General features: G+C 38.7%; 50 protein-coding genes, 1 tRNA gene and 2 pseudogenes (2 of these 53 only partly in view). 33 read left to right on the forward strand and 20 right to left on the reverse strand.

Features of this window, described 5'->3' with window-relative positions:
• A protein-coding gene (locus tag ACU5DF_RS08735) for an NADP-dependent isocitrate dehydrogenase (protein ID WP_446712583.1) crosses the window boundary here: on the forward strand, positions 1-2219 show its 3' portion. The gene continues 10 nt to the left of window position 1, outside the view; 2219 of the gene's 2229 nt are visible here — the last part of the coding sequence; the start codon falls outside the window, past its left edge; the stop codon is at positions 2217-2219.
• Between the two features lie 89 nt (positions 2220-2308).
• Here ACU5DF_RS08735 and ACU5DF_RS08740 read toward each other — a convergent pair whose 3' ends face one another.
• The 4 genes from ACU5DF_RS08740 to folD form a co-directional block, all read right to left on the reverse strand.
• Positions 2309-3826 carry a SpoVR family protein gene (locus ACU5DF_RS08740; RefSeq protein WP_446712584.1) on the reverse strand — a complete coding sequence of 506 codons (1518 nt, stop codon included), beginning with the start codon at positions 3824-3826 and terminating at the stop codon, positions 2309-2311.
• Positions 3827-3834: 8 nt separating this feature from the next.
• Positions 3835-5103 carry a YeaH/YhbH family protein gene (locus tag ACU5DF_RS08745; protein ID WP_446712585.1) on the reverse strand — a complete coding sequence of 423 codons (1269 nt, stop codon included), beginning with the start codon at positions 5101-5103 and terminating at the stop codon, positions 3835-3837.
• A gap of 77 nt (positions 5104-5180) precedes the next feature.
• Positions 5181-7115, reverse strand: coding sequence for a PrkA family serine protein kinase (locus tag ACU5DF_RS08750; RefSeq protein ID WP_446712586.1), 1935 nt, complete (start codon positions 7113-7115; stop codon positions 5181-5183).
• Between the two features lie 186 nt (positions 7116-7301).
• Positions 7302-8159, reverse strand: a complete 858-nt coding sequence (gene folD, locus ACU5DF_RS08755; protein ID WP_122033989.1) for a bifunctional methylenetetrahydrofolate dehydrogenase/methenyltetrahydrofolate cyclohydrolase FolD — start codon at positions 8157-8159, stop codon at positions 7302-7304.
• A 264-nt stretch (positions 8160-8423) separates the two neighbouring features.
• On the opposite strand from folD, the gene ACU5DF_RS08760 reads away from it, so the two are divergent.
• Together ACU5DF_RS08760 and ACU5DF_RS08765 are read left to right on the forward strand one after the other, a co-directional pair.
• Positions 8424-8500, forward strand: a tRNA-Arg gene (locus ACU5DF_RS08760).
• Between the two features lie 109 nt (positions 8501-8609).
• Positions 8610-10067, forward strand: coding sequence for a protein adenylyltransferase SelO (locus ACU5DF_RS08765; RefSeq protein WP_446712587.1), 1458 nt, complete (start codon positions 8610-8612; stop codon positions 10065-10067).
• Between the two features lie 289 nt (positions 10068-10356).
• Here the strand turns inward: ACU5DF_RS08765 and ACU5DF_RS08770 are convergent, their stop codons facing one another.
• Together ACU5DF_RS08770 and cspD are read right to left on the reverse strand one after the other, a co-directional pair.
• Positions 10357-10905, reverse strand: coding sequence for a DUF4136 domain-containing protein (locus ACU5DF_RS08770; RefSeq protein WP_446712588.1), 549 nt, complete (start codon positions 10903-10905; stop codon positions 10357-10359).
• Positions 10906-11015: 110 nt separating this feature from the next.
• Complete coding sequence (cspD, locus tag ACU5DF_RS08775; protein WP_045102553.1) at positions 11016-11237, reverse strand: cold shock domain-containing protein CspD; 222 nt, start codon at positions 11235-11237, stop codon at positions 11016-11018.
• A 394-nt stretch (positions 11238-11631) separates the two neighbouring features.
• Here cspD and clpS point away from each other — a divergent pair, with 394 nt between their 5' ends.
• Positions 11632-11952, forward strand: a complete 321-nt coding sequence (clpS, locus tag ACU5DF_RS08780) for an ATP-dependent Clp protease adapter ClpS (protein WP_045102552.1) — start codon at positions 11632-11634, stop codon at positions 11950-11952.
• Between the two features lie 43 nt (positions 11953-11995).
• On the forward strand, positions 11996-14251 hold the full coding sequence (gene clpA / locus ACU5DF_RS08785; protein ID WP_045102551.1) for an ATP-dependent Clp protease ATP-binding subunit ClpA: 2256 nt from the start codon (positions 11996-11998) through the stop codon (positions 14249-14251).
• 99 nt (positions 14252-14350) lie between these two features.
• Here clpA and infA read toward each other — a convergent pair whose 3' ends face one another.
• The 3 genes from infA to aat all read right to left on the reverse strand — a co-directional run bounded on the left by infA (position 14351) and on the right by aat (position 16067).
• Positions 14351-14569 carry a translation initiation factor IF-1 gene (gene infA / locus ACU5DF_RS08790; RefSeq protein ID WP_005420180.1) on the reverse strand — a complete coding sequence of 73 codons (219 nt, stop codon included), beginning with the start codon at positions 14567-14569 and terminating at the stop codon, positions 14351-14353.
• Positions 14570-14658: 89 nt separating this feature from the next.
• On the reverse strand, positions 14659-15351 hold the full coding sequence (locus ACU5DF_RS08795; RefSeq protein WP_045102550.1) for an arginyltransferase: 693 nt from the start codon (positions 15349-15351) through the stop codon (positions 14659-14661).
• A 2-nt stretch (positions 15352-15353) separates the two neighbouring features.
• Positions 15354-16067 carry a leucyl/phenylalanyl-tRNA--protein transferase gene (gene aat / locus ACU5DF_RS08800; protein WP_446712589.1) on the reverse strand — a complete coding sequence of 238 codons (714 nt, stop codon included), beginning with the start codon at positions 16065-16067 and terminating at the stop codon, positions 15354-15356.
• 198 nt (positions 16068-16265) lie between these two features.
• On the opposite strand from aat, the gene aroA reads away from it, so the two are divergent.
• The 7 genes from aroA (at position 16266) to pyrF (ending at position 22861) form a co-directional block, all read left to right on the forward strand.
• Entirely contained in the window at positions 16266-17546 is a 1281-nt protein-coding gene (gene aroA, locus ACU5DF_RS08805) for a 3-phosphoshikimate 1-carboxyvinyltransferase (RefSeq protein WP_446712590.1), read from the forward strand.
• A 159-nt stretch (positions 17547-17705) separates the two neighbouring features.
• On the forward strand, positions 17706-18380 hold the full coding sequence (cmk, locus tag ACU5DF_RS08810) for a (d)CMP kinase (protein WP_045102547.1): 675 nt from the start codon (positions 17706-17708) through the stop codon (positions 18378-18380).
• Between the two features lie 96 nt (positions 18381-18476).
• The gene (gene rpsA, locus ACU5DF_RS08815) at positions 18477-20150 is read left to right on the forward strand and encodes a 30S ribosomal protein S1 (protein WP_045102546.1); all 1674 of its coding nucleotides are present in this window, start codon (positions 18477-18479) and stop codon (positions 20148-20150) included.
• Positions 20151-20209: 59 nt separating this feature from the next.
• On the forward strand, positions 20210-20491 hold the full coding sequence (gene ihfB / locus ACU5DF_RS08820; protein ID WP_045102545.1) for an integration host factor subunit beta: 282 nt from the start codon (positions 20210-20212) through the stop codon (positions 20489-20491).
• Positions 20492-20625: 134 nt separating this feature from the next.
• A complete protein-coding gene (locus tag ACU5DF_RS08825; RefSeq protein ID WP_045102544.1) occupies positions 20626-20910 on the forward strand; it encodes a LapA family protein in 285 nt (94 codons plus the stop codon).
• Between the two features lie 7 nt (positions 20911-20917).
• Complete coding sequence (gene lapB / locus ACU5DF_RS08830) at positions 20918-22087, forward strand: lipopolysaccharide assembly protein LapB (RefSeq protein ID WP_446712591.1); 1170 nt, start codon at positions 20918-20920, stop codon at positions 22085-22087.
• 69 nt (positions 22088-22156) lie between these two features.
• A complete protein-coding gene (gene pyrF, locus ACU5DF_RS08835; RefSeq protein WP_446712592.1) occupies positions 22157-22861 on the forward strand; it encodes an orotidine-5'-phosphate decarboxylase in 705 nt (234 codons plus the stop codon).
• A gap of 82 nt (positions 22862-22943) precedes the next feature.
• Here the strand turns inward: pyrF and metG are convergent, their stop codons facing one another.
• Positions 22944-25004 (reverse strand): methionine--tRNA ligase, encoded by a 2061-nt coding sequence (gene metG, locus ACU5DF_RS08840; protein ID WP_446712593.1) that lies wholly within the window; start codon positions 25002-25004, stop codon positions 22944-22946.
• 133 nt (positions 25005-25137) lie between these two features.
• Between metG and apbC the strand changes: the two genes are divergently transcribed.
• From apbC to ACU5DF_RS08855, 3 genes are all read left to right on the forward strand, one after another.
• Positions 25138-26205, forward strand: a complete 1068-nt coding sequence (gene apbC / locus ACU5DF_RS08845; protein ID WP_446712594.1) for an iron-sulfur cluster carrier protein ApbC — start codon at positions 25138-25140, stop codon at positions 26203-26205.
• 105 nt (positions 26206-26310) lie between these two features.
• Positions 26311-26958 carry a uridine kinase gene (gene udk / locus ACU5DF_RS08850; protein ID WP_045102539.1) on the forward strand — a complete coding sequence of 216 codons (648 nt, stop codon included), beginning with the start codon at positions 26311-26313 and terminating at the stop codon, positions 26956-26958.
• A gap of 173 nt (positions 26959-27131) precedes the next feature.
• Positions 27132-29264 (forward strand): AsmA family protein, encoded by a 2133-nt coding sequence (locus tag ACU5DF_RS08855; protein ID WP_446712595.1) that lies wholly within the window; start codon positions 27132-27134, stop codon positions 29262-29264.
• Between the two features lie 85 nt (positions 29265-29349).
• On the opposite strand, the gene cobO is transcribed toward ACU5DF_RS08855, so the two are convergent.
• Positions 29350-29952, reverse strand: coding sequence for a cob(I)yrinic acid a,c-diamide adenosyltransferase (cobO, locus tag ACU5DF_RS08860; protein WP_446712596.1), 603 nt, complete (start codon positions 29950-29952; stop codon positions 29350-29352).
• 128 nt (positions 29953-30080) lie between these two features.
• On the opposite strand from cobO, the gene ACU5DF_RS08865 reads away from it, so the two are divergent.
• On the forward strand, positions 30081-31535 hold the full coding sequence (locus ACU5DF_RS08865; protein WP_446712597.1) for an HD-GYP domain-containing protein: 1455 nt from the start codon (positions 30081-30083) through the stop codon (positions 31533-31535).
• Positions 31536-31641: 106 nt separating this feature from the next.
• Here the strand turns inward: ACU5DF_RS08865 and ACU5DF_RS08870 are convergent, their stop codons facing one another.
• Both ACU5DF_RS08870 and rne read right to left on the reverse strand, forming a co-directional pair.
• Entirely contained in the window at positions 31642-33189 is a 1548-nt protein-coding gene (locus tag ACU5DF_RS08870) for a SulP family inorganic anion transporter (protein ID WP_446712598.1), read from the reverse strand.
• 175 nt (positions 33190-33364) lie between these two features.
• Entirely contained in the window at positions 33365-36328 is a 2964-nt protein-coding gene (gene rne / locus ACU5DF_RS08875) for a ribonuclease E (protein ID WP_446712599.1), read from the reverse strand.
• Positions 36329-36771: 443 nt separating this feature from the next.
• On the opposite strand from rne, the gene rluC reads away from it, so the two are divergent.
• Entirely contained in the window at positions 36772-37719 is a 948-nt protein-coding gene (gene rluC, locus ACU5DF_RS08880) for a 23S rRNA pseudouridine(955/2504/2580) synthase RluC (RefSeq protein WP_446712600.1), read from the forward strand.
• Between the two features lie 141 nt (positions 37720-37860).
• Here rluC and ACU5DF_RS08885 read toward each other — a convergent pair whose 3' ends face one another.
• Positions 37861-38442 carry a Maf family protein gene (locus tag ACU5DF_RS08885; RefSeq protein ID WP_446712601.1) on the reverse strand — a complete coding sequence of 194 codons (582 nt, stop codon included), beginning with the start codon at positions 38440-38442 and terminating at the stop codon, positions 37861-37863.
• A gap of 133 nt (positions 38443-38575) precedes the next feature.
• Here ACU5DF_RS08885 and yceD point away from each other — a divergent pair.
• The 14 genes and pseudogenes from yceD to ptsG all read left to right on the forward strand — a co-directional run bounded on the left by yceD (position 38576) and on the right by ptsG (position 50921).
• Positions 38576-39099 (forward strand): annotated as a pseudogene (gene yceD, locus ACU5DF_RS08890) (23S rRNA accumulation protein YceD).
• A 16-nt stretch (positions 39100-39115) separates the two neighbouring features.
• Positions 39116-39286 carry a 50S ribosomal protein L32 gene (rpmF, locus tag ACU5DF_RS08895; protein WP_045102531.1) on the forward strand — a complete coding sequence of 57 codons (171 nt, stop codon included), beginning with the start codon at positions 39116-39118 and terminating at the stop codon, positions 39284-39286.
• 10 nt (positions 39287-39296) lie between these two features.
• Positions 39297-40325 (forward strand): phosphate acyltransferase PlsX, encoded by a 1029-nt coding sequence (gene plsX, locus ACU5DF_RS08900; RefSeq protein WP_446712602.1) that lies wholly within the window; start codon positions 39297-39299, stop codon positions 40323-40325.
• 5 nt (positions 40326-40330) lie between these two features.
• A complete protein-coding gene (locus ACU5DF_RS08905; protein WP_045102529.1) occupies positions 40331-41284 on the forward strand; it encodes a beta-ketoacyl-ACP synthase III in 954 nt (317 codons plus the stop codon).
• 55 nt (positions 41285-41339) lie between these two features.
• Positions 41340-42263: an ACP S-malonyltransferase gene (gene fabD, locus ACU5DF_RS08910; protein WP_446712603.1), complete on the forward strand. Its 924-nt coding sequence runs from the start codon at positions 41340-41342 to the stop codon at positions 42261-42263.
• Positions 42264-42282: 19 nt separating this feature from the next.
• Positions 42283-43017, forward strand: coding sequence for a 3-oxoacyl-ACP reductase FabG (gene fabG / locus ACU5DF_RS08915; protein ID WP_446714213.1), 735 nt, complete (start codon positions 42283-42285; stop codon positions 43015-43017).
• Positions 43018-43187: 170 nt separating this feature from the next.
• Entirely contained in the window at positions 43188-43421 is a 234-nt protein-coding gene (acpP, locus tag ACU5DF_RS08920) for an acyl carrier protein (protein WP_017051317.1), read from the forward strand.
• 91 nt (positions 43422-43512) lie between these two features.
• A complete protein-coding gene (fabF, locus tag ACU5DF_RS08925; RefSeq protein ID WP_045102527.1) occupies positions 43513-44757 on the forward strand; it encodes a beta-ketoacyl-ACP synthase II in 1245 nt (414 codons plus the stop codon).
• 100 nt (positions 44758-44857) lie between these two features.
• Positions 44858-45667, forward strand: coding sequence for an aminodeoxychorismate lyase (gene pabC / locus ACU5DF_RS08930; RefSeq protein WP_446712604.1), 810 nt, complete (start codon positions 44858-44860; stop codon positions 45665-45667).
• Entirely contained in the window at positions 45661-46671 is a 1011-nt protein-coding gene (gene mltG / locus ACU5DF_RS08935) for an endolytic transglycosylase MltG (protein WP_446712605.1), read from the forward strand. Before pabC ends, mltG begins: the two co-directional genes overlap by 7 nt.
• A gap of 2 nt (positions 46672-46673) precedes the next feature.
• Positions 46674-47306 carry a dTMP kinase gene (gene tmk, locus ACU5DF_RS08940; protein WP_045102524.1) on the forward strand — a complete coding sequence of 211 codons (633 nt, stop codon included), beginning with the start codon at positions 46674-46676 and terminating at the stop codon, positions 47304-47306.
• A complete protein-coding gene (gene holB, locus ACU5DF_RS08945; RefSeq protein ID WP_446712606.1) occupies positions 47296-48267 on the forward strand; it encodes a DNA polymerase III subunit delta' in 972 nt (323 codons plus the stop codon). The genes tmk and holB overlap by 11 nt, the downstream gene beginning before the upstream one ends.
• 1 nt (position 48268) lies before the next feature.
• Positions 48269-49040: pseudogene (locus ACU5DF_RS08950) on the forward strand (TatD family hydrolase).
• Between the two features lie 450 nt (positions 49041-49490).
• Positions 49491-50921: a PTS glucose transporter subunit IIBC gene (gene ptsG / locus ACU5DF_RS08955; RefSeq protein WP_045102521.1), complete on the forward strand. Its 1431-nt coding sequence runs from the start codon at positions 49491-49493 to the stop codon at positions 50919-50921.
• Between the two features lie 91 nt (positions 50922-51012).
• On the opposite strand, the gene ACU5DF_RS08960 is transcribed toward ptsG, so the two are convergent.
• The 4 genes from ACU5DF_RS08960 to ACU5DF_RS08975 all read right to left on the reverse strand — a co-directional run bounded on the left by ACU5DF_RS08960 (position 51013) and on the right by ACU5DF_RS08975 (position 54284).
• Positions 51013-51639: a glutathione S-transferase gene (locus tag ACU5DF_RS08960; RefSeq protein WP_446712607.1), complete on the reverse strand. Its 627-nt coding sequence runs from the start codon at positions 51637-51639 to the stop codon at positions 51013-51015.
• 130 nt (positions 51640-51769) lie between these two features.
• Positions 51770-51865 (reverse strand): MetS family NSS transporter small subunit, encoded by a 96-nt coding sequence (locus ACU5DF_RS08965; protein WP_099047736.1) that lies wholly within the window; start codon positions 51863-51865, stop codon positions 51770-51772.
• A 1-nt stretch (position 51866) separates the two neighbouring features.
• Positions 51867-53333: a sodium-dependent transporter gene (locus ACU5DF_RS08970; RefSeq protein ID WP_446712608.1), complete on the reverse strand. Its 1467-nt coding sequence runs from the start codon at positions 53331-53333 to the stop codon at positions 51867-51869.
• Positions 53334-53702: 369 nt separating this feature from the next.
• Positions 53703-54284: a putative outer membrane beta-barrel protein gene (locus tag ACU5DF_RS08975; RefSeq protein ID WP_446712609.1), complete on the reverse strand. Its 582-nt coding sequence runs from the start codon at positions 54282-54284 to the stop codon at positions 53703-53705.
• Between the two features lie 168 nt (positions 54285-54452).
• Between ACU5DF_RS08975 and cydH the strand changes: the two genes are divergently transcribed.
• Positions 54453-54542 (forward strand): cytochrome bd-I oxidase subunit CydH, encoded by a 90-nt coding sequence (gene cydH / locus ACU5DF_RS08980; protein WP_099047735.1) that lies wholly within the window; start codon positions 54453-54455, stop codon positions 54540-54542.
• Between the two features lie 116 nt (positions 54543-54658).
• On the opposite strand, the gene ACU5DF_RS08985 is transcribed toward cydH, so the two are convergent.
• Complete coding sequence (locus ACU5DF_RS08985; RefSeq protein WP_446712610.1) at positions 54659-55429, reverse strand: nucleotidyltransferase family protein; 771 nt, start codon at positions 55427-55429, stop codon at positions 54659-54661.
• A gap of 358 nt (positions 55430-55787) precedes the next feature.
• On the opposite strand from ACU5DF_RS08985, the gene tyrS reads away from it, so the two are divergent.
• Positions 55788-57068, forward strand: coding sequence for a tyrosine--tRNA ligase (gene tyrS / locus ACU5DF_RS08990; protein WP_446712611.1), 1281 nt, complete (start codon positions 55788-55790; stop codon positions 57066-57068).
• A gap of 276 nt (positions 57069-57344) precedes the next feature.
• Here tyrS and ACU5DF_RS08995 read toward each other — a convergent pair whose 3' ends face one another.
• On the reverse strand, positions 57345-57671 hold the 3' end of the coding sequence (locus ACU5DF_RS08995; protein ID WP_446712612.1) for a YgiQ family radical SAM protein. Its footprint extends 2094 nt past the window's final position; the window shows 327 of its 2421 coding nt (coding positions 2095-2421); the start codon falls outside the window, past its right edge — the gene reads right to left on this strand; its stop codon occupies positions 57345-57347.

Genomic DNA, 57671 nt, shown 5'->3' on the forward strand with positions numbered 1-57671 from the left:
AAAAATCTACTATTATTTATACTATCACTGATGAAGCGCCAGCACTGGCGACGCATTCATTGCTTCCAATTATTCAAGCATTTGCAGCGTCATCGGATATTGACGTTGATACACGCGACATATCACTTGCTGGTCGTGTTATTGCAAGCTTTCCTGAATACTTAACGGAAGAACAACGCATTAGTGATGCATTAGCTGAGCTTGGTGAATTAGCAAAAACACCAGAAGCAAATATCATTAAACTTCCAAATATTAGTGCGTCAATTCCTCAGCTTCACGCGGTAATTAAAGAGCTTCAAGCAAAAGGCTATGCTCTACCTAACTACCCAGAAGAAGCAAAAACAGAGGAAGAAAAAGCGGTTAAGACCGTTTACGATAAAATTAAAGGCTCTGCGGTAAACCCTGTTCTTCGTGAAGGTAACTCTGATCGTCGTGCGCCTGGTGCGGTTAAGCAATATGCTCGTAATAACCCACATTCAATGGGTGCATGGGCTTCAGATTCTAAATCACACGTTGCAAGTATGAGTGAAGGTGATTTTTACTCAAGCGAAAAATCAGTAACGATTGATGGTGCAACAAATGTAACTATCGAGTTTGTTGCTGCTAATGGTGGTGTGACGGTTCTGAAAGAAGGTTTGGCACTGAAAGATAAAGAGATCATTGATGGCTCTTGCCTGAGTAAAAAAGCGTTAGTTGAATTTTTTGAAGCTGAGATCAAAAAAGCCAAAGAAGAAGACGTATTGCTTTCTTTACATATGAAAGCAACCATGATGAAAGTATCAGATCCTGTTATTTTTGGTCATGCAGTTAAAGTTTTCTATAAAGATGTATTTGCAAAACACGCAGCAACTTTTGAAAAACTGGGTGTTGATGCAAATAATGGTGTAGGTGATGTTTACACTAAAATAGCATCATTGCCAGAAGCTGAAAAAGCAGTGATTGAAGCTGATCTTGCCGCGGTATATGAATACCAACCTGAACTTGCAATGGTGGATTCAGATCGTGGTATTACGAACCTTCATGTACCAAGTGATGTGATTATCGATGCTTCTATGCCTGCTGCACTACGTACTTCTGGTCGTATGTGGGGTCCAGATGGTCAATTGAAAGACACTAAAGCGATGATCCCAGATCGTTGTTATGCTGGTGTTTATCAATCAGTTATTGAGTTCTGTAAAGCGAATGGTGCGTTTGACCCAACAACGATGGGTTCAGTACCAAACGTAGGCTTGATGGCTCAAAAAGCAGAAGAATACGGTTCTCATGATAAGACGTTCATTCTTCCTGAAGCGGGAACAGTGCGAGTGATTGATGGAGCAGGTTCTGCTCTGATTGAGCATTCTGTGGGCGAAGGCGATATCTGGCGTATGTGTCAGGCGAAAGATGCACCAATTCAAGATTGGGTTAAATTAGCAGTAAACCGTGCTCGAGCAACAGGTACACCTGCAATTTTCTGGCTTGATGCAAATCGTGCTCATGATGCAGAGTTGATTAAGAAGGTAAATACTTACCTTGCCGATCACGATACAGCTGGCCTTGATATTCAAATACTGTCTCCTGTTGCAGCCACTGAATATACGTTAGCGCGTATTATTAAAGGTGAAGATACGATTTCAGTAACAGGTAATGTACTGCGTGATTACCTAACGGATTTATTCCCAATTCTAGAGCTTGGTACATCAGCGAAAATGCTGTCTATTGTTCCTCTTATGAATGGTGGTGGCCTATTTGAAACGGGTGCGGGCGGTTCTGCTCCAAAACACGTTCAGCAGTTTGAAAAAGAAAACCATTTACGTTGGGATTCTTTAGGTGAGTTCTTAGCATTAGCTGCATCGTTTGAGCATTTAAGCGTTACGACTGGCAATGCAAAAGCACAAATCCTTGCAGATACGTTAGATGCTGCGACATCTAAGTTTCTTGAGACAAACAAATCACCATCACGTCGTGTCGGTGAGTTAGATAACCGTGGTAGTCACTTCTACTTAGCTATGTATTGGGCTCAAGAGCTAGCAGCACAAACAAAAGATGCAGAGCTTCAAGCTTACTTTGGTTCTTTAGCTGAGACATTAACGTCTAATGAAACTAAGATTGTTGATGAGCTAAATGCAGCACAAGGTGAGGCTGGTGATGTTGGCGGTTATTTCCAACCAGTTGTTGAACTAGCAGCGAAAGAAATGCGTCCAAGTACAACATTAAACGCAGCATTAGCGTCACTATAATCCATCAATTATTTATTATAGTAGTTAGATAAAATAAAGCCTTGAGATAGTGATATCTCAAGGCTTTTTCTATTTTACTGCGATTGATATTAAATACTTGTATTGTAATAGTTACGTTTTGGGCAAGAAGAGATAATTTCTGCTCGATTAAATGAAATGATCTCTTCAAGAATTACATCAAATCCCCATAAACGATGTAAATGTTTCATCACCTCAGTATGACTTTTATCCAATGGGATCCTATTGTAGGGAATATGTCTGAGTGTTAAAGAGCGGTCTCCTCGAACATCAACATTCCATACCTGAATATTAGGTTCAAGGTTACTCAAGTTATATTGGGCTGCTAACTTCTCTCTTATTTCACGATAACCAGTTTCATCGTGAATAGCATTAACCTCAATATGTTTATTTTTATCATTATCTAAAATAGAAAATAACTTAAATTCACGTATGAGTTTAGGAGATAAATATTGGCTAATAAAACTCTCATCTTTAAAGTTATGCATAGCAAAGTGGACAGCATCAAGCCAATCGCTACCTGCTAAATCAGGAAACCACTCTTTATCCTCATCGGTTGGTTCTTCACATATTCGACGAATGTCTTGGAACATAGCAAACCCAAGAGCATAAGGGTTAATACCACTGTAATAAGGGCTGTTATAGGCTGGTTGAGCAACCACATTAGTATGACTATGTAGGAATTCTAAAATAAATTTTTCAGAGACGAGTCCATCATCATATAAATGGTTCAAAATAGTATAGTGCCAGAAGGTAGCCCAGCCTTCATTCATCACTTGAGTTTGTTTTTGTGGGTAAAAATATTGGCTTATTTTCCTGATTATTCGAACCACTTCTCGTTGCCATGACTCTAATAATGGTGCGTGTTTCTCTATGAAATAAAGAATGTTTTCTTGCGGTTCGGAAGGGAAACGAATTTTTTCTTCACTGTTTTCTTCTTTTGATTTTGGTACGGTTCGCCATAGGTCATTTACTTGGGATTGAAGATAGGCTTCTCTGTCTTCTTGGCGGATTTTCTCTTCTGCGATTGAGATTTTCTCTGGACGCTTATATCTGTCTACGCCATAGTTCATTAAGGCATGGCAAGAATCGAGGATCTTTTCTACTTCATCGACCCCATATTTTTCTTCACATTGAGTTAGGTATTGTTGAGCGAACAGTAAATAATCAACAATAGAACTGGCGTCTGTCCATGTTTGGAATAGATAATTACCTTTAAAAAAAGAATTATGCCCATAGCAGGCGTGAGCCATAACTAAAGCCTGCATTGTGATGGTGTTCTCTTCCATTAAATAAGCAATACATGGGGAAGAATTGATCACTATTTCATAGGCTAATCCCATCTGCCCATGTTTATAGTTTTGTTCTGTTTGAATGAATTTTTTACCAAAAGACCAGTGGTGGTAATTAATTGGCATACCGACACTGGAGTAAGCATCCATCATTTGTTCAGCGGTAATAATCTCAATCTGATTGGGATAAGTATCTAGGCGATAAAATTCGGCGACCTTTTTTATCTCAACATGGTATTGCTCTAGCATTTGAAAGGTCCAATCTGGCCCGTCAGGTAGCATTGCTTTCCTTTTCATAGTGCCTCCTAAGCCAATTGTTTTTGAAACAACTCTCTGAAAATCGGGTAGATATCTTCAACCGATCGAATGTTTTTCATCGCAAAATTATCAAATCCCTGAGCGAGTTTTTCATATTCTGTCCATAAGGTTTGATGGTGGCGTTTGGTTATTTCAATGTAAGAGTAATACTGGCAATTTGGGAGAATCGATGCGGTAAGCAACTCTTTACATTTTGGTGAGTCATCAGCCCAGTTATCGCCATCAGAAGCCTGAGCTGCATAGATGTTCCATTCATTGACTGGGAACCGCTCAGCAATCACTTCTTTCATTAATCTTAATGCACTGGATACCATTGTTCCTCCCGTTTCTTGGGAGTAGAAAAAGTCGTGTTCATTAACTTCTTTTGCTTGAGTATGATGACGAATAAAAACAACTTCGACATTTTCATAGGTACGAGTAAGGAAAAGATAAAGCAGTACATAAAAACGTTTGGCAATGTCTTTTGTTGCTTGATCCATTGAGCCTGACACGTCCATTAAACAGAACATTACCGCCTGACTTGATGGAATAGGGGTGCGCTCGTAATTTTTATAACGTAAATCAAAAGAATCAATATAAGGCACGTGCTTAATTCTTTCTCGTAATGTTTCGATTTCTTCTTTCATCTTACGTACAGAGAGAGGTTGAGCTGGTTCGCTGTTTTTAATCTCTTCTAACTCTTTTTCTAATTCAGCAAGCAGTCGTTTTTTTCCTGCCGTCATGGCGGTTCTACGGGCAAGAGATTGTTGTAATGAACGAACAATATCGATATTAGAAGGGACGCCAGCCGTTTGGTAGCCTGCTCGATGGGTTTCCCACTCTGTAATTTTCTGAACTTGATTCTTTTCTAAATTAGGTAGTTCAAGTTCTTCAAATAAAATATCTAAATATTCATCTTTGGAAATTTGAAAACTAAACTCATCTTCGCCTTCTCCATCAGCGCTGGCATCGCCGTCTCCAGCACCACTGCCACTGCCACCTTGTGGGCGTTCAATTTTATCGCCTTTGATGAATTGTTCATTACCAGGAAGCACGCGTTCACGTATTCCACCTTGTCCTTGATGGAAAGCAGGCTCAGAGATATCTCCCTTAGGTATCGAGATACTTTCACCGCCTTCTATGTTTGTCACTGAACGCTGATTAACGGCATCAGAGACGGCACGTTTAATTTGTTCTTGATGACGGCGGATAAAGCGCTGTCTATTCACGGTACTTTTCTTTTTCCCGTTTAATCTTCTATCAATAAATTGAGCCATTAGTTACCCCTTATTTTGCTAGGGGCAGCCCATTAAGTAATGAGCTGCAACATAATCTCGAAAATAAAAGAGTTTTATTATGAAGATTTACGTACACGTAAGTACCATTCTGCCAAAAGGCGAACTTGCTTTCTGGTGTAGCCTTTTTCCATCATTCGAGCGACAAAATCGTCGTGTTTTTTCTGATCATCGGTGGATGTTTTGCCATTAAAGGAAATCACAGGCAGTAGATCTTCAGTATTTGAGAACATTTTCTTCTCAATAACGACACGCAGTTTTTCGTAACTTGTCCATATTGGATTTTGGCCATTATTATTGGCTTTAGCCCGCAGAACAAAATTTACGATTTCGTTTCGGAAATCTTTTGGGTTACTTATTCCAGCAGTTTTCTCTATTTTTTCTAGCTCATCATTAAGGGCTGAGCGGTCAAATAATTGTCCGGTATCTGGGTCACGGAACTCTTGGTCTTGTATCCAAAAATCGGCATAGACAACATAGCGGTCAAAGATGTTCTGACCATATTCTGAGTAAGATTCGAGATAAGCGGTTTGGATCTCTTTGCCAATAAACTCTATGTATTTAGGCACTAAGAAACCTTTTACAAATTCGGTGTACTTATCTGCAATGTCTTGAGCAAACTGTTCACGCTCAATTTGTTGTTCAATGACGTAGAAGAGGTGAACAGGATTTGCTGCAACTTCAGTTTGATCAAAATTAAATACGCGTGAAAGGATCTTAAAGGAGAATCGAGTTGATAAGCCTGACATCCCTTCATCGACTCCGGCGAAGTCTTTATATTCTTGGTAACTTTTGGCTTTTGGATCGGTATCTTTTAGTGTTTCACCATCATAAACACGCATTTTAGAGAACAGTGATGAATTTTCAGGATCTTTAAGGCGAGACAATATAGAGAACTGAGCCAAAATATCTAAGGTACTTGGGGCACAAGGGGCATGATAAAGCTCACTGTGTTCAAGTAGTTTTTGGTAAATTCGAACTTCTTCTGAAACACGTAAACAATAAGGGACTTTGACGATATAAACCCTATCTAAAAAGGCTTCATTGTTTTTATTGTTTCGAAAAGTTTGCCATTCTGACTCATTTGAGTGCGCTAAAATCATGCCATCAAAAGGCAGGGCTGATAATCCTTCTGTACCGTTGAAGTTACCTTCTTGTGTTGCTGTTAGTAGAGGGTGAAGTACTTTGATTGGCGCTTTAAACATCTCTACAAACTCCATTAAGCCTTGGTTGGCTTTACATAAGGAGCCTGAGTAACTATATGCATCGGGGTCATCTTGGGCAAAATGCTCTAATTGACGAATATCTACTTTACCAACAAGAGATGAGATATCTTGATTGTTTTCATCACCCGGTTCGGTTTTTGCTATCCCGATTTGGTCGATAATTGATGGGTGAACTTTGATCACTTTAAATTTGGTAATGTCACCACCGAACTCATGTAATCGCTTTGCTGCCCACGGAGACATAATTGAACGTAGGTTGCGAGGTTCAATACCGTATTCTTTTTTTAGTAACTCGCCATCTTCTGTGACATCAAATAAACAGAAAGGGTGGTCGTTGACAGGGCTTCGTTCTCCATTAGCACTCAAGACATAAATGGGTAACTTCTGCATTAAGCTTTTTAGTTTTTCAGCTAATGATGATTTACCGCCACCTACTGGACCTAATAGGTAAAGCACTTGTTTGCGCTCTTCTAGACCTTGAGCGGCATGCTTAAGATAAGAAACAATTTGTTCAATTGGCTCCTCCATACCATAGAAGTCTTTAAAGGTCTCATAGCGAGAGATGACACGATTAGAAAAAATACGACTCAGCTGAGGATCAAGTGCAGTGTCGATTACTTCTGGTTCACCAATGGCGATAAGAAGCCTTTCTGCTGCATTTGCATAAGCACTTTTGTCGTTACTACATAATGACAAGAAATCCTGCAGTGATATTTCTTCATCTTTTGCTGCTTCATAACGGGCTTGATAGTGGTCAAAAATACTCATATCCATTTCCTCTTGTCGTCCATAGTTCGAATCGTTCTTATCTAAGGTTAGTAACTAAACCCTTATTTTGTCCAAGAAAAAACCGAAAATAGAATGAAAATTAATCGAGAAATGTGGTAATGCGCAGGTATAAAAAAGGCGAACCTTAAAAAGCTCGCCTATTGATATTTCTATCACTTTATTTGTTTATTTGCTGTGGTATTGCTCACAAGCTAATAAGGTATTCTCAATCAAACTAGCCACTGTCATTGGGCCAACACCACCAGGAACAGGAGTGATATAGCTTGCTTTTGTTTTTGCGACATCATATTCAACGTCACCAATTAATTTACCTGAATCTAAGCGATTAATGCCAACATCGACCACAACCGCACCTTCTTTTATCCACTCGCCAGGGATGAAGTTTGGTTTACCTACTGCAACGACAACAAGGTCGGCTTGACGAATATGATGCTCAAGATCTTTTGTGAATCGGTGACAGGTGGTGGTGGTACAGCCTGCAAGAAGTAACTCTAACGTCATTGGACGACCAACGATGTTTGATGCACCAACAACAACCGCGTGCATTCCACGTACTTGAATATTGTAACGATCAAGCAGAGTGATAATACCTTTTGGGGTGCATGAGCGTAATTTTGGAATACGTTGAGAAAGACGGCCTACATTGTATGGGTGGAAGCCATCGACGTCTTTTTCTGGGTCAATACGCTCTAAAATTTTAGTACTGTCCATTCCTGCAGGAAGAGGAAGTTGAACTAAAATACCATCAATTTCAGCATCTTGATTTAATGTGTCAATAATAGACAGCAATTCAGCTTCTGTTGTTGTCGTTGGTAAATCATAAGATTTTGAAATAAAGCCGACTTCTTCACAAGCTCGACGTTTACTTCCAACATAAACTTGAGAGGCAGGATCTTGTCCTACTAATACTACGGCTAGCCCTGGAGCACGTAATCCGGCTTCTACGCGAGCTTTAACACGAGCCCCAACTTCTGAGCGAACAGTTTGGGAGATAAGTTTTCCATCGATAATTTGAGCGGTCATAATAATCCTATACAAGGGCTTTGACTGATTGACGTGCGTATTGTCTCAGAATTAAATAGTAATAGCTAGACGCAAACGATTGCTTTCTCCGTTTGTGAAGTTATAAAAATAATAGTACTCATAAATATGCTATTGAACATGAAGTTAAAGGCCTATATTTAATCAAACAATAGGCAATCTGCTTTATTTTTCAGCATTCAGTAAGATAATGATAAGAAAAGGATTGATCTGTTTTCGTATATTCGTATAATCCTACCCCATAGAGCGCCCTTAGCTCAGCTGGATAGAGCACCTCCCTTCTAAGGAGGTGGTCGAAGGTTCGAATCCTTCAGGGCGTACCAAATTGAAAAGGCCGCATTAACCTCATGGTTAGTGCGGCTTTTTTCATTTCTGTTATATCATTTATCAATATGCTAGCGTTACGACATTGCTCGTTAATGGAATACACAAATGTCTTTTTGGAACGCTTTTTCGATTACTACTCGTTACTCTGAATTACCTCGTTGTCTCTTTACTCAAGTAAATCCTAGTCCGTTAGATAATACGCGCTGGATTATGTGGAATAGTGAGTTAGCGGAGCAATTTGGTCTGCCTCTAATCCCAGAGAATGCACCTGAATTATTGTCTGCATTTTCGGGTGATAATCTTCCTTCTGTTTTTTCTCCTTTAGCAATGAAATATGCGGGGCATCAATTTGGTAGTTACAATCCAGATCTCGGAGATGGACGAGGACTTTTATTGGGTGAACTTGCTGATAAATCAGGAGTTAGTTTCGATCTTCACCTCAAAGGTGCTGGTCGAACGCCGTATTCACGCACTGGTGATGGCCGTGCGGTATTACGCTCTACTATCCGAGAGTATTTGTGTAGTGAGGCGATGGCAGGCTTAGGGATCCCAACAACAAGAGCATTAGGGATGATGACCAGTGATACTCCTGTCTTTAGAGAGGGTTACGAAACGGGAGCCTTACTTATTAGAGTCGCAGAGACTCATATTCGATTTGGGCATTTTGAACATCTTTTTTATTCCTATTTATTGGCAGAGCAAAAATTATTAGCGGATAAAGTAATTGAATGGCATTTCCCTGATTGTGCTCATTCTGATAAACCTTACGCAGCTATGTTTAATGAGATTGTTGATCGTACTGCTTATATGATTGCGCAATGGCAGGCGGTTGGTTTTGCTCACGGTGTAATGAATACCGATAACATGTCGATTATTGGTCAAACCTTTGATTATGGTCCTTTTGGTTTTCTTGATGATTATGAACCTGGTTATATTTGTAATCATTCTGATTATCAAGGGCGTTATGCCTTTAATCAGCAACCAAGAATTGGCTTGTGGAACTTGTCAGCTCTGGCGCATTCTCTATCCCCATTAATTGATAAGTCAGATTTAGAGTCCTCTTTAGATCAATATGAAACGCAGCTTCACGGTTACTTTAGTCAATTAATGAGAGATAAATTGGGACTCCTTTCTAAGCATGAAGGAGACAGTCGCTTATTTGAATCAATGTTTGAGTTGTTGTCACAAAATGCGGTGGATTACACTCTATTTATGCGAACACTTTCTTATTTGGATAGTAAAGATAAGCAAACAATTGTCGATCTGTTTGTTGACCGAGAAGCAGCAACGTTGTGGGTGGATTTATATTTAACCCGCTGTGAATTGGAAGAGGATAGCGTTGAACTTCGTTGTGAGAAAATGAGAGGGTTCAATCCTAAATATATTCTTAGAAATTATTTGGCGCAGCAGGCTATTGATAAAGCTCAACAGGGCGATTTTAGTGAGTTAGAAATATTATTGTTATTATTAGAAAAGCCATTTGAAGAACATACTGAGTTTAGACAATATGCTCAATTACCTCCTGAATGGGGTAAGAAAATGGAGATTAGTTGTTCTTCTTAATTGCTCTTTAATAATGGTAATTAAAGTATTTACACGAATTTGTTATAAAAAAAGCAGCTAATTACAGCTGCTTTTTTTATTTTAAATTGGCAATTTTTTGTTTCTTTTCGTTTAGAGCGATAAGAGCATTAAAAAGAGACAGTTTATTATTTTTTTCGAAGATATTTCGTTTTGACTTAATCATGAGCTTTGGACTTCTTTAATTGGGATAGAAGTAAGATACGGGACGCTCATTTGTAAATCAATTGTTAATTATTGGTTGCAGTATAGTGTATCTTAATTGTGTGATCTAAGTATTGTTTTTTAAGCTATTAAACATAAAATTCAGTAATTCGCTGATAGCTTTTTCTTTTTGGTTACTCTTCTCTATGTTGGTATAGCCTTGAGCAAGTGCTGACCATGAAGGGGAAAGCTGACTTGGTAAGAAGATAGCGATAAAAATACTGGCTTTATTATTTCCCTCGGAATCTAGAGGCTGTAAGCCTGCAAGTAGCCCTGTTTTGTTAAGGATTTGTGAGTCACTTATTTTTGTATCAACACCTAAGCCATAACCAATATAAAAATCGGCTTGTATTGCATTATCTGTGTAGGTGAAGCCTTTTTGCTCCAATTTATTTTTTAAGGATAAAATAAATTGTTGTTCTACTTCATTATTATTGAGTGTTGAATTTAAATAATTAGCATTGATTGTCGGGTGCCAAGTAAAACTTTTTTTGTCTGATAGTACTTCGGTGATATTACCTGTTGTAACTATATTGATGGTACTTTTTTCTTGGTGAGCTTCTGACACGCAACCATTAAGAAAAAATAATAAAGCAAAAGAAATTAAATATTTCAAAATAGGGACCTAACAAAGAAAGATGGAAAGAAATGAGAGTATTTCTGAGGAGATAGGTTCAAAAAAGGTGAGTAATAAATACTCACCTTTTAGAACGTTGATAGAGAAGCCTATTTAACTGCTTCACATTCAAGTGGTTTTATTTCACTAGCATGAAAACCTTTAGGGCCTTCATGAATCTCATAGGTGACGGCTTGCCCTGCTTTTAATGTTCGGTAGCCATCCATTTCTATAGTGGAATAGTGTGCAAAAATATCACCGTCTTCACCTTCAGGACAAATGAAGCCAAACCCTTTGGCGTTATTGAACCATTTAACTGTACCTGTTGCCATGCTATACATCCCTCTGCATTTTTAATTACCTAGCATAATGGTTATCAATTAAACATTTGTTTAATTGATAACCACTACTCGTACACTTTATTAAATCTAAAGAGGGAGTCAAGAACAAATTGTTCACTTTTGTAACATTTGTGTTTAATATCATATTTAAGATTAACAATATTATCAGTAATATCAATTTGATAAATAAAGTGGTTATAAAGAAAAAAACACTCTATTCTTTATTTTAGTATCGTTGTTGTTTATATTCGATTAGACAATAATTAAGTGAATAAGAACACTAAAATAGCATCTTTTGTTTGATGTAGCCCTTAGACTAGATTAGGCTAAAGTGAGATGCTTTGAAGTATCAATAATATTATTTAGCTGAAAATTAGTTGTCGAAATGAGTAAATTATATGAATGGGTTTCTCCTGATTCAGATGTTCTGGAATTGGAGAAAACAGGGTTAAAACCACCGCCAATGTATAAAGTGGTTTTGAATAATGATGATTACACTCCTATGGAGTTTGTTGTTGAAATTTTAGATAAATTTTTTTCCATGGATTTGGAGAAAGCGACACAATTAATGCTTACAGTGCATTATGAAGGGAAAGCAGTATGTGGGGTTTTTACTGCTGAAGTTGCTGAAACAAAAGTTGCGCAAGTTAATACGTATTCGCGTGATAATGAGCACCCACTACTGTGTACAATGGAGCAAGCGTAAGTTTGTTCGTTACACCATTATTTGGTGTTTTGGGAGGGTTCCTATGTTAAATAAAGAATTAGAAGCAAGTTTGAACAGTGCGTTTGCTCGTGCACGTGAAAAGCGTCATGAATTTATGACAGTAGAGCACCTACTATTTGCTCTATTAGAGAACCCATCAGCTCATGAGGCATTGTTAGCTTGTCATACTGACTTAGATGCTTTAGCTGCTGAGATCGATGAATTCATTACACAAACTACACCATTAATTCCTGTTGATGACGAAAGCCGTGAAACACAGCCAACGCTAAGTTTTCAGCGTGTTCTTCAACGTGCTGTTTTCCATGTTCAATCTTCAGGGCGTAATGAAGTTACTGGCGCAAATGTCCTTGTTGCTATATTTAGTGAACAAGAATCTCATGCCGCCTACCTCCTTAAAAAGAATGATATTAGTCGCTTAGATATTGTTAATTTTATCTCACATGGTGCACCTGAGCATCGTGATGATCATTCTGATTCAAATAATGCAGAAGCAGCAGTAGAATCTGGCTCTGAAGATAAATTAGAAAGCTTTGCAACAAACCTAAACCAAGTAGCTAAGAATGGGGGAATCGATCCTCTGATAGGCCGTGATCAAGAACTTGAGCGAACTATTCAAGTATTGTGCCGTCGTCGTAAAAATAACCCACTATTAGTTGGTGAAGCTGGTGTAGGTAAAACAGCAATAGCAGAAGGTCTTGCTTGGCGTATTGTTGAAGGACAAGTTCCTGATGTAATTCAAGATTGTATTATTTATTCTTTAGATATTGGTTCCCTATTAGCAGGTACCAAGTATCGTGGTGACTTTGAAAAACGCTTTAAAGCTATTTTAAAGCAGCTTGAAAAAGAAGAACATGCGATTTTATTTATTGACGAGATTCACACTATTATTGGTGCGGGAGCCGCTTCTGGTGGTCAAGTTGACGCTGCGAACTTAATTAAACCTCTACTAAGTAGCGGGAAATTACGCTGTATTGGCTCAACAACTTATCAAGAGCACAGCACTATTTTTGAAAAAGAACGTGCTTTGGCTCGTCGTTTTCAAAAAATTGATATTTTAGAACCATCTCTTGACGATACTACTAAGATCTTAATTGGCCTGAAGAGTAAGTATGAAGAGCATCATGAAGTTCGTTATACCAATAAAGCGCTACGAGCGGCGGTAGAACTGTCGGCTAAGTACATTAATGAGCGTCATTTACCAGATAAAGCGATTGATGTTATTGATGAGGCGGGCGCGCGCTGTCGTTTAACTCCTATCAGTCGTCGAAAGAAAACCATCAATGTTGCTGATATAGAATCAATGGTAGCTAAGATGGCTCGTATTCCAGAAAAATCAGTATCTTCTAGTGATAAAGATGTGCTGAAAAAACTGGATGCTAAGCTTAAAATGTTAGTGTTTGGACAAGACCAAGGCATTGATGTGTTATGTGAAGCAATTAAGTTAAGTAGAGCAGGGCTAGGTGCGGATAATAAACCGGTTGGTTCATTCTTGTTTGCAGGTCCAACAGGGGTTGGTAAAACAGAAGTAACGGTTCAATTAGCAAAAGCACTTGGTATTGAGCTTCTTCGTTTTGATATGTCTGAATATGGTGAGCGTCATACCGTCAGTCGTTTGATCGGCGCACCCCCAGGTTACGTTGGTTATGAACAAGGTGGCCTACTAACAGATGCAGTAATTAAACATCCTCACTCTGTGGTTTTACTTGATGAGCTAGAAAAAGCACATCCAGATGTTTTTAACTTACTACTTCAAATTATGGATAATGGTACGCTGACAGATAATAATGGTCGTAAAGCAGACTTCCGTAATGTGGTTTTTGTTATGACAACCAATGCGGGAGTTCAAGAAACGGTGAAAAAATCGATTGGTCTTATTCAACAAGATCATAGTACTGATGCGATGGCTGCGATTAAAAAAATATTTACGCCTGAATTTAGAAACCGTTTAGATAACATTATTTGGTTCGAACATTTAAGCAAAGATGTGATATCTCTTGTTGTTGAGAAGTTCATTGTAGAATTGCAAGTTCAGTTGGATTCTCGTGGTGTTTCAATGGAAGTATCACAAGAAGCGAAAGAGTGGCTTGCAGATAAAGGCTATGATAAAGCAATGGGTGCACGCCCAATGGCTCGAGTTATTCAAGAGAATCTGAAAAAACCAATGGCAAATGAATTGTTATTTGGTGAGCTAGTTAACGGTGGTACGGTTCGAGTTAAGCTTAATAAAGGCGGAGAGCTTGCCTTTGAGTTTACTAGTGAAGCAGAAGCTGTACATTAATAATATAGTGCAAATTATATTCGATAATAAAAAACCCAGTCATTGACTGGGTTTTTTTATTGTTTATTTATAGCAAACTAAGTTGCTAAAAATGACAAATTAACGAGCACGGAAGACGATACGGCCTTTAGATAAATCGTAAGGCGTCATTTCAACTGTTACTTTGTCACCAGTAAGAATACGGATGTAGTTTTTACGCATTTTACCTGAGATATGAGCAGTAACAACGTGACCGTTTTCTAATTCTACACGAAACATAGTGTTTGGTAGTGTATCTAGAACCGTGCCTTGCAGCTCAATTGCGTCTTCTTTTGCCATTGAATCCTCTTTATATAGATAGCTTTGGCTGATTTTTAAGCAGCTAATATTGCTCTTAAAAATGATGTATGTAAAGTTTGGTGGGCATTTTACCCTTGCCAGACCATATTTACTAGCTTTTGGTTAGGTTTATATCGATCTTTATATTTCATCGCTGGGCAATCATCTATTTGATAGCCCGGATATAACCAATTTTTACCAAGGTTTATACATAATTTAATCTGAACTAGGATGGATATAGTTCCAAGAGATAACGGGTGTTCAGGTTCAAAAAAAGTATACATAGCACTTATAGAATCAGAAAGTATGTCTGTAACGGCAATGGCAATAAGCGTATTATTTTCATAAATATGAAGAAAATGATTAGTTAACCAATCAGCATGAGAAAATTCAAAGAACTGTTCTTTATTCGCGGGAAACATAGTACCTGATTGATGACGAGCATTAATGTAACGTTCATACAATGAAAACCATTCAGGATCCATTTCTGTTTTTATTTCCCAAGTAAACGAAGATAATTTATTTAAAATTCGTTTCTGATTCTTACTAGGTGTGAATTCATTCGCGTTTATTCTTAAGGGTTGACAAGCATTACAAGCTTCACACATCGGTTTATATACAGTAGGCCCACTGCGTCGAAAGCCTAAGCGAATCAAAGTTTGATAACCAAGAGGAGAATGAAGATCTGTATCCATAGCTACACCAAGGCGCTCTTGTTGTCCAGGTAGATAGCTACAAGGGCCCTCAGGGGTTAAGCCCACTTGAAGAGAAAATTGACTCATGATTAGAAATTATTCCCAATAGGTTGTGGAAGATAACAGTGTGAACTGACTGTTTGGTTAGCTAATTGATCTAACTTTATCTTGAAGTCGGCTCTTTTCATTTCGATTGCACCTAAACTTTCAAGGTGAGGGTTCATCATTTGGCAATCAATCAACTGCCCGCCAGAAGCCACAAAGTGCTCACAAAACTGCCATAGTGCTATTTTAGATGCATTTGTTTGTAATGAGAACATAGACTCACCACAAAATACTTGACCAATTTGGAGGCCATACAGTCCACCAACAAGTTCATTATTACACCAGACTTCAACAGAATGACAGATACCTGATATCGCGAGGTGTTTATAAGCCTGGATCATTTCAGGCATGATCCACGTCTCTTCTGAACTTCTAGTGGATGCACAAAGTTCAATCACTTGAGCCGTTGATTTGTTTATAGTGACTTCATAGTTCGATTTTCTAAAAAACTTTTTTAAACTCTTCGATGGTGAAAATTGAGCCGGTAAAAAAATACCTCGAATACTCGGGCTCCACCATAAAATAGGATCACCAAAACTATACCAAGGGAAAATACCATGTTGGTAAGCATTGAGTAGACGAACTGAAGATAAGTCTCCCCCCATTGCAAGTAATCCATCAGGATCATTTAATGCACTTTCGATGGCTGGGAACGGACTTGTTCCATTTAAATCAACTTGGGGTAAATAGATAGTCATAAGTAAAAGAAATAAGTATTCATTATTTTTAAGTAAAGAGACGACATTGCCTCTGGTACAACGCTTTGGTTTTCGTTACTCTGAAAGTATGAAGAATAACAAAAAATAACAATGAAAGCTGAAACAGCTATGCAATCATGAGGTGAAAATACCGAGCGTAGCATTATTATTTATTTGTATAGGAATTTTTACATAAACATGGAAAGCTTAACTCTTCAACCAATTTCAAAAATTGATGGTCAAATAAATCTACCTGGCTCAAAAAGTGTTTCAAATCGAGCATTATTACTTGCCGCATTGGCTTCTGGGAAAACCACACTTACTAATCTACTTGATAGTGATGATATTCGTCACATGCTTAATGCATTAAAGTCATTAGGTGTTGAATATAATTTATCCGAAGATAAAACAGTTTGTGAAGTTATTGGCTTAGGCCAAGCTTTTGAGCCAAGTGAAGCCTTGGAGCTCTTTCTTGGTAATGCAGGAACAGCAATGAGACCATTAGCGGCTGCATTATGCCTTGGTAAAGGTGAGTTCGTTCTTACTGGCGAACCTCGCATGAAAGAGCGTCCCATTGGTCATCTAGTTTCCGCATTAAAAGCGGCTGGTGCTGATGTTGAATATTTAGAAAATGAAAACTATCCACCATTAAAAATTAAAGGGACAGGCTTAAAAGGCGGAACGGTAGAAATTGATGGCTCTATCTCAAGTCAATTTTTAACTGCTTTTTTAATGGCGGCACCATTATCAACTCAAGATACTACGATTAATATTGTTGGTGATTTAGTCTCTAAACCATACATTGATATTACATTAGATATAATGGCAACGTTTGGAGTTAAGATTGATAACCAAAACTATCAAACCTTTGTCGTTCCAGCTAATCAAACGTATGTAGCGCCGGGGGACTTTCTTGTTGAAGGTGATGCATCGTCAGCGTCTTATTTCTTAGCGGCTGCAGCCATTAAAGGTGGTTCGGTTAAAGTCACTGGTATTGGCAAAAAAAGCATTCAAGGTGATGTTCAGTTTGCTGATGCGTTAGCGGCTATGGGGGCTGATATTGAATGGGGTGATGATTATGTTATTGCACGCAAAGGAGAGTTAAAAGCCGTTGATATGGATTTTAATCATATTCCTGATGCCGCGATGACAATAGCGACAGCAGCGTTATTCGCAGAAGGTACGACTTCTATTCGCAATGTATATAACTGGCGTGTAAAAGAAACGGATCGCTTAGCGGCGATGGCGACAGAATTAAGAAAAGTGGGTGCAGAAGTCGAGGAAGGTGAGGATTACATTACGATAACGCCACCTACATCATTAAAGCATGCCGCGATTGATACTTATGATGATCACCGTATGGCGATGTGTTTTTCACTCGTGGCCTTGAGTGATACGCCAGTGACGATTAATGATCCTGGTTGTACATCAAAAACGTTCCCTGATTATTTTGATAAATTAAAAGAGTTAAGTGTGTGATTTTTGATTTATAAGTAACAGTACGATTTTATTGACATAAGCCCTGTATAAAAAGATATAGGGCTTTTTTAGTTTTTGGCTATCTAGAGTATATAAATAATCTGACTTGGGTATAATGCGCCCGTAGAAACCAATCACAATAAATAATTGGAGAACTCCATGACAACTCATTCACCAGTCGTTACTGTTGATGGTCCAAGTGGAGCAGGTAAAGGCACGTTGTGCATGTTACTTGCAGAAAAGCTAGGTTATAACTTATTAGATTCTGGTGCGATTTATCGTGTGCTAGCATTAGCAGCAATCCACCATGGCGTTGATTTAGATTCAGAAGATGCACTTGTTCCTCTTGCTGCAAATCTAGACGTACAATTTAAAGCCGAAGGTGATTTAGTAAAAGTTATCTTAGAAGGCGAAGATGTATCTTCTGAACTTCGTAAAGAAGAGACCGGAATGGCGGCTTCAAAAGTCGCGGCATTACCACAAGTACGTGAAGCTTTATTGCGTCGTCAAAGGGCTTTTGCTTCCGCTCCCGGTCTTGTTGCTGATGGCCGAGATATGGGAACTGTCGTATTTACGGGCGCAGAAGTTAAGATATTTTTAGATGCAAGTGCGGAAGAACGAGCGAATCGCCGAATGAAGCAGTTGCAACAGAAGGGGTTAGATGTTAGATTTGACCGTCTTTTAGGCGAAATTCAAGAACGTGATGATCGAGACCGCAATAGAGCTGTCGCGCCATTACGTCCTGCTGAAGACGCTTTAGTATTAGATTCAACGTCAATGAATATTGAAGAAGTTGTAGCTCAAGCTATTGCTTTTATTGAATCTAAGCTATAATTAAAAACTTAGTTAGTTGCAAGGATGATAACTAACCTTACTATCAACCCCATGCGGTAGGATACCCATGGACGTTTAATATTGAAGATCAAATTAATGACTGAATCTTTTGCTCAACTCTTTGAAGAGTTTCTATCTGAAACTGAATTCCAACAAGGCAGCATCGTTAAAGGTACTGTAGTAGCTATCGAGAACGGTTTCGTTCTTGTTGACGCTGGCCTAAAATCTGAAGCAGCAATCCCAGCTGAACAATTCAAGAACGCTGCTGGCGAACTTGAAGTTGAAGTTGGTTCTGAAGTAGACGTTGCTCTTGACGCTGTTGAAGATGGTTTCGGTGAAACTCAACTTTCTCGTGAGAAAGCGAAGCGTCACGAAGCTTGGATTCAACTTGAAAAAGCATACGAAGATGCTGAAACAGTTATGGGTGTTATCAACGGTAAAGTTAAAGGCGGCTTCACAGTTGAACTTAACGGTATCCGTGCATTCCTACCTGGTTCTCTTGTTGATGTACGTCCAGTACGCGACACTCTGCACCTTGAAGGCAAAGAGCTAGAGTTCAAAGTAATTAAGCTTGACCAAAAACGTAATAACGTTGTTGTTTCACGTCGTGCTGTTATCGAATCAGAAAACAGTGTTGAACGTGATGAGCTACTTGCTTCTCTACAAGAAGGCATGGAAGTTAAAGGTATCGTTAAGAACCTTACTGACTACGGTGCATTCGTTGATCTAGGTGGCGTTGACGGTCTACTACACATCACAGATATGGCTTGGAAGCGTGTTAAGCACCCATCTGAGATCGTAAATGTTGGTGACGAGATCAATGTTAAAGTTCTTAAGTTCGATCGTGAGCGCACTCGTGTTTCTCTAGGTCTTAAGCAACTTGGCGAAGATCCATGGGTAGCTATCGCTAAGCGTTACCCAGAAGGTCACAAACTTTCTGGTCGTGTTACTAACCTAACTGATTACGGCTGCTTCGTTGAAATCGAAGAAGGCGTTGAAGGTCTAGTACACGTTTCTGAAATGGATTGGACTAACAAGAACATCCACCCTTCTAAAGTTGTTAATGTAGGCGACGAAGTTGAGGTTATGGTTCTTGAGATTGACGAAGAACGTCGTCGTATCTCTCTAGGTCTTAAGCAATGTAAAGCTAACCCTTGGCAGACATTCGCTGAAGCGCAAGCTAAAGGCGACCACGTTACTGGTAAGATCAAATCTATCACTGACTTTGGTATCTTCATCGGTCTTGACGGCGGCATCGACGGTCTAGTTCACCTATCTGACATTTCTTGGAATGCTACAGGTGAAGACGCGGTACGTGAGTACAAGAAAGGCGACGAAATCTCTGCTGTTGTTCTAGCTGTTGATGCTGAGCGTGAGCGTATTTCTCTAGGTGTTAAACAAATGGAAGAAGACCCATTTAACAACTACCTAGCAGACAACAAGAAAGGTACTCTAGTAAACGGTACTGTTTCAGCTGTTGACGCTAAAGGCGCTACAATTACTCTTGCAGATAGCGTAGAAGGTTACATCCGTACTTCTGAGCTTTCTCGTGACCGTATTGAAGATGCATCTCTAATCCTAAGCGTTGGCGATAGCGTTGAAGCGAAGTTCACTGGTGTAGACCGTAAGAACCGCGTAGTTAACCTATCTATCAAAGCTAAAGATGAAGCTGATGAGCAAGAAGCAATGGCAACACTGAATACTCAACCAGAAGATGGTGGTTTCGGTAGCGCAATGGCTGACGCTTTCAAAGCAGCTAAAGGCGAATAAGTAAATTTAAAGGGAGCGTAATGCTCCCTTTTCTTTCGATAACGTAGGAGAGGTCATTTATGACAAAATCTGAACTGATTGAACAACTGTGTAGTAAAAAGCCTCAACTTTCTGCTAAGCAGGTTGAAGATACAGTCAAGGAAATCCTTGAGCAGATGGCAACAACGCTAGAAGGCGGTGATCGTATAGAGATTCGTGGTTTTGGTAGTTTTTCTCTACACTATCGAGAGCCTCGTTTAGGTCGTAATCCAAAAACTGGTGATAAAGTAGAATTGGATGGTAAATTCGTTCCTCACTTTAAACCAGGTAAAGAACTGCGTGAACGTGTGAATTTCAGCTGATGTGAATTAGCATATAAAAACGGCATACTTTTAAGTATGCCGTTTTTTTATGTTCATTTTAAGGGCATTTAGGTGTATCTTTAGAGCTGTAAAATAAGAGATTATTAGATATTCATTAACTTGAGGGAAGACCAGTGAAAATTATTGTTGCTGTTTTATTAGTTTCTCTATTTCTGATTTCATTAGCTGTTGGAGCTCAGAACCAAATTGTTGTTAATTTCAACTATTTATTGGCTCAGGGTGACTTTCAGCTTTCTACTTTGTTAGGCATTTTCTTTGCAACAGGCTTTGGATTAGGTTGGTTGATTTGTGGAAGTATGTATTTGAAAGTTAGTATGACTCAACGTCGTTTACGCAAGCGCCTTGATAAGAAAACGGTAGAGCTTGATAAATTACGCTTGGATTCAACAAAAGGGTAATCGCTGAATGTTAGAGCTGCTATTCCTATTATTGCCTATTGCTGCCGGATACGGTTGGTATATGGGTAATAGGAGTGCGAGACAACAACGTCAAAAAGATACTAATCACCTGTCACGTCAATATGTGGCGGGTCTTAATCTATTGCTTTCTGATCAATCAGATAAAGCGGTAGATCATTTCATTGAACTGCTTCAAGTTGATAGTGATACGATTGATACTCACCTTGCACTAGGTAACCTTTTTAGAAGCAGAGGAGAGGTTGATCGAGCAATTAAAATTCACCAAAACCTCATTGCTCGTCCAAATCTAACGTTAGATCAACGTAATATCGCTCTGCAGCAATTAGCCAAAGATTATATGGTTGCTGGTATTCTTGATCGAGCAGAAAAAATATTTGAACAATTGGTCGATGAACCTGATCATAAAGAAGCGGCTTTATTGCAACTTGTTGCTATTCATCAACAAACTCGTGAATGGGAGCAAGCCATTACCTTTGCTAATAGTTTGGTTAAAATGGGTAAGAAAAAGCTAAAACCTGATATTGCTCACTACTACTGTGAATTAGCAATGCAAGAGCTTGCTGAGAGTAATTTAAACAAAGCCAAGCAGAATCTGAAAAAAGCATTATCAATTGATAATCAATGTGTACGTGCATCGATTATTTTGGCTAAATTACTCATAGAAGAAGAAAATTATAAAGGGGCAGCAAGCCAGTTAGAGTCAGTACTTGATCAAGATATCGACTTTATAAGTGAAGCGTTGCCGCTGTTAGCTGAGTGCTATGAACATCTAGATAGAGAAGGTTCACTACTTAATTTTTTAAAAGAAGCGATTGCAAAAGGGGCTGGAGCAAGTGCAGAGCTTATGCTTTCTAATTTAATAGCTAAGCATGAAGGCACGGCGTTAGCACAAGGTTATATGACTAAGCAGCTCCTTAAAAACCCTACAATGAAAGGTTTCTATCGCCTGATGGGCTATCATGTTGATGAAGCTGAAGATGGTCGAGCAAAAGCAAGTCTAGCAAGTTTACAACACTTGGTAGGAGAGCAGTTAAAAATGAAGCCAAACTATCGCTGCAGTAAGTGTGGTTTTTCTGCACATCGACTATTTTGGCAATGTCCTTCTTGTAAAGGATGGGGCGTTATTAAGCCTATTAAAGGTTTAGATGGTGAATAATTAAGAGGCGCAATTTGTGCCTCTTTTTTTAAATAAAATATAAGTAGATTAATTTCCCAAGGAGAGAAAATGAAAGACCAAAAGGTGATTGTGGCATTGGATTATGACAATCAAGCAGACGCATTAGCATTTGTTGATAAAATTGATCCTAGCTCTTGCCGACTCAAAGTAGGCAAAGAGATGTTTACTTTATTTGGCCCTGAGTTTGTAAAAGAGCTTCATAAGCGTGGTTTTTCTGTTTTTCTAGATTTAAAGTTTCATGATATCCCTAATACGTGTTCAAAAGCGGTACGTGCTGCTGCTGAAATGGATGTATGGATGGTTAATGTTCACGCGAGTGGCGGTGAGCGTATGATGACAGCATCACGTGAGATTTTAGAAGCGTATGGTAAAGATCGACCACTACTTATTGGGGTGACAGTACTCACAAGTATGGAGCAACAAGATTTAGCGGGTATTGGCTTAGATATTGCACCACAAGAACAAGTGAAACGTCTTGCTGCATTGACTAAGAATAGTGGCTTAGACGGCGTTGTGTGTTCAGCACAAGAAGCATCAATGTTAAAATCTGACCTAGGTAAAGAATTTAAATTAGTGACTCCTGGTATTCGTCCTGCAGGCTCTGCTGTTGGTGATCAGAAGCGTATAATGACGCCAGTAGATGCGATTACTTCAGGGTCTGATTACTTAGTGATTGGACGCCCAATTACACAAGCTGAGAATCCATCGCAAGTATTAAATGAGATTAATCTTTCTTTAGCATCAGTTTTATAAGTTTGTAATCACCTATAAATAGATAAAAAAATAGAGACCATTCGGTCTCTATTTTTGTTTGTAAGCTTCTTTAAAAAAAGAATTACATTACACGCATACCAGGTTGAGCACCTTCGTGTGGTTCAAGGATCCAAAGATCTTTACCACCAGGGCCAGCTGCTAGGATCATACCTTCAGACATACCAAACTTCATCTTACGAGGTTTAAGGTTAGCAACCATAACAGTTAGCTTACCTTCTAGCTCTTCAGGCTTGTATGCTGATTTAATCCCAGAGAATACTTGACGAGTTTCACCGCCGATGTCTAGTTGGAATTTAAGCAGTTTGTTTGCCTTTGGAACTTCTTCACAAGAGATAATACGAGCAATACGCATATCAACAGCTTCGAACGCATCGAATTCAATCTCATCTGCGATTGGTTCTTTGTCTAGTTCAGTTTGGCTTGCTTTTTCTTTTTCCGCTTCTGCTTTCTCTTTTGCTGCCATTTCAATTGCTGCATCTTCTTTTGATGCTTCAACCATTGCTTCTACTTTCTTAGGATCAATACGAGCAAATAGTGCTTTGAACTTAGTGATTTCATGAGACGTTAGTGGTTGTGCAATCGCTTCCCACGTTAGTGTTTCATTTAAGAAAGCTTCAGTACGTGCAGCAAGCTCTGGCATTACTGGTTTTAGGTAAGCCATTAATACGCGGAACAGGTTAATACCAACAGAAGCGACTTCTTGTAGCTCTTGTTCTTTACCTTCTTCTTTCGCAAGAACCCAAGGTGCTTTTTCGTCAATGTACTGGTTTGCTTTATCAGCAAGTGCGGTAATTTCACGAATAGCACGACTAAATTCACGAGTTTCGTATAGCTCAGCAATGCGACTTTCAGCAGCAACGAATTCGTTGTAAAGCTCAGGAGCAACAAAGTTATCAGAAAGTTTGCCATCAAAACGTTTAGTAATGAAACCAGCGTTACGAGAAGCTAGGTTAACAATCTTGTTTACGACATCAGAGTTTACACGTTGAGTGAAATCTTCAAGGTTTAAATCAAGATCATCAATACGGCTGTTAAGTTTAGCTGCGTAGTAATAACGTAAACACTCAGGATCTAAGTGATTTAAGTAAGTACCTGCTTTAATGAATGTGCCTTTTGATTTAGACATTTTTGCGCCATTCACAGTAACGTAACCATGAACAAATACATTGTTTGGCTTACGGAAACCTGAGCCTTCTAGCATTGCAGGCCAGAATAGGCTGTGGAAGTAAACAATGTCTTTACCGATGAAGTGGTAAAGCTCTGTTGTGCTGTCTTTCTTCCAGTATTCATCAAAGTTTAGATCGTCACGCTTGTCACATAGGTTTTTAAATGAACCCATGTAGCCAATTGGGGCATCTAGCCAAACGTAGAAGAACTTGTTTGTTTCGCCTGGGATTTCAAAACCAAAATAAGGTGCATCACGAGAGATATCCCATTGTTGCAAACCAGATTCAAACCATTCTTGCATTTTGTTTGCTGTTTCAGTTTGAAGAGAGCCAGAACGAGTCCATTCTTTTAGCATGCTTTCAAATTGAGGTAAGTCAAAGAAGAAATGCTCAGAATCTTTCATTACAGGTGTAGCACCTGAAACGGCTGATTTAGGGTTGATTAAATCAGTAGGGCTGTAAGTTTCGCCACAGTTATCACAGTTATCACCGTATTGCTCTTCTGACTTACATTTTGGGCATGTGCCTTTTACAAAACGGTCAGGTAAGAACATCTCTTTTTCTGGGTCAAACAACTGAGAGATAGTACGGCTAGTAATAAAACCGTTCTTTTTTAGCTCTAAGTAGATATGAGACGCTAGTTCACGGTTTTCATCACTGTGTGTGCTGTGATAATTATCAAAGCTAATGTCGAAGCCTGCGAAATCTTTTTGATGCTCTTCGCTAACTGCTGCAATCATTTCTTCAGGAGTGATACCCATCTGTTGAGCTTTAAGCATGATTGGTGTGCCGTGAGCGTCATCTGCACAAATAAAGTTAACGTCGTTGCCGCGTAAACGTTGGTAACGAACCCAGATATCCGCTTGGATATGCTCAAGCATATGACCTAGGTGGATTGAACCGTTTGCATACGGTAGGGCACATGTAACCAGAATTTTTCTCGGATCTGTAGCCATATCTTCTCTTTCGCTTAATGTGATGGGTGAAAATTTTAAGAGATAAATAGTACCTGAAGCGAGCTAGAAAGCATAGAGGATCAAGGGTTCAATTAGTGATAGGATGAGTAAAAATAGATGAGGAGTTGCTAAGATGGCATTTACAACGATGGCAGAGATTAAAAATTGGTTAAATGAATTTACGCATTCACAACTTTGTGAAGGTTGGGCTGAGATCCCTAATATGGTTTCAATCGCGGCAACAGGCGTGATCACGATAACATTGCCCTTTGTTTCTGATTCAATTAAACAGGAATTACTCTCTTGGGTTGAATTACAAAAAGAAATCTTAGCGATACCGTCATTATCAGTAGTGGTTGTAATGAGACCTGCGACTTTAAAAACAAATAAACCGGCAGTGAAAGGCGTCAAGAATATTATAGCGGTAAGTTCAGGTAAAGGAGGGGTAGGTAAATCAACGACGGCTGTTAATTTAGCACTAGCTCTTCAACATCTAGGCGCTAGAGTTGGTATCTTAGATGCTGATATTTATGGACCATCTGTACCTCTTATGTTGGGTGTTGAAGATAAAAAACCAAACATTGTCGATAATAATCGAATGATGCCGGTTGAAGCTCATGGTCTCTATAGTAATTCAATTGGTTACCTAGTTGATAAAGCAGAAGCGGCAGTATGGCGTGGTCCAATGGCCTCTAAAGCATTGTCACAGTTAGTGAATGAAACCTTATGGCCTGACTTAGATTATTTGATCATTGATATGCCACCAGGTACCGGTGATATTCAATTAACCTTGTCGCAGCAAATCCCTACTACGGGTGCATTGATTGTCACGACCCCCCAAGATCTCGCGTTAATGGATGCAATAAAAGGGGTGAATATGTTCACTAAAGTTGATATTCCCGTTATTGGTGTTGTCGAAAATATGAGTGTGCATATTTGTTCTCAATGTGGGCATGAAGAAGCTATCTTTGGGACCGGCGGTGCAGAATCAATGGCGAAACATTATGCGATCCCATTATTAGGTAAGCTTCCTTTACACATTGATATTCGAAGTGAAACGGATTCAGGGACTCCAAGTGTGGTTTCAAATGTTACGAGTGCTCATAGTCAACTTTATATCCAATTAGCAGAGCAAGTGTCTAGCCGCTTGTATTGGCAAGGAGAGGTCATTGTTGACCAAATAATGTTCAAGTCATTATAGTGTCAAAGTTAAGTGTAATTATCGGTGGAAAGTGTAGTTCGTAATCCCTATAATTAGGCGGTTTTATTTTAATCACCGTATCTCGCACACTTTTAGGTATCTTTTATGTCAGAAAACAGTAATCAAAACTGTATTATCGTAGGTATTGCAGGGGCATCAGCTTCAGGTAAGAGTTTGATCGCTTCGACTATTTATAACGAACTACGAGCAAAAGTTGGCGATCATCAAATTGGTGTAATAACTGAAGACAGTTACTACAAGGACCAAAGCCACCTGACCATGGAAGAAAGAGTCAAAACAAATTACGATCACCCAAGCGCGCTTGATCACGAACTACTTTGTGAGCACCTTGAGCAGCTTATGCGTGGTGAAAAGGTTGATATTCCGACCTATAGCTATACTGAGCACACTCGAACTTCTGAAGTTGAAGTGATGACTCCTAAAAAAGTGATTATCTTAGAAGGTATTTTGCTTTTAACTGATCCGCGTTTACGTAACTTAATGCACGCAAGTGTGTTTATGGATACGCCATTAGATATTTGTTTATTACGCCGTGCTAAACGTGATGTAGAAGAACGCGGTCGTACAATGGAGTCGGTATTCCAGCAATATCAGAAAACAGTACGCCCAATGTTTATGCAATTTATTGATCCATCAAAACAACACGCTGATATCATTGTTCCACGCGGTGGTAAAAACCGAATTGCGATTGATGTGTTGAAAGCTCATATTTCGCGACTATTAAAAGCGTAATATAGTGATTTCTAAAAAGGCCAACGTCATTGTTGGCCTTTTTTTTATCTGTTTTCTATCACTTTATACTATTTAGATCTATAACTAATCATAACCTTATGTTTATTAGGCGTAACTAATGGCATAATTCACATTATCGTTACTATTTTAATACACTTAGATGGATTTTGGCCGTGAAAAAATTAGCCTTATTAGTTAGCATCCCCTTTATTGCAGTCATTGCTGCTTTTTTAGTATTGGTATTACTTGTTAATCCTAATGAGTTTAAACCATTAATCAAAGACAAAATTCAAGCGCAAACAGGACGTCAGTTAACCATTAATGGAGATATTGAGTGGCGATTTTTCCCATCGATTGGTTTCTCTATTGGTGAAGTTGCTCTAAGTAACCCGAATGGCTTTGCTACTCCTGATCTTGTGAAGTTTAATAATGCCGTTTTAGATCTTAATGTACGTCCACTATTCCAACATGAAATTAATATTGGGTTAGTGACTCTAGATGGTGCTTCTTTTACGTTGCACACATTAAAAAATGGGTTGAGTAACCTTGATAACATTGGGCCAGAAAAAGTAACAAATGATACAGCGGAAGCGACATCTATAGAAGCGACAGTAGAAACGGTTAGTACTGAAAATACAAAACCTAGCGCACAACTTAATGATTGGAAGGTGACTTTAGAAGGTATTGCATTAACTAATGCGGAAGTACTTATTCAAGATGATAAAGCAGGCACTAAAATGTATTTTAGTGATATGAATTTGTCATTGTCTCAGTTCAGCCCAGGTGAGTGGGCAAAGTTATCTTTTAATTTAAAGGGAGACTTAGGTCAGCAAAAAGTGACGTTAGACGGCAAGACTGATTTAAATATTGCCGCTACATTAGATGCGGCGTCATTAAAGCAGACTGAGTTTACTGCTTCTTATTCTGATGCATCAAATAAATTTAAAGATATCAGATTCAGCATTGATCAATTCTCTTTTGATGAGTGGGCTAACATTAGCTTAAAGGCGACGGGTAAGGCTAATGCGCTTGATATAAATTCAAATTCTGCATTTGCATTGTATGTGCCAAAAGCGCTAGATGTTATTAAAATCAAAGACTTTTCAAGTACAAACAATGTAAAAGGTAAGGGGATGCCAAATGAAGATGTTACCGCTGTTATTGGTTTTAACAGCTCATTTGATATAAATAAATCCAACTTAAAGGTTGAAAAATTAGCACTATCAGCAGTGGATACTGATTTTAATGGCAAGATGAGCGTGCAGTTAAACGATATTCCTAAAGTACGTTTTGAATTGCAGAGTCCAAATGTTGATGTTGATGCGTTATTAGCAACCTTACCTCAGAGTGAATCAACAGCAACTGAAAAAACAACAAATAGTAATAAAAAAGCATCAACTAGTAAGGCGAAAGAAGTGGAACCTGATTTAAGTGCACTAAAAACACTTGATGTGGCAGGCTCGATTGTTATTGATAAATTTAAGGCAAGTAATGCCAAGATGCAAAATGTAACTGCTGTATTTTCAGTGAATCGTGGGGTGTTAAAACTGACAAAATTCCACTCTAGCTTGTACAGTGGTGGCATTGATATGACCGCAACATTGGATGCTCGTAATACCACGCCAACGTATACCTTTAAGCAATCAATTAAAGGTGTACAGGTTGCTCCTTTACTAACTGATGTTATGGGTGAAAGCCTAGTTGAAGGTACTGGCAATATGGCACTTAATATTTCAGGTAAGAGCTTAAAATCAAGTGCTTTAAAACAAAACCTTAAAGGTAAAGCATCCGTTAACTTTGCAGATGGTGCAGTTAATGGCGTTAATATCCCATTATTGATTAGAACAACTTATGCAAAAATCAAAGGTGAAAAAGTTCAAGGTAGTGAAGAAGCTGAAAAAACAGACTTTAGTGCATTAACGGCAGACTTTTATTTATCAAAAGGTAACGCAACGACGAAAAATATTAAAATGATATCTCCATTACTGCGTATTCATGGGGAAGGTTCGGCGAGTTATGTTCATGAAACTGCAAATATGTTAATTAAGACCTCTATCGTAGGCTCTCTGAAAGGTCAGGGCGGCAAAGATATTGATGATCTAAAAGACGTAACCATACCAATTAGAATTACGGGTCCATGGGCTAAGCCAAAATATAAGCTTGAGTTTGATGATGTTATGAAGCAAAAAGCTAAGAAAGAAATTGATCGTGGTATAGAAAAGCTTGAAGAGAAGTATGGTGATAAAATTAAAGATGAAAAAGTAAAAGAAGCAGCAAGTAAATTGCTGAAAGGACTTTTTAATTAATTTACCGTAACAATAACAGCTAAAAAATGGCTTGTAATCGTTAAGATACAGGCCATTTTTCTTTCTTATTAAGATATAGAGAGATCTACCAGTCGATGCCTTTTAGGGCTTTAACACCTGAATCAAAAGCATGTTTCACATTTCGTACTTCTGAAACAGTATCTGCCATTTCAATTAACTCACGATGTGCTGCTCGTCCTGTAATTACCACAGATTGCATTTTTGGACGATTTACCAAGGCTGCTTTAAGTTCTTCTAATTCGATATAACCATAAGTGACCATATAAGTCATCTCATCTAATAAAACGAGATCGATTGATTCATCAGATAGGCTTTTTTTGCACTCTTGCCATACACGCTGTGCAGCTTCTGTATCAGCGGTTTTATCTTGGGTATTCCAAGTGAATCCTGTTTTCATTACATAGAAAGGGACACCATGGCCTTCTAGCAGGTTTCTTTCACCACAATCCCATGTACCTTTAATAAATTGAGCAACAACACAATTTAAGCCATGTCCAACAGCTCTGGCTACGGTACCAAAACCTGAGGTTGTTTTACCTTTTCCATTGCCAGTAATAACTATTAATAAGCCTTTTTCTGTTTGAGCTTCATCTACACGCTTATCTATATTATTTTTAATTTTTTCCTGTCGCTGCTTATAACGTTGTTCTTTTGCTATATTATTCATTAGTTTCTCCATGTTTAGAATGAAATCATAACAATGAACACATGAGAGTAAAACTTATTCAACAAATTATTATATTGAGAGTTTACTTAACAAATGTCACTATTGTGTTAATTATTAATGAGGGTTGTATGATTAATTATCAATTAAATAAAAAGAATATCAGTGGGTTATATGGTATTGGGGCTATAGTTTTCATTTTCTATGGAATTTTTGTGTGCCCTTTTATCGAGTCATTACCTAAAAAGGTAATTTTTGTAGAGGTTGGATTAACATTTTTAGCTATGCTTTTGGTTCGCTTCTTTATTTTTATACCTAATTCATTACTTAACAAAGCCTCTCCAATAGTTAAAGAAATCGTTAACTTTACGTTATTTGGTATTTTACTTTCTATATTTATGGGAGTTAATCATGAATTTCCAATCGAAAGTAATTTGAAGGTAATTTTCGGAATGGTTATTTTAGGGGTATTCACAGGGATAATCTCAGAACAACTTACCTTAATTGAACGATATCAGCATATGTCTGATAGTCCTTATTTAAACACTCAACTACATGGCGAAAGAGAGTCGATCATCCAGCAATTTATGTTTTTGATGATTTTATTGGTTATTGCTCTGACTACAACACTTGTTATGGTTGCGGTAAAGGACCTATTTTGGTTAGAGGAACAGCCTGAACGTTTTTTTAATGGTGAGGGGAAAATAAGCATCATTAAAGAATTTATTTTTATAAGTACCATATTGTTTCTCTACACTTTCAGTATTGTGTTTCTATGGGGTAAGAAGTTATCAGTGGTCCTTAGGTCTAAAGAAAATGCATTAAATGAAGTGTCTTTAGGCTCAATGAGTACGCGAATTCCAATTTATAATCATGATGAATTTGGAGTTTTAGGAAGTCTTACAAATAATATGCTATCGAATTTAGAGAAGAATAAGATAGAGCTTCAGCAAACACGAGACTCGGCTATTGTAGGCCTTTCTGCTTTAGCTGAATCAAGAGATAATGAAACAGGGGCTCATATATTACGAACTCAGAAATATATTAAATCACTCGCGTTGGATTTGCAGGCGTTACCTTCTCACAGTTCTTTACTTAGCGATGAATATATAGATCTTCTTTATAAATCAGCACCGTTGCATGATGTTGGGAAAGTCGGGATCCCTGATAATATTTTATTGAAACCGGGTAAATTAACAGACGACGAATTTGAAACCATGAAGCAGCATCCTATGATAGGAGCTCAAGCGCTTTCAATTGCTGAGTCTCAAATGGAAGGGGATAGTTCTTTCTTAATGCTAGCAAAAGAAATTGCATTAACTCACCATGAAAAGTGGGATGGAAGTGGCTATCCGCAAAAATTAGAAGGTGAGGACATACCGTTGTCAGGTCGTTTAATGGCACTAGCTGATGTCTATGATGCACTTATTTCAAAGCGAGTATATAAGCCAGGGTTTAGCCATGAGAAGGCAAGAGGTATTATTCTAGAAGGAAAAGGAACGCACTTTGATCCTCAAATAGTTGAAGCATTTATGCGAGTTGAGGATGAATTTAAAGCGATAGCAAAGCAATATCAGGATAAATGACCTTGATTAGGTATTCGTTAGAGCACTAAAAAATAACCCCGATAAGAGAAATCTTATCGGGGTTTTATTTCATGCAATGTTTCCATTGCCTAGATTACAGTAAGGCTTATTGGCTTACTACTTTATAGATTGGGTCTTCTTTTACGTTAATCTCAACTAGACTACCTGCTTTATTTAGTAGAGCATGGCAATCTTGACTTAAGTGGCGAAGATGTACTTTTTTACCAGCTTTAGAATAACGATCTGCAATAGTATCAATAGCTTCAATTGCTGAATGATCAACAATACGTGATGAAGCAAAGTCGATGATGATATCTTGAGGGTCATTTTCCACATCAAATAACTCTAAGAAATTAGCAGCAGAACCAAAGAATATAGGGCCATTGATTTCATAAACCTTAGAGTTTTCATCATTAATTGAGTTTGTTGAGTAAATATGCTTCGCGTGTTGCCATGCAAACATAAGTGCTGACGCAATAACACCAACACCAACAGCCACTGCAAGGTCAGTTAGAACTGTTACAACAGTTACTAATACAATCACAAAGAAATCTTGTTTTGGTACGCGACGAGCTAATTTAAATGTTGCCCACTCAAATGTACCAATAACAACCATAAACATAACACCAACTAATGCAGCTAGTGGGATCATCTCAATTAAGCCTGAAGCAAATAAGATAAAGCCAAGTAGAGCAAGAGCGGCAGTGATACCGGATAGACGACCACGACCACCAGAGTTAACGTTGATCATTGATTGACCAATCATTGCACAGCCACCCATTGCACCGAATACAGAACAAGTTACGTTTGCAACGCCCTGGCCTACACATTCACGGTTAGATTGGCCACGAGTACCTGTCATTTCATCAATTACTGTTAGAGTTAATAATGACTCGATCAGACCGATTGCCGCTAAAATTAATGCGTATGGGAAAATGATATATAACGTTTCTAAAGAAAGAGGAACGTTAGGCACTGAAAAAGTAGGAAGTGAACCTGCTAGTGTTGCAGCTTCATCACCACTCATTGTACGCAAGAAATCGACAACAGTACGAGTATCTAAATCTAAACCTTGAACTAAACCAGTAACGACAATAATTGCTACTAATGAAGAAGGAACAGAGGTGGTTAATTTTGGTAAGAAATGAATGATAGCCATTGTTAATGCAACAAGACCTAACATTAAGATCATTTCAGGACCTTGCAGCCAATCTAAGTTACCCAAAGCATCAGGTGCTTTAAATTGACCAAGTTGAGCAAGGAAAATAACGATAGCTAAACCATTCACAAAACCAATCATTACTGGGTGTGGAACAATTCGAATAAACTTACCTAATTTAAATAAGCCTGCTGCAATTTGTAAAATGCCGGCGAGTAAAATGGCAGCAAAAAGGTATTGAACGCCGTGCATAGCAACAAGGCTAACCATAACAACGGCCATAGCGCCTGTAGCACCAGAGATCATTCCTGGGCGTCCGCCAATGATAGAAGTAATTAGACCAACAATAAAGGCAGCATAAAGGCCAACCATTGGATCAACACCAGCCACAAAAGCAAATGCAACTGCTTCAGGAACTAAAGCTAACGCAACGGTTAGCCCTGATAAAACGTCATTCTTTACAGAATGATTAGAAAATTTTGGGAATTCAAACATGTTTTTTAGATATCTTCTTGGTTGTTTTTCAAGCACAGTATGGCGCGAATCGTACAGAAAAGCGTGATGAACTTCAATGTTTATTCATGAAAACGCTATAAAAAAAGCAAGTTACGTCGAAACGTAACTTGCTTAAATTGATAGTTTATTTGTTAGAAGGCATTAGCCTAAAAAATTATAAACCAGCAGTTTTTGCCATTGCAGCACTTGCTTGAGAAGTGGCTGTTTGGCTACCCGCTTGTTTTGGTTCAAAACGTTCAGCTTTCAATGCAGCGGCTTTTACAGTGATCTCTTTAATCTCTGTTGGGCCACTTGCTTTTGTCATCCCTGAAGATGCTTGACCTTTATATTGTGGTTTTGTAGCAACAACCTTAACAGTAGGAGTCATTACCTCTTCTTTAACTTCAACTTTTTTCTCAACTACTGGCGTTTCTACTTTCGTAGGTGCTTCGTTGATTGTTGGAGTTTCAATTACTGGTGTTTTAGTAATTACAGTTTCAGTAACGACTGCTTCTACAGCGTTTATAATAGGCGTAGCAACGTAAGGAAGTAGTACTTTACCCATTGCCATTTCAGGGAAAGCAACACCACCGACATTTGTTTTTATTAATGTCGAGTTATTTACTTTATCTTTTGCGTTTTGAGTTTCGTTATCTACAAATTTGCCTTGTTGTTGTAACTTGGCTTTTTTCTGCTCTAGAATACGAGTGAAGTCAGGGAAGACTTTACCCATAGCTAGTTCAGGTGATGCAACACCTGCAAATAAACGAGAAGGGTTGAAAGGACGACGATCACGACGACGACGACGCTGACCACTTGCACGTAAATGACGAGGTGAACGACGATTACGACGTTGGCCTTCTTTACGTTCTGTATTCTTCTCAGTGTTCGTATCAACAGAAACTGCTGCTTGTGCTTGAGAGTCAACCACAACTGCTATTTCTGTTTCAACTTTCACTTCACTTTCAACAGTTTGTCCAGTACGCACTTTCTTCTGTAATTGACGACGTTGACGACGTTGTTTTACTTGAACCGTTTTTTCTCGTTTTTCAACAGGCTTCTCAGCTACCTGAGGAGATGGCTGTTGTGCTTCTGCTGCTAACTTTATACCTTGTTCTGCAATTTCTTTACGAACTTTAGGTTGTTTAGTTGGCTTGTTATCGGTAGCTTTTACTGGTTTAGTTACAGCTACTGGCGCATCTTCAACTTTCTTTCCGCGATGATTATCATTACGATTCTCGTTATTACGGTTTTCATTGCCATTACGACGGCCATTGCGGTTGTTACGACCGTTTTCGTTACGACGACGATCATGGTTACGATTTTGATTACGACGCTGTGGTTGTGCTGGTGTTTCTTCTTCTACTTTTTTCTCCGGCTCAGCAGGTTGTGCTGTTTCTGGTGTAGAGAAGAAGTTAGCAATTGCAGAGAAGAAACGAGTAATAATACCTGGCTTCTCTTCTGTTGAAGCGACAACTTTAGTTTCTGCTACTTTTGCTTCTGGTGCTTTTGCTACAGGAGCTGCTTGAGTAGGAGCACTGAAGCCTTGAAGTACAGGCTCTTCACGCTTTCTAGGCGTAATATTTACAGTAGGAACTTCTTTTGCTTCAGCTTCACGTAATGCTTCTAGCTTCTTCGGCAGAAGATAAGATAACATTTCTTGTTCTTCACCTTCACGGATACGAACCACTTCAAAGTGTGGTGTTTCCATGTCAGAGTTAGGAACAATAATAACGCGTACGCTATGGAATTTTTCAACATGTTGAACTGAACGACGTTTCTCATTAAGTAAGTAAGAAGCGATAGCAACAGGGACAACCGCAAGAACTTGCGTTGTATTGTCTTTTAAAGACTCTTCTTCAATTAAACGTAGAACAGATAGTGCTAGAGACTCATTATCACGAACCACACCTGTACCCGTACAACGAGGACAAATGTGATGACTTGCTTCAGCTAAAGATGGACTTAAGCGTTGACGAGACATTTCTAACAAACCAAAGCGAGAAATACGACCGATTTGGACGCGAGCACGATCCATACGAACAGCTTCACGCATACGGTTTTCAACTTCACGTTGATGACGAACTGGCGTCATATCAATGAAGTCGATAACAACTAGGCCACCTAGGTCACGTAGACGTAATTGACGGGCAATCTCATCTGCAGCTTCAAGGTTAGTATTTAATGCTGTTTCTTCAATATCACCACCTTTCGTTGCACGAGCAGAGTTGATATCAATAGAGGTTAATGCTTCTGTAGGGTCAATAACGATTGAGCCACCAGAAGGTAAGCGCACTTCACGATCAAAAGCAGATTCAATCTGGCTTTCGATTTGATAGTGGCTAAATAATGGAACTTCACCTTCATATAACTTAACGCGAGACAAAAAGTCAGGACGAATAAGTTGAATGTGTTGGCGAGCACGATCAAAGATTTTTGGGCTATCAATTAAGATCTCACCAATATCACGGCGTAAGTAATCACGGATTGCACGAACAATTACGTTACTTTCTTGGTGAATTAGGAAAGGTGCTTGGTTTGATTCAGAGGCGTGTTTAACCGCTTCCCAATGGTTTAGGAGTACGTTTAAATCCCATTCAAGTTCTTCTGCAGACTTACCAACACCAGCAGTTCGAACAATTAGACCCATACCTTGAGGTAGTTCTAATGTACTTAGTGCTGCTTTCAGTTGGGTGCGTTCTTCACCTTCGATTCGACGAGAAATACCGCCAGCACGAGGATTGTTTGGCATCAGAACAAGGTAGCTACCAGCAAGAGATATGAAGGTTGTTAAAGCAGCGCCTTTGTTGCCACGCTCTTCTTTTTCAACTTGAACAATAACTTCTTGGCCTTCTCGCAATACGTCCTTGATATTTGGACGACCTTGATAAGTGTAACCTTGTGGGAAATATTCTTTAGCGATTTCCTTAAGGGGAAGGAAACCGTGGCGATCAGCACCGTAATCAACAAAAGCTGCTTCTAAGCTTGGTTCGATACGGGTGATTTTACCTTTATAAATATTAGCTTTTTTAGATTCGTGACCTGGGCTTTCGATATCTAAATCAAAAAGGCGCTGGCCATCAACTAATGCGACGCGCAACTCTTCCTTTTGGGTTGCGTTAATCAACATTCTTTTCATTAGGGAATACTCATTACAAATTGTCGAGCTTGCTTATCTTAATCCATTTCAAATGGTGCCAGATCCCAAGGCTGATTACATGTGCAGCCTCACGGCTGGAACTCAGGGATGCTCTAGGGCACAATCCACATCAACACTATCGATAAAATAGTGCTGATCCGCAATTATTCGCGGTCGTTAAAACATAAAAAATGGTTTAGGCATAACAAGCAAAAAAACTCAAAGCAGTATCGATGTCTTACGCCAATTGCCGCATCACCGCATTCGAGCAGTATATTTTTAGTTCTTTTGGTGCTTTTATGCTCACCAAGGTGAAGAAATAGCCATCTGGGCTGATTTCAGAGGCTCACTATAACAGTCAGCTCAAGCCTCAGCAATCGTCATTATTTGAAACTTAGGTAAAAAAGGTTCATCAATTAGAATTAAGACAGTAGAATAGACGGATGAATGAAGATAAACCTAAAGTGCAATTCGTTGAGATAGATGACGATTTTGCAGGGCAACGAATTGATAATTTTCTTCTTGCCCGCTTAAAAAACGTACCAAAAAGCATGATTTACCGAATTGTCCGTAAAGGCGAAGTTCGTGTAAATAAAAAACGTATTAAACCTGAGTACAAGATCCAAGAGGGTGATATTGTTCGTATCCCTCCTGTGAAGCTACCAGAATCAACGGCACCTGATTTACCTAGTGTTAAATTAACAAAGGTATCAGAGCTTGAAAGTTGTATTATTTATGAAGATGATTACCTTCTTATTTTGAATAAACCTTCGGGTACTGCCGTTCATGGCGGTAGTGGCTTAAAATTTGGTGCAATTGAAGCATTAAGAGCATTACGTCCTGATGCTCGTTTTTTAGAGCTAGTTCACAGAATTGATAGAGATACATCGGGTATTTTGCTAATCGCGAAAAAACGTTCTGCTTTACGCCGATTACAAGAACAATTCCGAAATAAAACGGTGCAAAAATATTATTTTGCATTGGTGATGGGTGAATGGAAAAGTACTTGTAAAGTAGTCAATGTACCTTTACTTAAAAATGAAGTGAACAGTATTGTTCGCGTTAATCCAAACGGTAAGCCTTCTGAAACTCGTTTTAAAATTTTAGAAAAGTTTGAGCAAGCAACGTTAATTCAAGCGAGCCCAATTACTGGCCGTACTCATCAAATTCGCGTACATGCTCAACATGCTGGTCACCCAATTGGTTGGGATGATCGCTATGGTGATAGACGATTTGATGCTTATTCAGGTCAGTTTGGCTTAGATCGACTGTTTTTACATGCGGCAAATATTAAGTTTACTCACCCAGGAACTGAAGAGTTGATGGATATTAGTGCTCCAATGGAAACTAAGTTGGAGCGAGTTCTAAAAGGGCTACGAGCGAAAAAATAATTTCAATTAGCATTTTTGTTATTGTGAGCGATAAGCGCTGTTAAGATGCTTATCGCTTTTTTGTGCTTGGTGTTTGCTAGCTAGCTTGTAGACGAGTTACCTATTATTAGATATTAGATATTAGATATTAGATATTAGATATTAGAGTACTGAGAAATTTTGACGTTCTAACATATCAATCAATGAGATTAGAGGAAGACCAATAAGTGTATTTGGATCTTTTCCTTCTAATTTGTTAAATAGAGCAATACCTAACCCTTCGCACTTAAAACTTCCCGCACAATACAGAGGCATTTCTTTATCTATATAATTTTCAATTTGTTGTGTAGTTAACTGACGAAAGTGAACATGAAACTCTTCACAGAGCGTCTCTGTAATCATCGTAGTAGTATTTAATAATGATAAACCAGTATAGAAGGTAATAACTTGCCCACTGGCTTCTTGAAGTTGCTTAATGGCCTTTTCTCGAGTGAGTGGTTTGCCTATTATTTTATTATTGATGACACAAACCTGGTCGGATCCTATGATCAAGAAATTAGGATCTTTTATATTACAAGAGCGTGCTTTTTGTTCAGCTAATCTTGTCACTAACGAGTTAGGTGATTCATTTTCCTGTGGTGTTTCATCACAGTTGGGTGAAATTGCATCAAAAGGTACTTTGATCTTCTCTAAGATCGACTGGCGAAACGGTGATGTTGAAGCTAGAATGAGTTTTGGTTGCATAATGGGTTCTTCTTCTTAAACTTTTCGTTTATTATTAGGAACTCTGCTGAAATAGCAACTGGGAAGAAAAAAAGCATAATTTTTGCCGTTTTTCTTTGACTCGAAGGCTTTAGAAAGATAAGATGCGCGCCCTATGCAAAAGGTAAAATTACCACGAACAGTTGATGCAATCCAAAACGCTCAACGAAGATTAGACTACGATGGTTTCATCCAATCTGATATTTTAAAGCGTTTGGCTGAATCTACTGTAGATGTGAAAAGTGATGCTGAAGTCACGATGTCGTTTAAAGTTGACGAACAACAATTAGCCGTTATCTCTGGTAAAGCTAACGTCGATGTATTGTTGGAATGTCAACGCTGTAATAAAAATTTTGAACATCACCTAAATGTATCATTTACGTGTACGCCTTTTTTAAGCGAAGAAAAGGCAGCTCTTGTTCCTGAGGAATATGAGTTTGTAGATTTAAATGAAGTAGGTGAAGTTGATCTCGTTGAGTTGGTAACTGATGAGTTTATTTTAGCGTTGCCGCAAGTCGCTATGCATGAGACATTAAAGATTGTCAGGTCAAATCTAACAATTTGGTATTTGGCGAAATTCCTGAAGAGGAAGAGAAACCGAATCCGTTTGATGTTTTAAAATCTTTAAAACAACAGTAATTGAGGAGTAGGGTCCATGGCCGTACAAAAGAGCAAAAAATCACGTTCAATGCGTGGCATGCGTCGTTCACATGATGCACTAACTACAGCTGCTTTATCTGTAGACGCAACTAGTGGCGAAACTCACCTTCGTCACAACGTTACAGCTGACGGTTACTACCGTGGCCGCAAGGTAATCAACAAGTAAGGTTGACGCTTTGCAGCAGCTAACCATTGCAATTGATGCGATGGGTGGGGATTTCGGTCCCCAAGTTACAGTGCCTGCCGCCGTGCAGGCATTGTCACAATTCCCAGAGCTAAAAATATCTATAGTGGGAGATCGTGACGAGATTTCTACACAGCTAACACATCTAAATTATACCCCCCCCAATTCAAGACTCTTTATTATTCATAGTGACAGCGCTATCGGTAATAATACTTTACCTTCTAAAGCACTTCGACATAGTCGTGGTAGTTCAATGCGAATTGCACTTGACCTCGTTGCTAGTAAAGACGCAGAAGCGTGTATTAGTGCAGGCAATACGGGAGCATTAGTGGGATTATCCCGTTTTACATTGAAACTTCTTCCTGGCGTTGAACGTCCTGCACTCATTAGTCCGTTACCTACAAAAAATAATCAATGTACTTGGATGCTAGATCTTGGTGCAAATGTGTCATGTGATGCAGAGACTTTATTCCAATTTGCAGTAATGGGCTCTGAATTAGCAGAGCAATCATTAGGCCGTAAAGCAAAAGTAGCCTTATTGAATATTGGTGAAGAAGAAATTAAAGGCAACGATCAAATAAAGCGTTGTGCAGAAATGTTATATCAGTGCCAAAATATCGAGTTTATTGGCTATATTGAAGGTGATAAACTTTATCAAGGTATTGCTGATGTTGTAGTGTGTGATGGCTTTGTTGGAAATGTTTGCTTAAAAACCAGCGAAGGTGTAGCGCATTTATTTTTAGAACAACTAAAATCACATCTTATAACATCAAAGTTTAAACAAATTTTGGCGAAATGGCTTTTTGGGGATGTCATTTCTAGCCTAAAAGGGTTGAACCCCGACCAGTATAACGGCGCAAGTCTGATAGGATTGCGCGGCATTGTTATTAAAAGTCATGGAAGTGCAGATATATCTGCCTTTAACAATGCAATCAAGGAAGCGGTTCATGAGGTCAAGCGTCAAATACCTAACCGTATTAGTGATCGCTTGGAGGCAGTTTTACTCGAGAGGCATTATTAGTCTTCATGTATAGCAAAATTTTAGGTACTGGTAGCTATTTGCCAGCACAAATTCGCTCGAACGCGGATTTAGAAAAAATGGTCGATACTAGTGATGAGTGGATCTTAGCTCGCACAGGTATTAGTGAACGCCGCATTGCCGGTGAAAATGAATCTGTAGCTACTATGGCTCACCTTGCTTCTGTTAATGCTATTGAGATGGCAGGAATTGATAAGAACGATATTGACCTTATTATTCTAGCTACGAGTACACCAACGTACTCATTTCCTTCTGCTGCATGTGAAGTTCAAGGGTTACTAGAAATTAAAGGCTGTCCGGCATTTGATTTATCAGCGGCTTGTTCAGGTTTTGTTTATGCATTGAGTGTTGCCGACCAACACATTAAAACAGGCATGGCAAAAAATGTATTGGTAATTGGTTCAGATGCTGTTTCTCATACTTGTGATCCTACAGATCGTTCAACAGTCATCTTATTTGGTGACGGTGCAGGTGCGGTAGTCATTGGTCAAAGTGAAGAGCCGGGTATTATTTCTACTCACCTACATGCTGATGGCAAGTTTGGTCAATTACTTTCATTGCCAGTTCCTTCTCGTAAAAACGATGAAGCAGATAAATGGTTATATATGGCTGGTAATGAAGTCTTTAAAGTAGCTGTAACTCAACTGTCTAATTTGGTGAAGGAAACTCTCAAGAAAAATCAAATGGATAAATCTGAGTTAGATTGGTTAGTGCCACATCAAGCAAATCTACGAATTATTAAAGCAACAGCGAAGAAGCTATCCATGTCGATGGATCAAGTTGTTGTTACACTCGATCGTCACGGTAATACTTCTGCTGCCACAGTGCCTACAGCGCTAGATGAAGCAGTACGTGATGGTAGAATCCAACGAGGCCAAACATTATTGCTCGAAGCATTTGGTGGTGGTTTCACTTGGGGTTCTGCACTCGTTAAGTTTTAATTGAAGAGCTAGACATCTGTTTGGTGTTCTAGCTTATTTAAAGGAAATAATATTCATGAGCAATTTTGCTATCGTTTTTCCAGGACAAGGCTCTCAAGCTGTTGGTATGCTTGCTGAATTAGGTGAACAACATAATGTTGTAACGCAAATTTTTGCAGAAGCATCAGAAGCGCTAGGTTATGACTTATGGTCACTTGTTCAAAATGGTCCAGCGGAAGATTTAAACCAAACGTTTCGTACTCAGCCTGCATTATTAGCAACCTCTGTTGCATTATGGCGTGTATGGCAAGAGCAAGGTTTAGCACAACCAACAGTTTTAGCAGGTCATAGTCTTGGTGAGTACTCAGCACTTGTATGTGCGGGTGTTATTGACTTTAAAGAAGCAATTAAACTGGTTGAACTACGTGGTCAATTGATGCAAGAAGCGGTTCCTGCTGGTGTTGGTGCTATGTTTGCTATCATTGGTTTAGATAATGACTCGATTGCTAAAGCATGTGAAGAAGCTGCACAAGGTGAGGTTGTCTCTCCTGTAAACTTTAATTCACCAGGCCAAGTGGTTATTGCTGGCAATAAAGATGCTGTTGAGCGTGCTGGTGCATTATGTAAAGAAGCGGGTGCAAAACGTGCGCTTCCTTTACCAGTATCGGTTCCATCTCATTGTGCACTAATGAAACCTGCGGCTGATAAGTTAGCGGTCGCATTAGAGAGCCTTGAGTTTTCTGCTCCAGCATTGCCAGTGATTAATAATGTTGATGTTATTTCTGAAACTGATCCTGCAAAAATTAAAGACGCACTTGTTCGTCAATTATACTGTCCAGTACGTTGGACTGAAGTTGTTGAAATGATGGCTGAACAAGGTGTTGAAACATTATATGAAGTTGGTCCAGGTAAAGTACTTACTGGTTTAACTAAACGAATCGTTAAATCACTTAGCGCAGCAGCAGTAAATAACGTTGCTTCTCTTGAAGCTGCTAAGTAATTAAAGGGAAAATTAAATGATGAATTTAGAAGGCAAAATTGCCTTAGTTACTGGCGCTAGCCGTGGTATTGGTCGTGCGATTGCTGAGCAATTAGTGTCACGCGGAGCAACGGTTATTGGTACAGCAACTTCTGAAAATGGTGCTGCTGCAATCAGTGAGTATCTAGGCGAGAACGGTAAAGGTCTTGCATTAAATGTAACGGATGCAGAATCTATTGCTACAGTACTTAAAACAATTAATGACGAGTTTGGTGCGATTGATATTTTAGTTAATAATGCTGGTATTACTCGTGATAACTTACTCATGCGTATGAAAGATGATGAATGGATGGATATCTTAGATACTAACCTAACGTCAATTTTCCGTTTATCTAAAGCAGTTCTTCGTGGCATGATGAAAAAACGTAATGGTCGTATTATCAACGTAGGTTCTGTTGTTGGTACTATGGGCAATGCTGGTCAAACAAACTACGCAGCAGCGAAAGCGGGCGTAATTGGTTTTACTAAATCAATGGCACGTGAAGTAGCTTCTCGTGGTGTAACTGTAAATACGGTTGCTCCAGGTTTTATCGAAACTGATATGACAAAAGCCTTGAATGATGAGCAGCGAGCTGCAACACTATCATCTGTACCTGCTGGTCGTTTAGGTGACCCTAAAGAAATCGCTGCTGCAGTAGTATTTTTAGCGTCTCCAGAAGCAGCTTACATCACAGGTGAAACTTTGCATGTGAATGGCGGCATGTACATGGTTTAATTTATGAAATTGATTTAAGGGTGACTTAAGTCAATTTTGGGTTAAAATTGCACTAAAAATCACGAATTTCGTGGTTTGACCAGCGATCTTAGCCTTGCAACTTTCTTATTAATGAATAAAATACAGCAAGTATCGCAAATCAGCGAAATCTGTAATTAGGAAAATTAAAAATGAGCAATCTTGAAGAACGCGTAAAGAAAATCATCATTGAGCAACTAGGTGTGGATGAAGCTGAAGTTAAAAACGAAGCATCATTTGTTGATGACCTAGGTGCAGATTCACTAGATACAGTTGAACTAGTAATGGCTTTAGAAGAAGAGTTTGACACTGAGATCCCAGATGAAGAAGCTGAGAAGATCACAACTGTTCAAGCTGCTATCGACTACGTAACTAGCGCACAGTAAGAAATACCTTCCAGGCGGTCATCTTGACCGCCTGAGTTTTTTATACGCTACAATCCCTATCTAATATCAATTAATTCCGGAGAAATATATCGTGTCCAAACGTCGTGTAGTTGTTACAGGCATGGGTATGCTAACACCGGTGGGTAACACTGTTGAAGCATCTTGGAAAGCGCTGTTAGCAGGTCAAAGTGGTATCGGTAATATCGAACACTTTGATACCACTGAGTTTACTACTCGTTTTGCAGGTCTAGTAAAAGACTTTAATGCTGAAGAGTACATGTCTAAGAAAGACGCTCGTAAAATGGATTTATTTATCCAATACGGTGTTGCTGCTGGCATTCAGGCATTAGATGACTCGGGTTTTAACGTTACTGAAGAAAATGCACACCGTATTGGTGCTGCAATTGGTTCTGGTATCGGTGGTCTTGGCTTAATTGAAGCAGGCTACAAAGCATTTACAGAAAGAGGCCCTCGTAAGATCAGCCCGTTTTTCGTGCCTTCAACAATCGTTAATATGATCGCTGGTCATATGTCGATTATGCGTGGTCTACGTGGTCCTAATATCGCAATTTCAACGGCTTGTACGACAGGTCTTCATAATATTGGTCATGCGGCACGCATGATTGCTTATGGTGATGCTGATGCAATGCTAGCGGGTGGTGCTGAAAAAGCATCTACAGAGCTAGGTATGGGCGGTTTTGGTGCAGCTAAAGCACTATCTACAAATAATGAAAACCCTCAAGGCGCATCTCGTCCTTGGGACAAAAACCGTGATGGTTTTGTTCTAGGTGATGGTGCGGGCATGATGGTTCTTGAAGAATATGAACACGCAAAAGCTCGTGGCGCGAAAATCTACTGTGAATTAGTTGGTTTTGGTATGAGCGGTGATGCTTATCACATGACCTCACCAACGCCAGACGGTTCTGGTGGTGCGCTAGCGATGGAAGCTGCCATGCGTGATGCGGGCGTAACGGGTGAACAAATCGGTTATGTTAATGCTCATGGTACTTCAACTCCTGCAGGTGATGTCGCTGAAGTTAAGGGCATTAAACGTGCGCTTGGTGAAGCGGGTACTAAGCAAGTATTAGTATCATCAACAAAATCAATGACAGGTCACTTGTTAGGTGCTGCTGGTTCTGTTGAAGCAATTATCACAGCACTGTCTTTGGTTGATCAAATTGTTCCACCAACGATCAATCTTGATGATCCAGAAGAAGGCCTAGACATTGATCTAGTTCCTCATACTGCTCGTAAAGTAACGAATATGGAATACGCTATTTGTAATTCATTCGGCTTCGGTGGTACGAACGGCTCACTAATCTTTAAGAAAATGTAATAACTTGTTTATGAAGCTTAATTAGTTTCATTCAGTTAGTTATATTTTGAAGGCGGTTTGATATTATATCAAATCGCCTTTTTTATTATCTGGAGTTTCTATGTATTGGATTAATGGTGTTGAATCCGAAACATTACCGATTAATGATCGAAGCACCCAATATGGAGATGGCTTCTTTACCACCATGAAAGTTGAAAATGGTGAAATATGTTTATGGCCTTTTCATTTAGAACGCCTTAGAGTCTCCGCAAAACGTTTAATGATGACGCCTCCTAATTGGCATGAATTAGAAGCGCAGGTTTGCAGTATTGCGAAAAGTATCGCGCTTGGCGGTATTAAAATATTAATTAGCCGGGGGGCTGGCGGTAGAGGTTATTCGCCTGAAGGCTGTGTGACCACTCAAGTCATCGTGTCTGATTTTCAATATCCAAGCCATTATAAGCAATGGCAAAAAAATGGCATTGAATTAGGTGTCTCTACGATTAAGCTTGGTTTATCATCTCCACACCTTGCTGGAATGAAGCATTTAAATCGATTAGAGCAAGTATTAATCAAAGATGAAATAGCAAAAACAGAGACAACTGATGTTGTGGTTCTTGATCTTAATAACAAAGTTATAGAAACCTCGATAGGTAATATTTTTTGGATTAAGGGTGGTAGAATCTTTACTCCTGATTTATCTTTTTCAGGTATAGAAGGGGTGATGAAAAAGCACCTGCAACAGTTGATAGAAAAATCTCAACTAGAGTTAAATGAAGTGAGTGTAGAACTGTGTGAGCTAGAAAATGCTGACGAAGTTTTTATTACTAATGCTTTATTTGAAATTGTGCCAATCAATGCAATTGTTAATACAAAATTCACTCAACATAAATTTACACATAGGTTTCAGGAGAGATTGTACTCGTGCTAAAGAAATTGTTATTCCTTATTTTACTCATAGCGATAGGAGCGGTTGGTGTTGGCTTTTGGGGCTATCAACAAGCGACTCAATTTACAGAGCAACATGTTTTATTAAAGGATGCTCAGTTAATTGAGGTAAAACCAGGTACTAGTTATCGAAAACTGGTCCGTCAGTTTGAACAGAAAGAATGGATTTCAGAGACTAAATGGTCGCGTTTTACTCATAGATTGTTTCCAGAGCTTACTGAAATTAAAGCAGGCACATATTGGGTTGAACCTAACCAATCTTTAGCGACAGTATTAACTCAATTAAAAACAGGCAAAGAGCATCAATTTTCGATTACCTTTGTTGAAGGAAGTCGTTTTTCTGAATGGCAACAACAATTAGAGCAGGCACCTTACTTAGATCATGAACTAAGCAATCTTTCAGAAAAAGAAATTGCGGAGAAATTAGGGGTTGATCGGTCTAAATTAGAAGGGTTGTTCTTAGCAGAAACGTATCATTATACGGCAGGTATGAGTGACTTTGATATTCTAGAGCGATCTCATAATGCGTTAGTGACAGTACTGGATGCAGAGTGGAAAACTAAATCAGCAAACCTACCTTTAAAATCATCTTATGAAGCGTTGATCTTAGCCTCTATTATTGAAAAAGAAACAGCGATTGATTCAGAAAGAGAGCGAGTATCTTCTGTATTTGTTAACCGTTTAAAGCGTGGAATGCGTTTACAAACAGATCCAACTGTAATTTACGGAATGGGAGATAAATACGATGGTAATATTCGTAAAAAAGACCTACGTACGCCGACAGCTTATAATACGTACACAATAAATGGTCTACCGCCAACACCGATTGCAATGGCGGGCCCTGCATCGATAAAAGCAGCTCTTCACCCAGAAACTAGTCGTTATCTTTATTTTGTAGCAGATGGTACTGGCGGTCATAAATTCACGAAATCACTAGTTGAGCATAACAAAGCAGTTAGAGCTTACCTAAGAACCTTAAGAAATTAATCATGTCTAAATTTATTGTAATTGAAGGCCTAGAAGGCGCAGGTAAAAGTACAGCAATTAAAAACGTATTAGCAACGCTTGCTAAGCATGGTATTGATAAACCAGTGACGACAAGAGAGCCAGGCGGTACGCCATTAGCTGAAAAAATGCGTGAGTTAGTTAAACAAGGCCACCCTGATGAACCATTAACGGATATGGCTGAGTTATTACTACTGTATGCAGCACGAGCGCAGCTAGTTGGTAATGTGATTAAGCCGGCATTGGCAAGAGGCGAGTGGGTTGTTGGCGATCGACATGACTTATCTTCACAAGCTTATCAAGGTGGTGGCCGTGGTTTTGATCGTGATTTAATGGCGACAATGCGAAATACAGTTCTTGGTGATTTTAAACCAGACTTCACTATCTATATGGATATTGATCCGAAATTAGGTCTTCAACGCGCATCAGCTCGTGGAGAGTTGGATCGAATTGAGCAGATGAAGCTGGATTTCTTTGAGCGCAGTCGTGAACGTTACTTAGAGTTTGCCAACAGTGATGAAACTATTATTACTATCGATGCTGGGCAAGATTTAGAAACAGTAACGCAATCGATTATTAGTGCATTAGAAACTTGGTTAGCGACTAATGGCAACTAAACTATATCCTTGGCAACAAGGTGTTTGGCAGCAATGGCAGCAATTGATCGCGACAGATCGATTGCCTCATGCCATCTTATGTGCGATGCCTGATGGAACGGGTAGAGATGCTCTTGTTCAGTATTTTTCTGATACGTTATTGTGTTTAACGCAAGGGACTGAACCTTGTGGCTTTTGTCATAGTTGTGGTTTGGTTGAGTCAGGAAACCATCCTGATCTGCACTGGATCAAACCAGAAATAGAAGGTAAATCTATTTCTGTTGACCAGATCCGGCAGTGTAATTCGTGGGCATTAGAATCATCACAATTTAATGCTAAACGAATGATCATTATTGAGCCTGCTGAGAAAATGACAGAGTCGGCAGCCAATGCATTGCTTAAAACATTAGAAGCGCCACCTAAGAACTGTCAATTTGTACTATTAGCTAATTCTGCGCATCACTTATTACCAACAATTCGTAGTCGTTGCCAAGTTTGGTTACAACCTGTGATTAGTGCAGAAGTCATTGCTGAGTGGTTAGCTGAGACGGAAAAACTGACAATAAGCCCACAATCTATTGTCTTGAATAATTATTTACCATTAGCTGTTAAAAGTTTTTATCAAGATAAGAAACAAGCGAGTCACCAACAGCTTCTTGCTCATTTTACGGCTTGTGTAGGATCTTCTTTTTGTGCCACTTCTGATGTGGTTAAAAGCTTAGTTAAGCTAGAAGATGAAGGTCTTTGTTGGTTAAGTTATTTATTGTCCGACATTCAAAAGCGACAATTAGGCGTTGTTATAGGTTGGGTGCATTGTGATGAGCAAGAGAGTATTGAGCGTTTAGCAAAAAGTATCCCAACCAATATAGTTTATAAGCAATATTTAAGCTTGAATGAATTGAGACAACAGTTGAATGTTCACCCTGGGCTAAATAAAGAATTATTATTAACTCAATGGTTATTTGAGTTTATCGGAGAGTAATGTGTTAATTGATTCACACTGTCACTTAGACAAATTAAATTACAGTGATCTACATACTAGCGTTGCAGATGTGCTTGAAAAAGCCAAACAGCGTGGAGTAGAGCAGTTTCTTACTGTAGGGGTAACCTTGGATGCTTTTCCAAATATGATGGAAATGATTAAAGACCATCCTGAAGTTCATGCCTCTTGTGGGATCCACCCTTTAGATGTTGATTCTGAGTTTTGATTTGGCTATTTTCCGTCAATATGCAGCAAATGAGCGTGTTATTGCGATAGGTGAAACGGGTTTAGATTATTTTTATCAACCAGAAAGTGCTCCTCGTCAGCGTGATTTATTTGAGCAGCAAGTAGAAGTTGCTGTTGAGTATAATAAACCATTAATTATTCATACAAGACAGGCTCGAGAAGACACTTTAGCTATTCTAAAAAATGGTCAAGCAGATAAATGTGGTGGTGTAATACACTGCTTTACTGAAGATTGGGAATTTGCAGAAGCGGCGATGGATTTAGGTTTTTACATTTCTATATCAGGAATTGTAACGTTTAATAAAGCAGCTGAATTGAAAGATGTGGTTCGCCGCTTACCTTTAGAACGTATTTTAGTTGAGACCGATTCTCCATATTTAGCTCCAGTTCCATTTCGAGGGAAAGAGAATCAACCTGCTTATGTAAGGGATGTCGCTGAGTATATTGGCTTGTTAAAAGGGAAATCAATTGAAGAGATTGCTCAAGTAACCACCAATAATTTCAAAAAACTTTTTTTGAACAAATAATTTGAATTTGTTGATAAAATAATCAAAAGAGAGGCTTGGGTCTCTCTTTTTTTTATTAAATTGATTTTTTACAGGTTTTGATTACTTATTTTATAAGTAATCGATTGCGGAAGCTGTTTATTTGCCCTATCTATTTTTGTTGCTAAAAATAACATTTGTTTTTCTACTATTTTTTGTTATTTATGATACAAATCATTGGTTTATATTTAAGTTGTATTTTTTGTATTACTTTTACTACGCCTTGCTTTTGTGATCGCTGCAGGGTTTTAAAACAATAAATGAAAACATGCTAGAAAGTGTTTTTACATAGGTCTATATTTAGCGACAGTTTGATTAGAGACACGATTACTTACAATTATGTTAGTTACATTAGGCAAGGGGGATATTGCCGTAATTCACTAGTAGGTCTTGAATGTTTCAATTGTATTTATAAATATTAGGAGCAAAACCATGTTTAAACACCTTTTTGCCAATCTACAGAAAGTTGGTAAGGCACTTATGTTGCCTGTATCAGTTCTTCCTGTAGCTGGTATTCTTTTAGGGGTTGGTGCAGCCAACTTTAGTTTCCTTCCTGAAGTGGTTTCTCACTTAATGGAACAAGCTGGTGGTTCAGTATTTGGTCAAATGGCTCTGCTATTTGCTGTAGGTACTGCACTTGGTTTTACAAACAATGATGGTGTTGCTGGTCTAGCAGCTGTTGTTGGTTACGGCATCATGGTTGCTACACTTAAAGTGATGGCAACAGTAATGGGTGTTGATGGTATCGAGACTGGTGTTCTTGGTGGTATCCTTGCTGGTGGTGTTGCTGGTTGGGCTTTCAATAAGTTCTACCGTATTCAACTTCCAGAATATTTAGGCTTCTTCGCTGGTAAGCGTGCAGTACCAATCGTAACTGGTTTTGTTTCTATTGCTCTAGGTCTTGTACTTTCTATCGTTTGGCCTCCAATCGGTGGCGCAATTGCGGCATTCTCTGATTGGGCTGCTAACCAAAACCCAGTAATGGCATTTGGTATTTATGGTGTAATTGAACGTTCTCTAATTCCTTTTGGTCTTCACCATATCTGGAACGTACCTTTCTTCTACGAAGCAGGTTCTTGTGTGAACGCTGCTGGTGAGCAAGTAAATGGTATCATGACTTGTTTCCTTACTGCTGATGACGCATCTCGTGCTGCAGGTAACGGTTTCGGTCAACTGGCTGGTGGTTACTTATTCAAAATGTTCGGTCTTCCTGCTGCTGCAATCGCGATTGCACATTCAGCAAAACCTGAAAACCGCGCTAAAGTAATGGGTATCATGGCTTCTGCTGCGTTAACTTCATTCCTTACAGGTATTACAGAACCAATTGAATTCGCATTCCTATTTGTTGCCCCTGTTCTTTATGCAATCCACGCAGTACTTGCTGGTGTAGCATACATGCTAACTAATGCATTAGGTGTTGTTCACGGTCACACGTTCTCAAATGGTTTTATTGACTTTGTTGTTCAATCACCACGCGCAGAAAACATGCTTCTTCTTGTTGGCTTAGGTATTGCTTACGCTGTAATCTACTACATCGTATTCCGCGCTGTAATCAAAGCGATGGATCTTAAGACTCCAGGTCGTGAAGATGAAGACGAGAATGCAGGACCTGCTGTTACTGGTTCTGAATTAGCAGGTGAACTAGTTGCTGCATTTGGTGGTAAAGAGAACATCACAAACCTTGATGCTTGTATTACTCGTTTACGTGTTTCTGTAGCAAGTGTTGAAGCGGTAAATCAAGATAAACTGAAACAACTTGGCGCTGCAGGTGTTGTTGTTGCAGGCTCTGGTGTTCAAGCTATCTTCGGTACTAAGTCTGATAACTTGAAAACAGATATGAATGAGTGGATTACTCATAACTAATTATCATTTTTATCGATGAATAATAAAAGGAGACCTTCGAGTCTCCTTTTTTGTTTTTCTAAGTTGAGTAAATTGAAAATAAATAGAAGTGCTATTTTTCAGGAAATATGAATTCCTGGTTTGACTCTAACCAAGTAGGGTACTTCCTCATTACAGATAGGAATAATTCTGACTCAATAAAAGCAATTAACCAGCGATATACGTTTTGATATTTGCTGTTGGTAAACCAATTAATATCAACAAATGCAAATTGTCGAATGAAAGGTAAGATAGCAATATCAGCAAAACTGTATTCATCATTAAATAGCATGTTTGAATTAGTTAACAGTCGTTCTAATTTTTCTAAAAATATCTCACCTTGCTCACGGTAATAGATTTCTGAATGTTCAGGGTAGCGATCAGCGTATTTGTATTTATCTAACCACCCTTTAAAGGTGCTATCATTTTCTTTAATTAGTAGATGCATTTCAGGTGTTGTTGATAAAAGTAGTACTGAGCCATCTAAAGCCCATTTCATAATATCTAAGCTTTCATCTATCACATGCCCATTTTTTTCTATTAGAACAGGGACAGTGCCTTTAGGAGATGCTTGTATCATTGCTTCAGGTTTATGTTTCAATATGATTTCGCGAAGTTGTACAGATTTATTTGAAAGAACAAGCCCAAGCCGTGCTCGCATAGCGTAAGGACATCGACGAAATGAGTAGAGAGTAGTCATTCTTACCTTCTAAATTAATTTAAAATGAAACTGCAAAAATAAAAAAGCAGATCCGAAGATCTGCTTTAAGATTAGCATTTTCTAGTTTCTAGTTTCTAGTTTCTAGTTTCTAGTTTCTAGTTTCTAGTTTCTAGTTACTGTTCATCGCTTTACGGATACAGAAGGCAGCGCCTCCCCAAGTGATCCCTAAGCCAAGAACCATCATAATTATTGCACCAGTTGTCATATTAAGCCTCCTTGCTTGATTTATTAATAACGATACCCACGACTAACATTGCGGCTATAAGCCCCCAACCTAGTAGCAGTAAATCTGATTGAGCATAACCACCATAACCATCGGTTAATGTATTAACGATGTTTGTTCCTAAGATAACCACTAGGAATGCAGGGCTTACAAAACGTAAGCAGATCTCAAACCATTTACCAACCGTAAACTCAGATATTTTATTTACGTGAGAGCGGATATCAGCAAGTTTCACTAACCAACCCATAATAAACAGTTCAATTAGACAGCTTGTTAGTAGCGCAATGTTATTAATAAAGTAATCAACTAAATCAAGCAGTAGTAGGCCGCCATTAGTTGCAAACGCCATTGAAACTACTAAGCCAACACCACACACAACAGACGCTGCTTTTTTACGTGACCAATTTAATTTATCAATGAAAGCAGAAGTCACCGCTTCAATGATCGATATGTGAGAACTTAATCCCGCAACAACCAAAGCAAAGAAGAACAAAGGACCAAGAATATAAGGAGCAGGCAGTAAGTTAATAGCAGCAGGAATAGTAACAAAGGCAAGGCCAACACCTGCACTAACCACTTCTGTTAATGGCTTACTTTGCTCATGTGCCATGTTTCCTAAAATAGAAAAGATAAGAATACCGGCGATAATTGAGAAGCCACAGTTAATTAATACTGTCATGAAGGCATTATTATTCACATCTGATTTCTCAGGTAAGTAACTTGAATAAGCTAGCATGATGGCAAAGCCGACACTTAGGGTAAAGAAGATCTGACCATAAGCCGCTGACCATACTTTAGGATCTGTGATTTTGCTAAAATCAGGTTGGAATAGGTAGTTTAGACCATCTAGAGCACCTGGTAGAGTTATCATTCTACCGATCAAAGCAACAACCATTATAAACAGTAAAGGCATCATGATTTTACTTGCACGCTCTATACCTCCTTTAACACCACTAAAAATAGCGACAAAAGTAATAGCCCAAGCAATAACCATTGGTATGGCAATATGCCATTGAATACTACCTAATTTACTTGGTGAGTTATCGCCTAGTTTGAGATATTCACTAAAGAAGTAGGCGTTAGTATCTTGTCCCCAGCTTTGTGTAAAAGACATACTAAAGTAAGAAATCGCCCAGCCAATAACGGCAACGTAATAAACTGCAATCACAGCAGCTATTAATACTTGAAACCAACCAAGCCATTCATACTTTTGGTTTAATTTAGCAAATGTTCGTGGTGCAGAGCCTCTGAATTTATGGCCCATACCAAATTCCATAATCATAAATGGAATACCGGCAGTTAGCATTGCAAATAGATAAGGGATGAAGAAAGCACCGCCACCATTCTCATACGCCATGTATGGAAAACGCCAAATATTACCAAGACCTATAGCAGATCCTACTGCGGCAAGAATAAATCCAGCACGAGATCCCCATTGTTCACGCTTCATAAAACACTCCTTTAAAAAACTTTTCCCTGAGAATTGAAGCTTATTTAGTATCATTCTCTACTTAAATTGAAATAAATTTGCTCAAACTAGAGGTATTAGCTAAGCATTACAGGAAGATTACCTATAAATACTTGTTAAGGCAATATTAACAAAAAGTAGATTTATATAGTTTGATTAGTGTTTTATTCTGATTTTTTCGGTTTTAAAAGAGGGATGATCTTGTAATGTTGCCTTGATCTGGGGAGTGCTGTTGTTGATTTAAGGTTAAGTAATTGATTGTATTTTTATAAAAAAGTATGAATCGATGAGAAAGTGAGCATCTTATAATTAATTATCGAAAATTAAATACTCACTTTTCTTTATGATGTTTTAAAAATTAAAACGTAATCCAAGATTTCCTTGAATTTGATTCATCCAACTTGCTTCATATCGAATAACACAAGCACTGTGAGTTGAACCTACACCACAAGCGCTATCAAAATCACTATCAACTGAGGTTGCCAGCCAACGAGCTTCAAGCTGTAGAGCAATGTTGTCAGTAAAATGATATTGTAAACCAGTAAAAGCCCCACCTGAAAATTGAATAGTATCATCGCTCCAATCAACGTCAGTGTAAGTTGCGCCTAGGCTAAGACCAAAAAATGAATTTAAATTTGTCGTTAATGGAAAATCAAGAGCGCTTTGAAAGTGCAAATAATCAAAGCGAGACTTATTGCCTAACGACTTTACTTCACTGCTTTGGGTGCTATAAAAGAGACCTATGCGGCCTGCATCATAGTCAGTTTCAACTGTAAAAGATAAGGAACTGTCATTTTCGACTTTGAAAGTATCACCATCTTTATTTTCAACCATACCACCTGTCGCGATACCAATAGCAGGAGTTATATACCATTGTGCCATCAAAGGAAGAGGTGTGATGGCTAATAATCCAAGTAATGCTATCCGTTTCATTTTTTCTCCTATTTATTATAAGTCATATTTTTTAGCCTAAAGTTAGGGGTATTATGCTGACATTGTGATGCTAATACCAACTTGTTATTGTACTTCCCCTAATTCCTTGAAGATACTTCAAATTACTGTTAAATTTTTGTTATCAAACAAGAGTAGGGAGAGGTCGTTATGGACAGTGATTTTAAATTTGCACTTATTACAACGGTAGCTGTTTTTTCAGGATTAGCTTTTTTTGGAAGTTTGGTTTTGATGGCATGAAATACAAAACAAGCAAAAGCAGATAAAAAGAAAAGAGCAATCAATAGGTTATTGGTTGCTCTTTTTAGTTTCTGATGTCGTAGACTATAATCAATAGATTAAAAGAAAGAGGTTATTTACGCTAGCGCTTGGATCGGTAAATAGGCCTGCCAAGCATTTGCGTATAGTGATTGAGATAACACTCTTAATTTAGCAACACGAGCTTGCTCAAATTCAGTGAACTCTCTATTTTCAACCAGTGTTAAACGCTCGATATTTTGAATTTCTTCGTACAGTTTATGCTCTGCTCCATTCTTTACCGTTGCAATCTCTTTTAAGTGCAGTTGTATTTCGGCAACTAATTTTGTTTTTGGTAGCTCTACCAATAACTTAATATCGCGATAGCCTGATTTGGCTGGCTCTGCAAAACGATTAGTGACACTCAGTACGGTTGTCTCTCTATTTATTGATTCATAAGCTGTAACTAAATCAGGTATTGAATCGGCAACCACCGTAGCTCTTGCCATGTCGGTTAATTTATTTACCTGACCATTTAATTCTTGTTCAATCTTTAATAAAGCGCGCTCGGTACTTTTTACACCTGCAAATTGAGGTTGGGCATTTGATATTAATGCGGTCTCTTTGCAGATATTTTCTAATTCTCTCTGAGCTTGATGAGCCTTAGAATTTAAAATATCAAAATCATCATAAGGTTGATGTGAGAAATGGTTCCAACTTTGAATTGAAAGTAGGCCATTTAGACTATGAAGGACATGTTGATGATCGATCTCTGATTGGTTTGCTTCTTGATAATCAGGTTCAATAAACTCAATTAATGAGGAAGCTTGTGCTTGAGGACGTCCAAATACTAAAACCATAAGGACTGCGGCACGGGCAAACTTTTTCATTCTTTTTCCTTAGCAAGACAGAAAGAAATAGCAACTAAGTAGACTGCATCTTAGCAACACCTACTAAAGAAATATGGGCACACTTAGCAGATTCAAGAGCTGAAAATTATCATTGTTTTTGTTTGAGTTAAGCATCACAGAATTACAATTCTTGACGTTAAATTAAGGTCAATTTTTGAACTTTTTCTTTTTGAAATTGAAAGCAATTGTAAATAACCGATTTTTAATTAAATGAAGAGATGAAATAGATAATAGTTCAAAGTGGGTTTTTACTCACAAAGTCTGTTATTTAGCGGGTAAATGTGTAAAATCGAATCTTCTTTTTTATACCGAAATTTAGAGTACAAGTAGGTTATCTATGACAGCAACAAATGAATTATTGCAGGATTTAAAAGCTCGTGGGCTTATTGCACAGTGCACAGCAGACGAAGAATTAGCTGAGCACCTTTCAACTGACTGTCGTACTCTCTATTGCGGTTTCGATCCGACAGCAGACAGCCTACACATTGGTAGCCTAGTACCTTTGTTAGTACTTAAGCGTTTTCAACAAGCGGGTCACAAGCCATTAGCGCTTGTTGGTGGGGCAACTGGTCTGATTGGTGATCCAAGCTTTAAAGCGGCTGAGCGTCAATTAAATACATCAGACGTTGTTGGTGATTGGGTAAATAAAATCCGCACTCAAGTTTCTGCTTTTGTTGAGTTTACAGAAGAGAAAAATGGCGCAGAAGTTGTTAACAACCTAGATTGGATCGGTGAAATCAATGTAATCGAATTCATGCGTGACATTGGTAAGCATTTCAGCGTAAACGCAATGATTCAAAAAGAATCGGTAAAACAGCGTATTGACCGTGAAGGTTCTGGCATCTCATTTACTGAGTTCAGTTATATGCTTCTTCAATCGTATGACTTTGCGGCATTAAACAAAGCTAAAGAGTGTACGTTACAAATTGGCGGTTCTGATCAGTGGGGTAACATCACTGGTGGTATCGATCTAACTCGTCGTATGAACCGTAATAAAGTGTTTGGTTTGACTTTACCGCTAGTAACTAAATCTGATGGTACTAAATTTGGTAAGACGGAATCAGGTACGATTTGGTTAGACCCAAGCAAAACATCTCCATACGCATTCTACCAATTCTGGTTGGGTACTGCTGATGCTGATGTGTATGATTTCCTACGTTTCTTCACTTTCCTATCTGTAGATGAAATTGCTGCAATTGAAGAAAGTGATAAAAGTGTTCAAGGTCGTCCTGCTGGTCAAGGTATTCTTGCTAAAGAAGTGACTCGTTTAGTTCATGGTGAAGAGGGCTTAGCGTCTTCTGAGCGTATCACTGAAGCATTGTTCTCTGGTGATTTAGCCTCTCTAACTGAAACTGATTTAGCACAATTAGCACAAGATGGCTTGCCAAGCACTGAGCTTGAAGCGTCTGAGCAAACTATCGTTGAAGTACTGACTCAATCTGAATTAGCAAAATCAAATAAGATGGCGCGTGAATTTATTGGTAATGGTGCAGTTTCAGTAAACGGCGAGAAAGTTGTTGATTCTGAAGTTGTTCTTAAGAAAGAAGACGCATTGTTTGGTAAATACAGCGTAATCAAACGTGGTAAAAAACTGTTTAACCTATACGTTTGGAAATAAGAATAAATTAATAGTGGAGTAGGGAGTCCTATTTCATTGTTTTATATTCGGATAATAAAAAAGCGAACCATCTGGGTTCGCTTTTTTTATGCCTGTTAATTTTTTCTATTTATACCATTCTGGATAAGTAGTTGTTCAGATAATTGTGTAGGAAAAATCGATTAGAGCAAGGCATAAATTACAGTAACTAGTGGATCTAATTACAAAATTTATAACGCAGATATAATCGATTTTAACAAGCAAGAATGATCAAATACTTATGTAGATTGGTATTAATTAACGGTGCTTTGGTTTACGTTTAGCACCAGTACCGCTTGGCTTATTCGCAGTTGGTTTATTACCCGTAGGCTTGTTACCACCAGTCGCTTTAGGTTTGCCATTACCACTTGGTTTATTGTTTGAATAACCATTACGAACGCCATTTTTTTGTCCGCTTGATGCTGGCTTATCTGAACCCGTATTTCCACTAGGTTTTCCACCATTACCATTGCGTTTTTGACCTTGACCTTGACCTTGAGAACTAGGCTTACCGTTATGGTTATTCTTATTTTGGCCGCCACGGTTGTTACTATTACGTGGGTCACCATCAAACTGTGCTTGAGT

The organism is Aliivibrio wodanis (assembly GCF_052920805.1).

Excerpts from the sequence above, each read along its gene's own strand:
- ihfB (WP_045102545.1), top strand. The coding sequence starts at position 20,210 with ATGACAAAATCTGAACTGATTGAACAACTGTGTAGTAAAAAGCCTCAA.
- ACU5DF_RS08905 (WP_045102529.1), top strand. The coding sequence starts at position 40,331 with ATGTATAGCAAAATTTTAGGTACTGGTAGCTATTTGCCAGCACAAATT.
- clpS (WP_045102552.1), top strand. The coding sequence starts at position 11,632 with ATGAGTAAATTATATGAATGGGTTTCTCCTGATTCAGATGTTCTGGAA.
- infA (WP_005420180.1), bottom strand. The coding sequence starts at position 14,569 with ATGGCAAAAGAAGACGCAATTGAGCTGCAAGGCACGGTTCTAGATACA.
- clpA (WP_045102551.1), top strand. The coding sequence starts at position 11,996 with ATGTTAAATAAAGAATTAGAAGCAAGTTTGAACAGTGCGTTTGCTCGT.
- pyrF (WP_446712592.1), top strand. The coding sequence starts at position 22,157 with ATGAAAGACCAAAAGGTGATTGTGGCATTGGATTATGACAATCAAGCA.
- udk (WP_045102539.1), top strand. The coding sequence starts at position 26,311 with ATGTCAGAAAACAGTAATCAAAACTGTATTATCGTAGGTATTGCAGGG.
- pabC (WP_446712604.1), top strand. The coding sequence starts at position 44,858 with ATGTATTGGATTAATGGTGTTGAATCCGAAACATTACCGATTAATGAT.
- rpsA (WP_045102546.1), top strand. The coding sequence starts at position 18,477 with ATGACTGAATCTTTTGCTCAACTCTTTGAAGAGTTTCTATCTGAAACT.
- fabG (WP_446714213.1), top strand. The coding sequence starts at position 42,283 with ATGAATTTAGAAGGCAAAATTGCCTTAGTTACTGGCGCTAGCCGTGGT.
- ACU5DF_RS08765 (WP_446712587.1), top strand. The coding sequence starts at position 8,610 with ATGTCTTTTTGGAACGCTTTTTCGATTACTACTCGTTACTCTGAATTA.
- ACU5DF_RS08965 (WP_099047736.1), bottom strand. The coding sequence starts at position 51,865 with ATGACAACTGGTGCAATAATTATGATGGTTCTTGGCTTAGGGATCACT.
- ACU5DF_RS08745 (WP_446712585.1), bottom strand. The coding sequence starts at position 5,103 with ATGGCTCAATTTATTGATAGAAGATTAAACGGGAAAAAGAAAAGTACC.
- aroA (WP_446712590.1), top strand. The coding sequence starts at position 16,266 with ATGGAAAGCTTAACTCTTCAACCAATTTCAAAAATTGATGGTCAAATA.
- holB (WP_446712606.1), top strand. The coding sequence starts at position 47,296 with ATGGCAACTAAACTATATCCTTGGCAACAAGGTGTTTGGCAGCAATGG.
- ACU5DF_RS08870 (WP_446712598.1), bottom strand. The coding sequence starts at position 33,189 with ATGTTTGAATTCCCAAAATTTTCTAATCATTCTGTAAAGAATGACGTT.
- ACU5DF_RS08960 (WP_446712607.1), bottom strand. The coding sequence starts at position 51,639 with ATGACTACTCTCTACTCATTTCGTCGATGTCCTTACGCTATGCGAGCA.
- apbC (WP_446712594.1), top strand. The coding sequence starts at position 25,138 with ATGGCATTTACAACGATGGCAGAGATTAAAAATTGGTTAAATGAATTT.
- cydH (WP_099047735.1), top strand. The coding sequence starts at position 54,453 with ATGGACAGTGATTTTAAATTTGCACTTATTACAACGGTAGCTGTTTTT.
- cmk (WP_045102547.1), top strand. The coding sequence starts at position 17,706 with ATGACAACTCATTCACCAGTCGTTACTGTTGATGGTCCAAGTGGAGCA.
- tmk (WP_045102524.1), top strand. The coding sequence starts at position 46,674 with ATGTCTAAATTTATTGTAATTGAAGGCCTAGAAGGCGCAGGTAAAAGT.
- cspD (WP_045102553.1), bottom strand. The coding sequence starts at position 11,237 with ATGGCAACAGGTACAGTTAAATGGTTCAATAACGCCAAAGGGTTTGGC.
- rpmF (WP_045102531.1), top strand. The coding sequence starts at position 39,116 with ATGGCCGTACAAAAGAGCAAAAAATCACGTTCAATGCGTGGCATGCGT.
- acpP (WP_017051317.1), top strand. The coding sequence starts at position 43,188 with ATGAGCAATCTTGAAGAACGCGTAAAGAAAATCATCATTGAGCAACTA.
- ACU5DF_RS08795 (WP_045102550.1), bottom strand. The coding sequence starts at position 15,351 with ATGAGTCAATTTTCTCTTCAAGTGGGCTTAACCCCTGAGGGCCCTTGT.
- metG (WP_446712593.1), bottom strand. The coding sequence starts at position 25,004 with ATGGCTACAGATCCGAGAAAAATTCTGGTTACATGTGCCCTACCGTAT.
- ACU5DF_RS08865 (WP_446712597.1), top strand. The coding sequence starts at position 30,081 with ATGATTAATTATCAATTAAATAAAAAGAATATCAGTGGGTTATATGGT.
- fabD (WP_446712603.1), top strand. The coding sequence starts at position 41,340 with ATGAGCAATTTTGCTATCGTTTTTCCAGGACAAGGCTCTCAAGCTGTT.
- ACU5DF_RS08740 (WP_446712584.1), bottom strand. The coding sequence starts at position 3,826 with ATGAAAAGGAAAGCAATGCTACCTGACGGGCCAGATTGGACCTTTCAA.
- ACU5DF_RS08975 (WP_446712609.1), bottom strand. The coding sequence starts at position 54,284 with ATGAAACGGATAGCATTACTTGGATTATTAGCCATCACACCTCTTCCT.
- tyrS (WP_446712611.1), top strand. The coding sequence starts at position 55,788 with ATGACAGCAACAAATGAATTATTGCAGGATTTAAAAGCTCGTGGGCTT.
- ACU5DF_RS08750 (WP_446712586.1), bottom strand. The coding sequence starts at position 7,115 with ATGAGTATTTTTGACCACTATCAAGCCCGTTATGAAGCAGCAAAAGAT.
- lapB (WP_446712591.1), top strand. The coding sequence starts at position 20,918 with ATGTTAGAGCTGCTATTCCTATTATTGCCTATTGCTGCCGGATACGGT.
- aat (WP_446712589.1), bottom strand. The coding sequence starts at position 16,067 with ATGACTATCTATTTACCCCAAGTTGATTTAAATGGAACAAGTCCGTTC.
- ACU5DF_RS08970 (WP_446712608.1), bottom strand. The coding sequence starts at position 53,333 with ATGAAGCGTGAACAATGGGGATCTCGTGCTGGATTTATTCTTGCCGCA.
- ACU5DF_RS08885 (WP_446712601.1), bottom strand. The coding sequence starts at position 38,442 with ATGCAACCAAAACTCATTCTAGCTTCAACATCACCGTTTCGCCAGTCG.
- folD (WP_122033989.1), bottom strand. The coding sequence starts at position 8,159 with ATGACCGCTCAAATTATCGATGGAAAACTTATCTCCCAAACTGTTCGC.
- ptsG (WP_045102521.1), top strand. The coding sequence starts at position 49,491 with ATGTTTAAACACCTTTTTGCCAATCTACAGAAAGTTGGTAAGGCACTT.
- rluC (WP_446712600.1), top strand. The coding sequence starts at position 36,772 with ATGAATGAAGATAAACCTAAAGTGCAATTCGTTGAGATAGATGACGAT.
- rne (WP_446712599.1), bottom strand. The coding sequence starts at position 36,328 with ATGAAAAGAATGTTGATTAACGCAACCCAAAAGGAAGAGTTGCGCGTC.
- cobO (WP_446712596.1), bottom strand. The coding sequence starts at position 29,952 with ATGAATAATATAGCAAAAGAACAACGTTATAAGCAGCGACAGGAAAAA.
- ACU5DF_RS08985 (WP_446712610.1), bottom strand. The coding sequence starts at position 55,429 with ATGAAAAAGTTTGCCCGTGCCGCAGTCCTTATGGTTTTAGTATTTGGA.